Annotated in this window: 38 protein-coding genes and 1 other RNA gene; 28 read left to right on the forward strand and 11 right to left on the reverse strand. The window is 40.9% G+C overall.

Annotated elements, in window-relative coordinates; translation table 11 throughout:
* The first annotated feature begins 192 nt into the window (after positions 1-192).
* The 8 genes from hisH to B2Z67_RS12520 all read left to right on the forward strand — a co-directional run bounded on the left by hisH (position 193) and on the right by B2Z67_RS12520 (position 6,809).
* Positions 193-786: an imidazole glycerol phosphate synthase subunit HisH gene (gene hisH / locus B2Z67_RS12485; RefSeq protein ID WP_291530166.1), complete on the forward strand. Its 594-nt coding sequence runs from the start codon at positions 193-195 to the stop codon at positions 784-786.
* 36 nt (positions 787-822) lie between these two features.
* Positions 823-1,557, forward strand: a complete 735-nt coding sequence (gene hisA, locus B2Z67_RS12490; protein ID WP_291530167.1) for a 1-(5-phosphoribosyl)-5-[(5-phosphoribosylamino)methylideneamino]imidazole-4-carboxamide isomerase — start codon at positions 823-825, stop codon at positions 1,555-1,557.
* Positions 1,558-1,584: 27 nt separating this feature from the next.
* Entirely contained in the window at positions 1,585-2,346 is a 762-nt protein-coding gene (gene hisF / locus B2Z67_RS12495) for an imidazole glycerol phosphate synthase subunit HisF (RefSeq protein WP_291530168.1), read from the forward strand.
* 10 nt (positions 2,347-2,356) lie between these two features.
* Entirely contained in the window at positions 2,357-2,968 is a 612-nt protein-coding gene (hisIE, locus tag B2Z67_RS12500) for a bifunctional phosphoribosyl-AMP cyclohydrolase/phosphoribosyl-ATP diphosphatase HisIE (protein ID WP_291530169.1), read from the forward strand.
* Between the two features lie 52 nt (positions 2,969-3,020).
* Positions 3,021-3,728, forward strand: a complete 708-nt coding sequence (locus tag B2Z67_RS12505; RefSeq protein ID WP_291530170.1) for a cell division ATP-binding protein FtsE — start codon at positions 3,021-3,023, stop codon at positions 3,726-3,728.
* 35 nt (positions 3,729-3,763) lie between these two features.
* A complete protein-coding gene (locus B2Z67_RS12510) occupies positions 3,764-5,083 on the forward strand; it encodes an aspartate kinase (RefSeq protein ID WP_291530171.1) in 1,320 nt (439 codons plus the stop codon).
* 6 nt (positions 5,084-5,089) lie between these two features.
* Complete coding sequence (lysA, locus tag B2Z67_RS12515; RefSeq protein WP_291530172.1) at positions 5,090-6,250, forward strand: diaminopimelate decarboxylase; 1,161 nt, start codon at positions 5,090-5,092, stop codon at positions 6,248-6,250.
* Between the two features lie 79 nt (positions 6,251-6,329).
* Positions 6,330-6,809, forward strand: a complete 480-nt coding sequence (locus tag B2Z67_RS12520) for a ferritin (RefSeq protein WP_291530173.1) — start codon at positions 6,330-6,332, stop codon at positions 6,807-6,809.
* 90 nt (positions 6,810-6,899) lie between these two features.
* Here B2Z67_RS12520 and kbl read toward each other — a convergent pair whose 3' ends face one another.
* The gene (gene kbl / locus B2Z67_RS12525; protein ID WP_291530174.1) at positions 6,900-8,087 is read right to left on the reverse strand and encodes a glycine C-acetyltransferase; all 1,188 of its coding nucleotides are present in this window, start codon (positions 8,085-8,087) and stop codon (positions 6,900-6,902) included.
* 145 nt (positions 8,088-8,232) lie between these two features.
* Here kbl and B2Z67_RS12530 point away from each other — a divergent pair, with 145 nt between their 5' ends.
* The 5 genes from B2Z67_RS12530 to B2Z67_RS12550 all read left to right on the forward strand — a co-directional run bounded on the left by B2Z67_RS12530 (position 8,233) and on the right by B2Z67_RS12550 (position 13,603).
* Complete coding sequence (locus B2Z67_RS12530; protein WP_291530175.1) at positions 8,233-9,189, forward strand: NAD-dependent epimerase/dehydratase family protein; 957 nt, start codon at positions 8,233-8,235, stop codon at positions 9,187-9,189.
* Positions 9,190-9,207: 18 nt separating this feature from the next.
* The gene (locus tag B2Z67_RS12535; RefSeq protein WP_291530176.1) at positions 9,208-10,062 is read left to right on the forward strand and encodes a DUF4348 domain-containing protein; all 855 of its coding nucleotides are present in this window, start codon (positions 9,208-9,210) and stop codon (positions 10,060-10,062) included.
* Between the two features lie 6 nt (positions 10,063-10,068).
* The gene (gene murB, locus B2Z67_RS12540; protein WP_291530177.1) at positions 10,069-11,064 is read left to right on the forward strand and encodes a UDP-N-acetylmuramate dehydrogenase; all 996 of its coding nucleotides are present in this window, start codon (positions 10,069-10,071) and stop codon (positions 11,062-11,064) included.
* 27 nt (positions 11,065-11,091) lie between these two features.
* A complete protein-coding gene (locus B2Z67_RS12545) occupies positions 11,092-11,856 on the forward strand; it encodes an MBL fold metallo-hydrolase (RefSeq protein WP_291530178.1) in 765 nt (254 codons plus the stop codon).
* 106 nt (positions 11,857-11,962) lie between these two features.
* Positions 11,963-13,603, forward strand: a complete 1,641-nt coding sequence (locus B2Z67_RS12550; RefSeq protein ID WP_291530179.1) for a DUF3352 domain-containing protein — start codon at positions 11,963-11,965, stop codon at positions 13,601-13,603.
* Between the two features lie 972 nt (positions 13,604-14,575).
* On the opposite strand, the gene B2Z67_RS12555 is transcribed toward B2Z67_RS12550, so the two are convergent.
* Positions 14,576-14,950 carry a DUF3127 domain-containing protein gene (locus B2Z67_RS12555; protein ID WP_291530180.1) on the reverse strand — a complete coding sequence of 125 codons (375 nt, stop codon included), beginning with the start codon at positions 14,948-14,950 and terminating at the stop codon, positions 14,576-14,578.
* A gap of 174 nt (positions 14,951-15,124) precedes the next feature.
* Between B2Z67_RS12555 and dnaN the strand changes: the two genes are divergently transcribed.
* From dnaN to B2Z67_RS12595, 8 genes are all read left to right on the forward strand, one after another.
* Positions 15,125-16,249 carry a DNA polymerase III subunit beta gene (gene dnaN / locus B2Z67_RS12560; protein ID WP_291530181.1) on the forward strand — a complete coding sequence of 375 codons (1,125 nt, stop codon included), beginning with the start codon at positions 15,125-15,127 and terminating at the stop codon, positions 16,247-16,249.
* 42 nt (positions 16,250-16,291) lie between these two features.
* Positions 16,292-17,062 carry a 3'-5' exonuclease gene (locus B2Z67_RS12565; RefSeq protein ID WP_291530182.1) on the forward strand — a complete coding sequence of 257 codons (771 nt, stop codon included), beginning with the start codon at positions 16,292-16,294 and terminating at the stop codon, positions 17,060-17,062.
* 4 nt (positions 17,063-17,066) lie between these two features.
* Complete coding sequence (gene coaBC / locus B2Z67_RS12570) at positions 17,067-18,284, forward strand: bifunctional phosphopantothenoylcysteine decarboxylase/phosphopantothenate--cysteine ligase CoaBC (protein WP_291530183.1); 1,218 nt, start codon at positions 17,067-17,069, stop codon at positions 18,282-18,284.
* A gap of 9 nt (positions 18,285-18,293) precedes the next feature.
* The gene (locus B2Z67_RS12575; RefSeq protein ID WP_291530184.1) at positions 18,294-19,196 is read left to right on the forward strand and encodes a DUF4835 family protein; all 903 of its coding nucleotides are present in this window, start codon (positions 18,294-18,296) and stop codon (positions 19,194-19,196) included.
* Between the two features lie 18 nt (positions 19,197-19,214).
* Entirely contained in the window at positions 19,215-20,879 is a 1,665-nt protein-coding gene (gene recN, locus B2Z67_RS12580; protein WP_291530185.1) for a DNA repair protein RecN, read from the forward strand.
* A gap of 38 nt (positions 20,880-20,917) precedes the next feature.
* The gene (gene rlmB / locus B2Z67_RS12585; RefSeq protein ID WP_291530186.1) at positions 20,918-21,664 is read left to right on the forward strand and encodes a 23S rRNA (guanosine(2251)-2'-O)-methyltransferase RlmB; all 747 of its coding nucleotides are present in this window, start codon (positions 20,918-20,920) and stop codon (positions 21,662-21,664) included.
* Positions 21,661-23,364 (forward strand): tetratricopeptide repeat protein, encoded by a 1,704-nt coding sequence (locus B2Z67_RS12590; RefSeq protein WP_291530187.1) that lies wholly within the window; start codon positions 21,661-21,663, stop codon positions 23,362-23,364. The genes rlmB and B2Z67_RS12590 overlap by 4 nt, the downstream gene beginning before the upstream one ends.
* A 471-nt stretch (positions 23,365-23,835) precedes the next feature.
* Positions 23,836-24,210 carry a RidA family protein gene (locus tag B2Z67_RS12595; protein WP_291530188.1) on the forward strand — a complete coding sequence of 125 codons (375 nt, stop codon included), beginning with the start codon at positions 23,836-23,838 and terminating at the stop codon, positions 24,208-24,210.
* On the opposite strand, the gene B2Z67_RS12600 is transcribed toward B2Z67_RS12595, so the two are convergent.
* Entirely contained in the window at positions 24,178-25,431 is a 1,254-nt protein-coding gene (locus B2Z67_RS12600; protein ID WP_291530189.1) for a bifunctional folylpolyglutamate synthase/dihydrofolate synthase, read from the reverse strand. The two genes, B2Z67_RS12595 and B2Z67_RS12600, sit on opposite strands and share 33 nt — an antisense overlap.
* Positions 25,432-25,524: 93 nt before the next feature.
* On the opposite strand from B2Z67_RS12600, the gene B2Z67_RS12605 reads away from it, so the two are divergent.
* Together B2Z67_RS12605 and B2Z67_RS12610 are read left to right on the forward strand one after the other, a co-directional pair.
* The gene (locus tag B2Z67_RS12605; RefSeq protein WP_291530190.1) at positions 25,525-26,850 is read left to right on the forward strand and encodes a PhoH family protein; all 1,326 of its coding nucleotides are present in this window, start codon (positions 25,525-25,527) and stop codon (positions 26,848-26,850) included.
* A gap of 151 nt (positions 26,851-27,001) precedes the next feature.
* On the forward strand, positions 27,002-28,909 hold the full coding sequence (locus B2Z67_RS12610) for a polysaccharide biosynthesis protein (RefSeq protein ID WP_291530191.1): 1,908 nt from the start codon (positions 27,002-27,004) through the stop codon (positions 28,907-28,909).
* A gap of 93 nt (positions 28,910-29,002) precedes the next feature.
* Here the strand turns inward: B2Z67_RS12610 and B2Z67_RS12615 are convergent, their stop codons facing one another.
* From B2Z67_RS12615 to B2Z67_RS12625, 3 genes are read right to left on the reverse strand one after another with little or no spacing between them, the layout of a single operon-like run.
* Positions 29,003-29,980, reverse strand: a complete 978-nt coding sequence (locus B2Z67_RS12615) for a dihydroorotate dehydrogenase-like protein (RefSeq protein WP_291530192.1) — start codon at positions 29,978-29,980, stop codon at positions 29,003-29,005.
* Between the two features lie 50 nt (positions 29,981-30,030).
* Positions 30,031-30,699, reverse strand: a complete 669-nt coding sequence (locus B2Z67_RS12620; protein ID WP_291530193.1) for a YggS family pyridoxal phosphate-dependent enzyme — start codon at positions 30,697-30,699, stop codon at positions 30,031-30,033.
* A gap of 27 nt (positions 30,700-30,726) precedes the next feature.
* Positions 30,727-31,191, reverse strand: a complete 465-nt coding sequence (locus B2Z67_RS12625) for a DUF4494 domain-containing protein (RefSeq protein WP_291530194.1) — start codon at positions 31,189-31,191, stop codon at positions 30,727-30,729.
* A gap of 395 nt (positions 31,192-31,586) precedes the next feature.
* Between B2Z67_RS12625 and B2Z67_RS12630 the strand changes: the two genes are divergently transcribed.
* Complete coding sequence (locus tag B2Z67_RS12630) at positions 31,587-32,177, forward strand: master DNA invertase Mpi family serine-type recombinase (RefSeq protein WP_291530195.1); 591 nt, start codon at positions 31,587-31,589, stop codon at positions 32,175-32,177.
* Between the two features lie 176 nt (positions 32,178-32,353).
* Entirely contained in the window at positions 32,354-32,863 is a 510-nt protein-coding gene (tpx, locus tag B2Z67_RS12635) for a thiol peroxidase (RefSeq protein WP_291530196.1), read from the forward strand.
* A 68-nt stretch (positions 32,864-32,931) separates the two neighbouring features.
* On the opposite strand, the gene B2Z67_RS12640 is transcribed toward tpx, so the two are convergent.
* The 3 genes from B2Z67_RS12640 to B2Z67_RS12650 are packed head-to-tail and all read right to left on the reverse strand — an operon-like array spanning position 32,932 to position 36,802.
* A complete protein-coding gene (locus B2Z67_RS12640; RefSeq protein ID WP_291530197.1) occupies positions 32,932-33,591 on the reverse strand; it encodes a DedA family protein in 660 nt (219 codons plus the stop codon).
* Between the two features lie 18 nt (positions 33,592-33,609).
* Positions 33,610-35,034 carry a tetratricopeptide repeat protein gene (locus B2Z67_RS12645; RefSeq protein ID WP_291530198.1) on the reverse strand — a complete coding sequence of 475 codons (1,425 nt, stop codon included), beginning with the start codon at positions 35,032-35,034 and terminating at the stop codon, positions 33,610-33,612.
* Positions 35,035-35,062: 28 nt separating this feature from the next.
* Positions 35,063-36,802 carry a glutamine--tRNA ligase/YqeY domain fusion protein gene (locus B2Z67_RS12650; RefSeq protein WP_291530199.1) on the reverse strand — a complete coding sequence of 580 codons (1,740 nt, stop codon included), beginning with the start codon at positions 36,800-36,802 and terminating at the stop codon, positions 35,063-35,065.
* Positions 36,803-37,053: 251 nt separating this feature from the next.
* Between B2Z67_RS12650 and phoU the strand changes: the two genes are divergently transcribed.
* From phoU to B2Z67_RS12665, 3 genes are all read left to right on the forward strand, one after another.
* Complete coding sequence (gene phoU, locus B2Z67_RS12655) at positions 37,054-37,725, forward strand: phosphate signaling complex protein PhoU (RefSeq protein ID WP_291530200.1); 672 nt, start codon at positions 37,054-37,056, stop codon at positions 37,723-37,725.
* 371 nt (positions 37,726-38,096) lie between these two features.
* Complete coding sequence (locus B2Z67_RS12660; RefSeq protein WP_291530201.1) at positions 38,097-38,702, forward strand: riboflavin synthase; 606 nt, start codon at positions 38,097-38,099, stop codon at positions 38,700-38,702.
* Between the two features lie 12 nt (positions 38,703-38,714).
* Complete coding sequence (locus B2Z67_RS12665; RefSeq protein WP_291530202.1) at positions 38,715-39,251, forward strand: nitroreductase family protein; 537 nt, start codon at positions 38,715-38,717, stop codon at positions 39,249-39,251.
* Between the two features lie 164 nt (positions 39,252-39,415).
* Here B2Z67_RS12665 and B2Z67_RS12670 read toward each other — a convergent pair whose 3' ends face one another.
* Both B2Z67_RS12670 and rnpB read right to left on the reverse strand, forming a co-directional pair.
* The gene (locus B2Z67_RS12670) at positions 39,416-40,735 is read right to left on the reverse strand and encodes a YihY/virulence factor BrkB family protein (RefSeq protein WP_291530203.1); all 1,320 of its coding nucleotides are present in this window, start codon (positions 40,733-40,735) and stop codon (positions 39,416-39,418) included.
* A gap of 27 nt (positions 40,736-40,762) precedes the next feature.
* An RNA gene (rnpB, locus tag B2Z67_RS12675) (RNase P RNA component class A) lies at positions 40,763-41,124 on the reverse strand.
* Positions 41,125-41,466: the final 342 nt, after the last annotated feature.

The raw sequence follows: 41,466 nt of genomic DNA on the forward strand, positions 1-41,466 counted from the left end.
ATGAAAAAATTCGTCCCACGGGATGAATGAATGTATTTGCCGCTATGAATAATGCAGGTTAAGGGTCTTCTAAACTTCTTGCTTGAAAACTTCCTTGTTCTGCAATAAATCGTTATTTTTGCAGACTTAAAATGAGAAAATTGTAAATTGCAGAGAATAGAGAATGATAAATAAGATAAAATAAGGTGATTTATGAAGATTGCAATTGTCAAATATAATGCGGGTAATATTTATTCGGTAGATTATGCATTGAGACGTTTGGGTGTTGAAGCAATAATTACGGCGGATAAAGATCAATTGCGCACAGCAGATAAGGTCGTCTTTCCCGGTGTGGGTGAGGCGGAAACAACTATGAAGTTTTTGCATGCCGCTGGTATGGATACATTAATAAAGGAACTTCGGCAACCGGTGTTGGGGATTTGTTTGGGAATGCAGTTGATGTGCCGTCACTCTGAAGAAGGTGATGTAGATTGCCTGGGCATTTTTGATGCTGAAGTGAAACGTTTTGTCTCGCAGAGGCATGAGGATAAAGTGCCGCACATGGGTTGGAATACTCTCAAAGAAACAAATAGCGACTTATTCAAAGGTTTCACAGAAGAAGAATTCGTGTATTTCGTGCATAGCTTTTATGTTCCGGTCAATGAATATACGGCGGCTGTAACGGATTATATTCACCCGTTCAGTGCGGCATTACATAAGGATAATTATTATGCTACTCAATTTCACCCTGAAAAGAGTGGAGGTGTGGGGGAGCGTATTCTGCGTAATTTCCTGGATTTGGAGTGATTCATTATAATATAATCAAATCATAGTATTAGGTATATGATAGAACTTATCCCTGCAATAGATATTATCGACGGAAAGTGTGTACGACTTTCGCAAGGTGATTATGAAAGTAAAAAGGTGTATAATGAAAATCCGGTAGAAGTTGCCAAAGAAATGGAAGCGCATGGCATTCGTCGTTTGCACGTGGTCGATTTGGATGGAGCAGCTTCTCACCATGTAGTCAACTACCGGACTTTGAACCGGATTGCTTCGGAGACTTCCCTGATTATAGATTTCGGGGGTGGCGTGAAAAGTGATGAAGATTTAAAAATAGCTTTTGAGAATGGAGCGCAGATGGTGACGGGTGGCAGTATTGCTGTGAAAAATCCCGAACTGTTTTGTCGTTGGCTGGATATTTATGGTAGTGAGAAGATTATTCTTGGTGCAGATGTCAAGGATCGCAGAATAGCTGTGAACGGTTGGAAAGATGAAAGCGCCTGCGAATTGTTTCCTTTCCTGAAAGAATATATTGAGAAAGGTGTCAGGAAAGTAATTTGTACGGATATCAGTTGTGATGGCATGTTGCAAGGTCCATCCCTTAAGTTGTATCAGGAAATGCTGGAGCAATATCCGGAGCTTTATCTGATAGCCAGCGGGGGGGTGAGCTGTATGAATGATATTCATGCGTTAGAATCGGCAGGTGTGCCTGCCGTTATTTTCGGCAAAGCCCTTTATGAAGGGCGTATCACTTTGAAAGAAATAGAAAAGAATATGATTTGTCACAGTTCCTAATTGTTCACCCTAATTTATATATATAAGATGTTAGCAAAAAGAATTATCCCCTGTCTCGACATTAAGGACGGGCAGACTGTAAAAGGAATCAACTTCGTGAACTTGCGTCAGGCAGGTGATCCGGTGGAACTGGCACGTGCGTATAGTGAGCAAGGTGCGGACGAACTGGTCTTTCTTGATATTACGGCAAGTTTTGAAGGTCGCAAAACTTTTACTGAGCTGGTAAAACGTATTGCCGCCAATATAAGCATTCCATTCACGGTTGGTGGTGGTATCAATGAACTGAGTGATGTAGATCGTTTATTGAATGCCGGTGCAGATAAGATTTCTATCAATTCTTCTGCTATCCGTCGTCCGGAGCTGATTGATGAAATAGCCGGGAATTTCGGTTCACAAGTCTGTGTATTGGCAGTAGATGCTAAACAGACGGAAAAAGGTTGGTGGTGCTATCTGAACGGTGGCCGGATAGAAACGGACAAAGAACTGTTTTCGTGGAGTAAAGAAGGGCAGGAACGTGGTGCCGGCGAGATACTTTTCACAAGTATGGATCATGACGGTGTAAAAACCGGATACGCTAATGAAGCGCTTGGGGAATTGTCCGATACCCTCTCTATTCCGGTTATAGCATCGGGAGGAGCCGGTGCCAAAGAACATTTCCGTGATGTCTTTTTGCAAGGAAAAGCAGATGCAGCATTGGCAGCCAGTGTTTTTCATTTCGGAGAAATTAAAATTCCCGATTTAAAATCGTATCTTTGCGCCCAAGGAATATCAATTAGAATGATGAAGTGATAAAGCAAAAATGAATTTGGATTTTAACAAAATGGACGGACTTGTTCCGGCAATAATACAAGATGCGGATACTGCTAAGGTACTGATGTTAGGCTTTATGAATAAGGAAGCTTATAACCAGACGGTAGAAACCGGGAAAGTGACCTTTTACAGCCGTTCTAAAAACCGTCTCTGGACAAAAGGTGAGAAGAGTGGCAATTTTCTGGAAGTAGTTTCCATAAAGGCAGACTGTGATCAGGATACCTTATTGATTCAAGTACATCCGGTAGGTCCGGTTTGTCATACCGGTACGGATACATGTTGGGGTGAGAAGAACGAGCAACCCGTTATGTTCTTCAAACTTCTTCAAGACTTTATCAGCAAGCGTCATGAAGAGATGCCCGAAGGTTCTTACACCACAAGCCTGTTTAAATCCGGAGTGAATAAAATGGCGCAGAAAGTGGGCGAAGAAGCTGTAGAAACAGTTATTGAAGCCTGCAACGGAACTGACGATCGATTGATTTACGAAGGTGCCGACATGTTATACCACCTCATTGTCTTGCTAACGTCCAAAGGGTATCGCATTGAAGATTTGGCGCGTGAGTTGCAGGGACGTCATAGTATATCCTGGAAGAAACATTGAATTTGTGCTGGAAGAAGCAATGATTTCGTGATAATTGATAAATTGATAAAGGATGAGCGAACCACTGATACGATATAAGAATGTAGAAATACACCAACAAGACTTGTGTGTGCTGAACGAGGTTGACCTTGAGCTACAGAAGGGAGAATTTGTGTATCTGATCGGTAAGGTGGGTTCAGGCAAGACCAGTTTGCTGAAAACGTTTTATGGAGAACTGGATATAACTTCCGGTGAGGCGGTTGTATTGGGATATGACATGAACCGTATCAAACGTAGGCACATTCCGCAATTGCGCCGTAAACTGGGTATCGTGTTCCAAGACTTCCAATTGTTGATAGACCGTACAGTATATGATAACCTCGCATTTGTGCTCAAGGCTACAGGATGGAAAAATAAGCCGGAGATAAAAGACCGTATCAATGAAGTATTGATGCAGGTAGGTATGGCTAACAAGGGTTATAAATTTCCTAACGAACTTTCGGGAGGCGAACAGCAACGTATTGTCATTGCCCGCGCAATGCTTAACTCTCCGGATATTATTCTGGCCGATGAACCAACCGGTAATTTGGATGTTGAAACAGGGCGTGCTATTGTCGGATTATTGCATAATATCAGTCGTGCCGGTTCGCTGGTAGTGATGACTACGCACAATCTCCATTTGGTTAAGGAATTTCCCGGTCAGGTTTTCCGTTGTTCCGATCATCTGATAACAGACATAACATCGGAATACTCAGGCATGACATCTATACAAGAAAAATAAATAATAGTATATAATCATTTAATACAGGAACGAAAATGAAAGTTTTAAAGTTTGGAGGTACTTCCGTTGGTTCTGCTCAGCGGATGAAGGAAGTAGCCAAATTGATTACCGATGGTGAACAGAAGATAGTTGTCCTCTCGGCTATGTCGGGCACAACTAACACATTGGTGGAGATTTCGGACTATCTGTACAAGAAAAATCCGGAGGGTGCCAACGAAATCATCAACAAGCTGGAGGCTAAGTACAAACAGCATGTGGATGAATTGTATTCCACTCCCGAATATAAACAGAAAGGTCAGGAACTGATTAAATCTCATTTTGACTACATCCGTTCTTATACTAAAGACCTCTTTACCTTGTTCGAAGAGAAAGTAGTTCTGGCACAGGGAGAGTTGATTTCTACCGCCATGATGAACTACTATCTGCAGGAGTGCGGCGTGAAATCCATTTTGCTTCCGGCATTGGAATACATGCGCACCGACAAGAATGCGGAACCCGACCCTGTATATATCAAGGATAAACTCCATATTCAATTGGAGTTGCACTCCGGTGCCGAAATCTATATTACCCAAGGATACATTTGCCGCAACGCTTACGGTGAAATTGATAACCTGCAACGTGGAGGAAGCGATTATACCGCTTCTCTGATTGGTGCAGCCGTCAACGCTTCCGAAATTCAGATATGGACTGATATAGACGGTATGCACAATAACGACCCGCGCATTGTCGAAAAGACTGCCCCCGTACGCCATCTGCATTTTGAAGAGGCTGCTGAGTTGGCTTACTTCGGCGCGAAAATTCTTCATCCTACTTGCATACAACCTGCCAAATATGCCAATATTCCGGTACATCTGCTGAATACTATGGAACCTACTGCTCCCGGTACCATGATTTCTAATGAAACCGAGAAGGGTAAAATCAAGGCTGTTGCCGCAAAAGAAAATATTACGGCTATTAAGATTAAATCCAGCCGTATGTTGCTTGCCCACGGTTTCCTGCGTAAAGTGTTTGAGATTTTTGAAAGTTACCGGACTTCCATTGACATGATTTGTACTTCTGAGGTAGGTGTATCTGTTTCAATAGATAACACGAAGCATCTGAATGAAATTCTGGATGATCTGAAGAAGTACGGTACGGTGACAGTGGATAAGAATATGTGTATCATCTGCGTAGTAGGCGACTTGGATTGGGAAAATGTAGGTTTCGAAGCGAAAGCATTGGATGCCATGCGTGATATACCGGTACGAATGATTTCATTTGGTGGTAGTAACTACAATATATCTTTCCTTGTTCGTGAGTGCGATAAGAAACAAGCGTTACAATCACTTAGCGACGTATTGTTTAACGGAGAATAAAGGAATATGAAAGGAACATTTCCTATAGATAAATTTCGTGAGCTACGTACTCCGTTTTATTATTATGACACGAAAGTGTTGCGTGAAACCCTTTCGTGTCTGCATGCCGAATCCATTAAATATGATAATTTCGTGGTGCATTATGCCGTGAAGGCAAATGCTAACCCTAAACTACTTTCTATTATTCGCGAGAATGGACTGGGTGCCGACTGTGTAAGCGGCGGAGAAATTCGTGCTGCCATCAAGGCTGGTTTCCCGGCATCGAAAGTTGTGTTTGCCGGAGTAGGGAAGGCTGATTGGGAAATCAACTTGGGACTGGATTATGGTATTTTCTGTTTCAATGTAGAGTCCATTCCCGAATTGGAAATTATCAATGAATTGGCGGCGGCGAAAGGCAAAGTCGCCAATATTGCTTTCCGTATCAATCCGAATGTAGGCGCGCATACCCATGCCAATATCACTACAGGACTGGCTGAAAACAAATTTGGTATCAGTATGCCGGATATGGATCATGTGATAGATGTGGCTTTGGAGATGAAGAATGTGAAGTTTATCGGACTACATTTCCATATAGGTTCGCAAATATTGGATATGGGTGATTTTATGGCTCTTTGCAATCGTGTGAATGAATTGCAGGATAAACTGGAAGCTCGCCGTATCCGCATCGAACATGTTAATGTAGGTGGCGGATTGGGCATTGATTATAAACATCCTAACCGTCAGGTGATACCGGATTTTCATGATTATTTTGAAACTTATGCCGAACATCTGAAGCTTCGTTCATATCAGACACTCCATTTTGAATTGGGACGTGCCGTCACAGGACAGTGCGGCTCGCTGATTTCCCGCGTGCTTTACGTAAAGCAGGGAACTAATAAGAAATTTGCTATCCTCGACGCCGGTATGACGGACTTGATACGTCCTGCCTTGTATCAGGCTTACCATAAAATAGAAAATATCACTTCTGATGATACGGTTGAATCCTATGATGTGGTAGGACCTATTTGTGAATCTTCGGATGTATTTGGCAAGGCTATTGATTTGAATAAAGTGAAACGAGGGGATTTGATTGCATTGCGCTCTTCCGGTGCCTATGGCGAGATTATGGCGTCAGGCTATAACTGTCGCGAATTGCCACAGGGATATACCTCGGACGAACTGGTGTAAATAACTCTATTTCTTGTGAACAAAAGGAGTGTATGCTTGTTGATTAATCAAGGATTTTAATTTGTTAAATGATACGATTATGATTAAGGAAAAATTACAAGATGCAATTAATGAGCAGATTATAGCAGAAATGTGGTCAGCTAACTTGTACTTAGCGATGTCTTTTTTCATGGATAAAGAAGGTTATCCGGGTATGGCACATTGGTTGAAGGAGCAATGGATAGAAGAAAACGGTCATGCTTTTAAGTTAGCTGATTATGTAATCAGGCGTGGTGGTAAGGCCAAAGTCGATAAGATTGATGTGGTTCCCAATGATTTCGGTACTCCGTTGGAAGTATTTGAACAGGTTTACAAGCATGAGCGTCGTGTGTCTGAATTGATTGACAAGTTGGTTGATGTGGCTATTGCTGAAAAAGATAAAGCAACCCAAGATTTCCTGATGGAATTTGTTCGTGAGCAAGTAGAAGAAGAGACTACAACCTCCAATATTGTAGAAATGATAAAGAAAGCCGGTAGTACGGGTGTTTTCTTTGTTGATGTTAAATTGGGGGAACGTTGATAATATTTTGATATCGAAGTGCTAAAGTGAAGAAGCTGCCTGAAAATTTCAAGCAGCTTCTTTTTTATGCCTTGCTTTTCCTGGTATTTTCTATTTCAGTACCCCAAGTTCTTTTCCAACTTTGATAAATGCTTCAATACACTTGTCCAGATGTTGCTTTTCGTGTCCCGCAGAGATTTGGACGCGGATACGTGCCTGATCTTTTGGAACGACCGGATAATAGAATCCGGTCACATAAATTCCTTCTTCCTGCATACGGGCGGCATAGGTTTGTGATAATTTAGCGTCATATAGCATAACAGCACAAATGGCACTTTGCGTAGGTTTGATATCGAAACCGGCTGCTGTCATTTTATCACGGAAGTAGTTTACATTCTCTACCAGCTTATCGTGCAATGCGTTACTTTCTCCCAGCATCTTAAAAACTTCGATACTTGCACCGATCACGGCAGGGGCAACAGAGTTAGAGAATAAATATGGACGGCTACGCTGACGTAGCAAATCAACAATTTCTTTGCGTCCTGTGGTAAATCCACCCATAGCACCTCCAAAGGCTTTACCCAGTGTGCCGGTATAGATGTCTACGCGTTCGTAAGTTTTGAATAATTCGCTTACGCCATGCCCTGTAGGGCCTACTACGCCGGCAGAGTGTGACTCGTCTACCATAACCAAGGCATTGTACTTCTCGGCGAGATCGCAAATCTTATCCAGAGGAGCTACATTGCCGTCCATTGAAAAAACCCCATCCGTAACAACGATACGGAAACGCTGTGCCTGTGCTTCTTGCAAGCACTTTTCCAACTCAGCCATATCTGCGTTAGCATAACGATAACGTTTTGCTTTGCACAAGCGTACACCATCAATGATAGAGGCATGGTTCAAAGAATCGGAAATAATGGCATCCTCTTCATTGAACAGTGGTTCGAATACTCCACCGTTGGCATCAAAACAAGCAGCGTACAGAATCGTATCTTCTGTCTTGAAATAATCGGAAATAGCGGCTTCCAATTCTTTGTGAATGTCTTGTGTGCCACAGATGAAACGTACGGAAGACATACCGTATCCGCGATGGTCCATCATTTTCTGGGCAGCAGCAATCAGTCTCGGGTGGTTAGACAAACCCAAGTAATTGTTGGCACAAAAGTTCAGTACTTCTTTTTCTTTCACAGTGATTGCGGCTTGTTGTGCACTTTCAATCAGTCGTTCCTCTTTGTAGAGTCCGGCTTCTTTAATTTCAGCAAGCGTGTTGCTGAGATATTCTTTCATTTTCCCATACATAGCTTTATAATTTAAAGTTAGTTATCTTACTCGATGCAAAGGACATAATTTTTATTCAAATAACAATGTCAGAATGATAGAAAAATGAAAAAAAAGTGCGTATCTTTGCGCGCAAATTAATAAAACACCTTATATAATAAATCGAATGAAGAATATTTTGGTAATTGGAGCTACCGGACAGATAGGGTCGGAGCTTACGATAGAATTACGTAAACGTTATGGTGATGACCATGTTGTAGCCGGATATATTCCGAGCGCTATGCCTAAAGGCGAGTTAAAGGCGTCAGGGCCATCAGCTATTGCTGATGTGACCGACCGTCAGTCTATTGAAGTCGTAGCACGTCAATTTAAGATTGATACGATTTATAATCTGGCAGCTCTACTTTCAGTAGTTGCCGAAAGTCGTCCGGCCATGGCTTGGAAAATCGGTATTGACGGATTATGGAATGTGTTGGAAGTAGCGCGTGAATACAATTGTGCGGTGTTTACTCCGAGTTCCATTGGTTCGTTCGGTGAGGCTACACCTCATGTGAATACACCTCAAGATACGATTCAGCGCCCTCGTACCATGTATGGTGTAACGAAGGTGACTACTGAATTGCTGAGTGATTATTATTATACGAAATATGGAGTGGATACCCGTTCGGTTCGTTTTCCGGGAATTATTTCTAATGTGACTCCTCCGGGTGGTGGTACCACTGACTATGCAGTAGATATTTATTATTCCGCTGTGAAAGGTGAAAAGTTTGTGTGTCCTTTGAAACAAGGTACTTATATGGATATGATGTACATGCCTGATGCGCTGAATGCAGCTATCTCTTTGATGGAAGCAGCTCCGGCGCGTTTGTTGCATCGGAATGCCTTTAACATAACTTCCATGAGTTTCGACCCGGAAGCAATCTATGCGGAAATAAAGAAACATGTGCCCAATTTTGAGATGGACTATAAGATAGATCCGTTGAGGCAGGCAATTGCAGATAGTTGGCCGGACAGTCTGGATGATAGTTGTGCCCGTGAAGAGTGGGATTGGAAACCACAGTATGATTTGGAAACTATGACTGTGGATATGCTTGAAAAGTTAAGAGCTAAACAAAATAAGTGACCATAAGGTCCGTAAAGGATGAAAAGAATAGGATTGGGGTTATTCATCGTTGTTTTTTTATTGTCTTGTGGGAATAAAAAAACAAAGATAGACCCCTTTGCACCGTTCACCAGCATGGTGGATTCGGTTACGCATAAAGCAGACACATTACAACAGGTTGAGGTGAAGGAAGAACCTAAACCGATGGAAGCAGATGAGTCGTTTGATGATTTTATCTATAGTTATGCTTCGGACAACGCCCTGCAACGGCAACGGACAAAGTTCCCTTTACCTTATTATAATGTAAATACTCCATCGAAAATAGAGGAAGAGCATTGGAAACACGATTATCTGTTTACTCAGCAAAACTATTATACACTACTATTTGATGATGAAGAAGAGTTGGACTTGGTAGGCGATACTGCCCAGACTTCTGTACAGGTGGAATGGATTCTTCTGAAAACCCGTATGGTGAAGAAGTATTACTTTGAACGTATCAAAGGCGCCTGGATGTTGGAAGCTATCAATCTCCGGCACATGGAACAGGATGAGAATGGAAATGAAGACTTCGTTGGATTCTATGCGCTTTTTGTAACGGATAGTCTCTACCAAAGCCGGCACATTCGTGAACCTTTAGAGTATATTACGATAGATCCTGATGATGAGTTCTCGATTCTGGAAACAACTCTTGATTTGAATCAGTGGTACGCTTTCCGCCCCATATTGCCTGTCGATAAACTGTCTAATATTAATTATGGACAGCAGAACAAAGATGATTCGAATACGAAAATCCTGAAGGTGAATGGAATAGATAATGGCTACTCTAATATCTTCTATTTCCGTAGGCACGGTGGAAAATGGGAATTATATAAATATGAAGATACGAGTATGTGATAATATATGAAATATGAATTGAAAAAGATACCCAATACATTTGGACTTGATGTCAAAGCCACTGTGTTTCTGGAGTATGATTCGGTAGAAGAATTGGAGAAGTATATTGCTGACGGCAGTATTACTTCTCCTTTTTTGCATATTGGCGAAGGGAGTAATTTGCTGTTTACCGGAGATTATGAAGGAGTGATATTGCACTCACGCATAAGCGGCATTGAGGTAACGGCAGAAAGTGAAGACGATGTACAGGTGCGTGTTGGTGCCGGTGTGGTATGGGATGATTTTGTGGAGCATTGTGTGAAGTGTGGCTGGTATGGGGCTGAAAATCTTTCGCTCATTCCCGGTGAAGTAGGGGCAAGTGCGGTACAGAATATCGGTGCTTACGGTGTGGAAGTGAAAGACTTGATTACTTCCGTAGAAACACTGGATGTAAAGGGTATGAAACGTGTTTTCCAAGTGGATGAATGCGACTATGCATATCGGAACAGTCTGTTTAAACGCTTTGAGATAAAAGATATGTTTATTACGTATGTTTGTTTCCGGTTGAGCAAGAAGGAACATTATACATTGGATTACGGTACTATCCGGCAGGAACTGGAAAAATATCCGGTGATTGATTTGAAGACTTTGCGCCAGGTTATTATCAATATCCGGGAAAGTAAGTTGCCGGATCCGAAGGTATTGGGTAGCGCCGGTAGCTTCTTTATGAATCCTGTAGTGACGCGTGCAAGTTTTGAAGTTTTACGGGAACAGTATCCTCAGATGCCTTTCTATGAGTTGGACTTCGACAGGATAAAAATTCCTGCAGGCTGGCTGATAGAGCAATGTGGGTGGAAAGGCAAGTCCATGGGAGCCGCTGCCGTACACGATAAACAAGCATTGGTACTGGTGAACAAGGGCGGGGCGACAGGCGCTGAAATTGTTGCTCTGTCGAATGCTGTGAGACTCTCGATTCATGAGAGATTTGGTATAAACATTCATCCCGAAGTGAATATTATTTAATGGTGAATTACTTAATTATGAGTCAACATGAAACTTAGAATATTAGGAAGTGGGACATCGACGGGAGTACCTGAAATAGGATGTAAATGTGATGTTTGTACCTCTACCGACCCTCGTGATAATCGTTTGCGTGCATCGTCTTTGCTGCATACGGATGATGCCGTGATATTGATTGATTGTGGACCGGACTTCCGTGAACAAATGCTGCGTGCCTCTTTGTTTGAAAAGTTGGACGGTGTGCTGATAACCCATGAACATTATGATCATGTGGGAGGATTGGATGACCTGCGCCCTTTTGCCCGTTTCGGTGAAATACCGGTATATTCGGATGCATATACAGCATCCCATTTACGCGCAAGGATGCCTTATTGCTTTTTGGAACATAAGTATCCGGGCGTACCCCAGATTTACTTGCAGGAAGTAGAAGCGGAAAAAACTTTCTATATTAATAATACGGAGATTACTCCTATTCAGGTAATACATGGGCGTTTGCCTATTCTGGGATACCGCATAGGAGGGCGTATGGCTTATATTACGGATATGTCGACTATGCCGGAAGAATCTTATGAACAATTAAAGAATTTAGATATTCTCGTAGTGAATGCTTTACGTGTCAAACCGCATCCCACGCATCAAAGTATTTCCGAGGCGCTGATTACAGCCGAACGTATTGGCGCGCGCGAAACTTATTTCATCCATATAAGCCACCATGCAGGCTTGCATGCCGAGCTTGAAAAGCAGCTGCCACCACACATTCATCCGGGCTTTGACGGGATGGAAATAGAGTTTTAAGGCGTCAGAACTCTAAAACTTTTAATGCTTGCTCTACTTTTTGAAACATTTGTTTTGTTTCATTAGTATAAATCGTTACTTTTGCCGAAATTGATGCTTGAACACCATGAGACTCCGTATCATAATAAGAATAGCCATCATTGCCTCCGTTGCATCCTTATGTACGGGTTTGGGGGTGTATTCATTCTTTAAGTTAACTGCAGTGGCAGAACTGAAAGATTTTAATCTTTATACTTTAGTGCCGCAGAATACAGTAGCCATATTGGAAACCGATCGTATGGCAGAGCTTGTAGAAGACATTAATCAGTTGAGCTGTAGTAAAGATAACCACTTCCTTTATGCTTCCGAACTGTTTGTTTACCTGAAAAACTATCTGCATACTTTGATCGAAGATGCTCCGCATGGGCTTAGTAAGCAAATGAATAAGATGCTAATCAGCTTTCACGAACCGGATACCCCAATGAACCAGGTGTTATACTGCAATCTGGGTTCGGGTGACCATGAATTGGTTGAGTCATTCATTCAGAAATACTGTTCCAGTTTGTTCCCATCTAAATTCTTTGATTATAAAGGTGAAGAGATAAGTGTTTATCCCATGTCGGATGGACAGTATCTGGTTGCTTATTTAACGCAAGAATTTATGGCGATAAGTTTTAAGAAGGAACTAATAGAGCAGGTGATAGATACCCGGTTGTCAAAAAAGTGTTTGATGGATATGCCATCATTCGAGGCTGTGCATGACGAAGAAGATACGGATGTAGAAGCTACGGTGTATGTTCGTATAGAAGAAGTAGGTATGGGAAAGAATACTGACGGCATCCATTCGCATACTTATTTGGGAAACTGGGCGGAGTTTGATGTGAAGTTGGACAAAGATGCTATTTATTGTTCCGGTATCAGCCATGGATCGGATATAACGAATACTTTTATAAATACGTTGCTTCGTCAGGAACCGGTAGAAGGCTTTCCGGGAAACAAACTTCCTGCTTCCACCTTCTTTTATGATTGCTGGGCGGTTTCGGATATAGAAGACATGTTCAACTTTACGGCGAAGCAGGAGTATGCCAAATCTACTTACTCTGATTATATCAAAGCGCGTGACGAGGAAGGACTCGGTTTTTTGAAGTCGTATGCCGGTGATCGGGTAATAACTTGTCTTTTTCAGTCTAAGGATACAGTTGAAAGACGTCCTTGTGCAGTGATGACTATTCCGCTGAAAGAAGCAAAGCAGGCGGAGAGCCATTTACAGTCGTTACTTCAGAATACCCCTAAAGAGGTTGGTGCGCCACCTGTACCGGAGGTACATCCGGATTATCAATCTTATCTGAAGTCGCGAGGATATCAGTATTATATATTGCCTCGCAATACTTTGCTGACTCAGTTGACGGGAATCACCGAGTCCGCCCTTTATACTTATCTGTGTGTTTATAAGGGATATTTGTTGATGGCACCTGATGTTTCCAGCCTTATTGCTTACATTGATGCGATGGATAATAATGAAGTTCTTGATAAGATTCCAATGTATGAAGAGAGTACAGGTAGCCTTTCGCCCATTTATAATTTTGTGATGATGGCAGATATGGGTGAAATGTTGAATCAGCCGGAGACGTATGTACGCCTTATCCCTAATTTCTTTTTCCGTCAAGCCAAGTTTTTTCAGCATTTCATACTTTCTGTACAATTTACATGTGTTGAAGGGGTAGTGTGCCCTAACCTTGTGTTTCTATATAAAGGAGAGCCAATATAAAGGAGGCAATACAAAATGATATTTGATGTATGACAAGAACCATAGCTGTCATTTTGTATTTTTAATCGTCTGAGAATGCGATATTTCCGCCCGAAGGCAAGGGCGGTTGGAAATATCGAAGCGAAAATCAGTAAGTACCAGAGGGATAGAGGAATATCGAAATGCTTACAATTATTCTGGAACAAAACATCTCCTGAAAGTGGGCTGATAAGGGGGAAATCTGACGGGATAAGCCAACTACTTACAGGTAACAAGTCAACTACTTACAGGTAACAAGTGATCTACTTACAGGTAGTTAGTGATCTACTTATAGATAGTTAGNNGCAACAGGCTATTTTTGCATAAATAGCTTGTAAATATGCAATAATACGCATAAATACTGCATCATTATTCCTTGTTCGTTCATCAAGTACTCTAAAAGATGAATTTATAAATCAATACGTGTTACGAAAAGCAGGATAATGCTATCATAATGAATGAAAATGATGGCTATTCGTTGTCATTTGGATATTTCTGCAAACAAAAAAACTCACGCATCGGAAGTTTCGGGTGATTCGTTTTAGCTGTCTTCTTGCGAACAGGTATCGTTTTGTGGTTTACACATTACTGATTAAGACGAGATGCTTATATTCAATTTCTGTAAGTTCTCATGTTTAATTATCTTATAGTGTCTGTCATCCTGAGCGCAGTCTAAGGATCTCTTCTCCTTTGCATTTCCGAAGAGGAGATGCTTCGACTACGCTCAGCATGACAGATACTGTCAAAGTATAAACTAATTATGAACATCTACTTAATTCAATTAACCTGCATTATTCATATCTGTAGGCTAAAAGCCTCGGAATTTATCTCGCGGGATAAAAGAAATCCGTCCCGTGAGATGAAAAAATCCGTCTCACGAGATGAAAAAATCCGTCCCGTGAGACAGATTTTCTCGTCTCACGGGACGGATTTCTTTGTCTCGTTTTACGAACCTTAGAACGGTAAGTCATCTTTTGCATCTCCGGCCAAGAACTCCGGCGCAGAAGTCGGTGCCGGTGGCGGAACAGGACTGCCGGGCATAGGTGCGGATGTAGTTGCGCCAACACGTTCTACTTTCCATACGCGGATACTGTTGAACCAACGATCTTGCCATTGACGCGCATCAACATCGAATGATACGGTCAGTTCCTCGCCCATCTGGATATTAAACTGCTCTATCTTGTCTGCTCCGAAAACATCGAAACACATTTTGCGGGGGTATTGTCCGTGGTCTTCAATCACATATTCCTGCGATTTCCATTCATTACCCGACTTTGATACTCCACCTCTTGGCTGGAGTATTGCAATAATTTTTCCTGTAAATTCCATTGTGTTCTTTTTAATGATGCTGCGAAGTTACAGTTTTTTAGGGAATCCGGAGAGCTTTCAAGCGTTTTTTCTTTGTTTTCTTTGTTGCAGGAAGAACTTTTTTGTAACTTTGTCCAATACTATATGCGATAGTTATGAATAAGGAATAATATAAAACTTAAATACACAGAATATATGAAATTTATCGTTTCGAGTACTGTACTCTCCAGCCATCTACAGGCTATCAGCCGCGTGATTAATTCAAAAAATTCATTACCTATTTTAGATTGTTTCCTCTTTGAACTCAAAGACGGGACGCTGTCTGCTACCGTTTCCGACAGTGAAACAACTATGGTAACTTCGGTTGAAGTAAACGAAAGCGATTCGGACGGACGTTTTGCCGTAGCTGCGAAAACGATTCTGGATGCTTTGAAAGAAATCCCCGAACAACCACTTATGTTTGAGGTAAATATCAATTCGTTGGAAATCACAGTACAATATCAGAATGGTAAATATAGCCTGATGGGACAAAATGCAGATGAATTTCCGCAATCGGCTATGCTGGGCGACAGTGCTGTGCGCGTAGAGATGGATGCTTCTGTGTTATTGGCGGGGATTAACCGCGCCGTATTTGCTACGGCAGACGACGAACTTCGTCCGGTAATGAATGGTATTTATTTCGATATCACCACTGAAGATATTACGATGGTTGCATCGGACGGCCATAAGTTGGTACGTTGCAAAACATTGTCTGCCAAAGGTAATGAACGTGCGGCATTTATTTTGCCCAAGAAACCTGCCTCGCTGGTTAAGAACTTGTTACCTAAAGAACAAGGTTCGGTTGTGATAGAATTTGATGAACGTAATGCCGTATTTACATTAGAAAGATACCGCATGGTGTGCCGCTTGATTGAAGGACGCTACCCGAACTACAACTCAGTGATTCCGCAAAATAATCCTTATACAGTAACCGTTGACCGTATGCTGTTGGTTGGCGCATTGCGTCGCGTGTCTATTTTCTCGTCACAGGCAAGCAGTCTTATAAAGTTGCGTATGCAGGAAAATCAGATTGTGATTTCAGCGCAGGACATTGACTTTTCCACTTCGGCCGAAGAATCTTTGGCGTGCCAGTATGAAGGCAATCCGATGAGCATAGGCTTTAAGTCTACTTTCCTGATTGATATCCTCAACAACATTGTTGCTGACGAAGTGATAGTCAAATTGGCCGACCCATCGCGTGCCGGCGTTATAGTCCCCGTTGAGCAGGAAGAAAACGAGGACTTGCTGATGTTGTTGATGCCAATGATGTTGAATGATTAATATGAATCGAGCTACACTCATACACCTCATAAAATAGACAACATGAAGCTAAACCTCGAAAAACCGATTGTCTTTTTTGATTTGGAGACAACCGGAACCAATATAAACTCAGATCGTATCGTCGAAATCTGTTATCTCAAAGTATATCCCAACGGAAACGAAGAGGCGAAGAACCTCCGTATCAATCCCGAAATGCATATTCCCGAAGAAGCTTCTGCAATTCATGGCATATACGATGCCGACGTGGTGGATTGTCCCACTTTTAAGAAAGTGGCTCGTGAGATTGCTAATGAAATAGAAGGATGTGACTTGGCGGGATTTAATTCCAACCGTTTTGATATTCCTGTATTAGCCGAAGAGTTTTTGCGGGCAGATGTGGATATTGATTTAAGTCGCCATAAGTTTGTGGATGTGCAGGTCATTTTTCATAAAATGGAGCAACGCACCCTTTCGGCAGCTTATAAGTTCTATTGCGGAAAGAATCTGGAAGATGCACATACGGCGGCTGCCGACACGCAAGCCACTTATGAAGTTCTGAAAGCCCAGCTTGACCGCTATCCGGAATTACAGAATAATATAGCTTTCCTTTCCGATTATTCCAGTTTCAGTAAAAATGTGGACTTTGCCGGCCGCATGGTATATGATGATAATGGAGTGGAAGTATTTAACTTTGGAAAATATAAGGGAATGACGGTCGTAGAAGTACTGAGGCGTGACCCGGGGTATTACAGTTGGATATTGAACAGTGATTTTACATTGAATACCAAAGCTATGCTGACCAAAATACGCTTACGCGAATTGACCAATAGATAATAGCATGGGAAATACTCTGAAAGGAAAGAAAATCGTATTAGGAATTACCGGAAGTATTGCAGCTTACAAAGCATGTTATATTATTCGGGGATTAATAAAATTGGGCGCTGAAGTACAAGTGGTGATTACACCTGCGGGAAAAGAGTTTATAACTCCTATTACGCTTTCGGCGCTGACCGGCAAACCGGTAATCAGTGAGTTCTTTGCCCAGCGGGACGGTACCTGGAATAGCCATGTAGACCTTGGCCTATGGGCGGATGCCGTGCTGATAGCTCCGGCAACTGCCGCCACTATTGGTAAAATGGCAAATGGAGTGGCAGATAATATGTTGATTACTACCTACCTGTCGGCTAAAGCTCCGGTATTTGTAGCTCCTGCTATGGACTTAGACATGTATGCCCATCCTTCCACCGTGAGAAATCTGGATACGCTTCGTTCTTATGGTAATCACATTATAGAACCTGCCACAGGAGAACTTGCCAGCCATTTGGTTGGTAAAGGGCGTATGGAAGAACCGGAGATTATCATACAATATCTGGCTGATTATTTTGCTCGGAAAGAAGGTGACTTGCGCGGAAGGACTATTATGATAACAACCGGGCCTACGTATGAAAAGATTGATCCGGTACGCTTCATCGGAAACTATTCTTCCGGCAAGATGGGATTCGCCATTGCGGATGAATGTGCCAGCCGGGGAGCGAAAGTTATCATGATAACCGGTCCTGTGCAACAGAAGATGCATTATCCCGCATTTCAATCTCATCGTGTAGAATCGGCCCAACAGATGTTTGATGCAGCTTACAGTTTGTTTGGCACTGCTGATGCGGCTATTCTTGCGGCTGCCGTTGCTGATTTTACTCCGGAAGAGGTCGTGGATGCCAAGATTAAACGGGAAAAAGAAGGTGAAATGGTTTTGCGTTTGAAATCAACGAAAGATATTGCCGCCTGTTTAGGGAGTATAAAGAAAGACAAGCAAGTACTGGTGGGCTTTGCTCTCGAAACGAATGACGAACAGCATAATGCCGAAGATAAACTGCGGCGGAAGAACTTGGATTTTATCGTATTGAATTCATTGAATGATGAAGGAGCCGGTTTCCGGTACGATACGAATAAAATCAGTATTATCGACCGTGAAGGAAAAGATGATTTCCCGTTGAAGCCCAAAACAGAAGTTGCAGCAGATATTGTAGACCGGTTGGTTGAAGTGCTAAAGAAAAAGTAAGTATATATAGTGGGAACTAAGACATTCTATATCATTCTGTTTTTGTGTGCAGTAGCTTTGAAGGTATCTGCCCAGGAATTGAATTGTAGATTGACAGTGAACTATTCTCAAATACAAGGCACAAGTACCCAAGTCTTTACCACACTCGAAAATGCGTTGATGGATTTTATCAATACCCGTCATTGGACGCAAGCGCAGTATGAAGTGAATGAACGGATCCGTTGTTCAATGAGTCTCATTGTAAAAGAGTATAACGAGGCGGATAGTCGTTGGAATTGTGAGCTTGTCGTACAATCTACCCGTCCGGTATGGCAGTCGGGCTATCAAACTGTGGTTTTTAGCTATAGAGATACGGAAGTTGGTTTTAACTATCGCGAGTTTGACCCTCTGGAGTTGCGTGATAACATTGTTGATAGTAATCTGACAGCTATAATAGCCTATTATGTATATATGATTATTGGTCTGGACATGGATACGATGGCTCCGCAAGGAGGTACAGATGTGCTTCGTGCCGCCAACAATATTGTAACTGCTGCGCAGAATCTTGGTGAAACCGGTTGGAGCGCATTTGCCAACAATCGTAACCGGTATGCGTTAGTCTCTGATTATTTGGAAGACAGCATGTCGCCTTTACGGAAACTGATGTATGACTATCATCGCATGGGGCTGGACGAACTTTCAGTGAATGCTACCCGTGCCCGTGCTACGATAACTACTGCGCTTGCCGGCTTGAAACAGGCACAGGAAAACAAACCGATGTCTATATTACCCGGCTGGTTTACTGAGATAAAGAAAGATGAACTTGTTAATCTCTACTCCCGATCGGCAATGAAAGAAAAAGAAGAAGTTTATGATTTGTTTTCTACTGTCAATTCATCATTGATAACTGAGTGGGACAAGATAAAACAATAAATACTATAATATAGATTTATGTTGCATTCGCTTTACATACAGAATTATGCTCTTATCGAGCAACTCGATATTAACTTTGGCGTGGGCTTTTCCGTTATTACGGGTGAGACAGGCGCCGGTAAGTCTATTATATTAGGAGCTATCGGTTTACTGCTTGGGCAGCGTGCTGATATAAAAGCCATCCGTCAGGGTGCATTGAAATGCGTTATTGAAGCACGCTTCGATATATCAGCCTACGGAATACAGTCTTTCTTTGAAGAAAATGAATTGGAATATGAAGAAGAGTGTATTCTGCGTCGCGAGGTGTATGCCTCCGGAAAAAGCCGTGCATTCATTAATGATACTCCGGTTTCATTGACACAGATGAAGGAACTGGGTGAACAGTTGATTGATGTTCATTCCCAGCATCAGAATCTTTTATTGAATAAAGAAGGTTTCCAGTTGAATGTGCTCGATATACTGTCTCATAACGATGAACAGCTTGTTACATATCAATCTTTATATAAAGAATGGAAACAAGCCCAGCAAGATTTGGAAGAGCTTATGACCAGTGCAGAGCAGAACAAGTCAGATGAGGATTACATTCGTTTCCAGTTAGAGCAATTAGAAGAAGCCCGTTTATCTGCCGGTGAACAGGAAGAGTTGGAACAGGAAGCAGACATATTGAGCCATGCCGAGGAGATTAAAACCGGACTATACCGTATCGGACAATTACTGACATCTGATGAACGTGGGCTGCTTCCGGTTTTGAAAGAAAGCCTGAATACAATGCTTGGTTTGCAGAAAGTATATTCGGCAGCTTCGGAACTTGCCGAACGTTTAGAAAGTACATATATAGAGTTGAAGGATATTTCTCAGGATATTTCTTCAAAGGAAGAAAATATAGAATATAACCCGGATCGTTTGGAAGAAGTGAATGACAGATTGAATCTGATTTATTCTCTGCAACAAAAACATCGGGTATCTACTATCGGAGAACTCTTAAAGCTTGCTGAAGAATATACTACCAGGCTGACAACAATAACTTCTTATGATGACCGTATAGCCGAACTGACTACTCTCTGCGACACCTTATATAATAAGGCGAAAAAGCAGGCTATGGTTCTTACAAAAGCCCGTACCACGGCTGCCCGCGAAGTAGAAAAGCAGATGGCTTCCCGGTTAATTCCGCTTGGTATGCCAAATGTGCGTTTTCAGGTGGAAATGGGAATGCGTAAAGGACTGGGACTACATGGTGAGGATACGGTAGGTTTTCTTTTCTCCGCCAATAAAAACGGGACATTGCAGAATATTTCGTCAGTGGCTTCGGGTGGTGAGATAGCGCGTGTCATGTTGTCTGTCAAAGCAATGATAGCGGGTGCGGTAAAATTGCCTACTATCGTATTTGATGAAATAGACACCGGAGTGTCCGGTGAAATAGCCGACCGCATGGCGGATATTATGCAGGAAATGGGTGAACAGGAGCGTCAGGTAATCAGCATAACCCACTTGCCGCAGATTGCCGCCCGTGGATGCGCTCACTACAAAGTCTATAAACAAGATAGTGAAACAGAGACCAATAGCCATATTCGCCGGTTGACTGATGATGAAAGAGTGGAAGAAATAGCCCACATGCTGAGTGGCGCTACTTTGACCGAAGCTGCGTTGAACAATGCCAGAGTGCTTCTGAGTAGTAAGAAGTAGGCGCTGATTTTGAACTATTAATATTTTAATTCTTGAAGATGATTGATAAGAGTGAAATGATTTTCGGTGTTCGTGCCGTGATAGAAGCACTACAGGCAGGGAAAGAGATTGATAAGATTTTAGTGAAGAAAGATATTCAAAGCGACTTGTCCAAGGAACTTTTTGCTGCATTGAAAGGTACTTTAATTCCTGTGCAACGTGTTCCGGTAGAACGTATAAACCGGATTACCCGCAAAAACCACCAAGGAGTGATAGCATATATTTCTTCCGTTACTTATCAGAAGACGGAAGAATTGATTCCTTTTCTTTTTGAACAAGGCAAGAATCCATTGTTCGTCATGCTTGATGGTGTAACTGACGTTCGTAATTTCGGTGCTATAGCCCGTACCTGTGAATGCGCGGCTGTAGATGCTGTCATTATTCCTGCCAAAGGAAGCGTTACGGTCAATGCCGATGCAATGAAAACATCTGCCGGAGCATTGCACGTATTGCCTGTCTGTCGCGAACAGGATCTGAAAACCACCCTGCAATATCTTAAAGATAGCGGTTTCCGTATCGTAGCGGCTACCGAAAAAGGAGATTACGATTATTCCAAAGCCGATTATACAGGACCGCTATGTATTATTATGGGAGCTGAAGATAAAGGTGTTGCTTATGAAAACCTGGCTCTTTGTGACGAATGGGTAAAAATCCCGATGTTGGGTACAATCGAGTCGCTCAACGTTTCTGTTGCAGCAGGTATTTTGATTTATGAAGCTGTGAAACAAAGAACTACTAAGATATGAAAAAGAACTTGTTGTTAACGCTCATCCTCTGTTTGTTGGCTCAGTGGAGTGTGGCACAAGCACCTAAATGGGTGGAAAAAGCCAAACGTGCTGTTTTCTCGATAGTAATTTATGACCAGAACGATAAGATACTTAATACGGGAAATGGTTTTTTTGTAACTGAGGACGGTATTGCCTTGTCTGATTATAGCTTGTTTAAAGGAGCGCAACGTGCTGTGGCTATCAGTTCCGATGGTGTACAGATGCCGGTAGATGCTATTCTTGGTGCAAATGATATGTATGATGTTGTGAAATTCCGCGTAAATATCTCCGGTAAGAAAGTACCGGCATTGAGCGTTGCTGCGGCTGCTCCTGCCATAGGTGCAAATGTTTATTTGTTGCCTTATTCCACACAGAAAGACCGTTCCTATACAGTCGGGAAAGTGAAAGAAGCATCCAAGATAGCGGAGAAATTCCAATATTATACACTGGACATGCAATTGAAAGATAAGATGGTTAGCTGTCCGGTTATGACAGAAGACGGGCAAGTATTTGGTCTGGTGCAAAAGTCATCAGGGAAAGACACGACTACCATTTGTTATGCCGTAGGAGCCAATTATGTAATGGAACAGAAAATCAGCCCTCTTTCTTTCAATGACCATACCTTGCAAAATATCGGTATTCGAAAAGCTTTACCCGATACGGAAGAACAAGCATTAGTGTTCTTGTATATGGCTTCTTCACAGCTCACTTCGGAGAAGTATATGGAATTATTAGATGAATTTATAGCACAGTATCCTAATAGTGCGGACGGATATCTTCGCCGTGCAAGTAGCCGGATTTTCATTTCGAAAGAAGCATCTTCAATGGATAAAGTGGTTGCTGATTTAGATAAGGCGCTCGAAGTGGCTCAAAACAAAGATGATGTATATTACAATCGTGCCAAATTGATTTATAATTATCAACTGGACAAACCTGAAACCACTTACAAAGACTGGACGTATGATAAAGCATTGAATGAACTTCGTAAAGGGATAGCGATTAATGAGCTTCCGGTGTATATCCAGTTGGAAGGAGATATTCAGTTCGCTAAACAGGATTATGCCGGAGCGCTGGTTAGCTATGAAAAGGTAAATACCACTAATCTTGTTTCTCCTGCTACATTCTTCAGTGTTGCGAAAACGAAAGAGTTGATGAATGTTGCTCAGGAGGAGATACTCGTATGGATGGATAGTTGTATAGCGCGTTGCCAGCAACCTTTTATTGAAGAGAATGCTCCATATTTATTAGAACGTGCTCGTGTACGTCTGGAGGCAGGACAGGCGCGTGGCGCGGTGCTCGATTATGATGAATATTACAAAGCGGTGCATGGAAATGTGAACGATGTATTCTATTATTATCGCGAGCAAGCTGCTCTTCAGGCAAAACAATACCAGCGTGCATTGGATGATATGCTTAAAGCAATCGAAATTAATCCGAAAGATTTGACTTACCGTTCGGAATTGGCTGTGGTTAATATACGTGTTGGAAGAAACGAAGAGGCTATTAAGGTGCTGAAAGATGCGTTAGCCATTGACCCTGATTATGGTGAAGCTTACCGTTTGATAGGTATTGCTCAATTACAATTGAAACAAAATAAAGAAGCGTGTACCAATTTTGCGAAAGCAAAAGAATTGGGGGATCCGAATGTGGACGAATTGATAGAGAAACATTGTAAATAACCGGAAGGTTGGGATGAATGATGTTTTAACATGTGTCCAAAGAAAGGAGTGATGATATACATAAAAAAAGGCTCTGCTTTCGCAAGCAGAGCCTTTGTCGGGAAACTCCCTGTCAAAAAAGAGTAAGTTAAGTCTTCGTATTAAACAGGTATAAGTGAATTTTTCTTTTGTGTATTATATATGGTAAATGCATAAAATTCCAAAATACTGCATGTAATACTGATTTTTTTTTCTAAATTAATCGAATCACCCAAAACTTCCGGTTCATGTTTTTTGTATTGAAGAATGAATTCATCCCGTAGAGTAGCTTAACTACTTAGTAGTAGTTAGTCAACTACTACTAAATAGTTGGGTCATTACTACGTAGTAGTTTGAATAGCATTCAAAAAGGAGAGATTTAACTCATGTACCTGAGGTTTCGGGTGAGTCGGTTAGGGACGTTAATTTATTGAATACTTAAATAATATCAGAATGAAAAAAGTAATTTGTAGTCAGAAAGCTCCGGGAGCTATTGGGCCTTACAGTCAGGCGGTTGAAGTAAACGGAATGATATTTGTGTCCGGCCAGTTACCTATTAATGCCGCTACAGGAGTAATGGCGGAAGGTGCTGAAGCTCAGGCTATTCAATCGTTGGAAAACATCAAACATATTCTGGGGGAAGCAGGATTAACGATGGCAAATATCGTTAAAACTACGGTTTTTCTATCAGATATGTCATTGTTTATAAATATGAATAAGGTGTATGCCTCCTATTTTGATGGCGATTTTCCCGCTCGTTCAGCGGTTGCTGTAAAGGCTTTGCCTAAAGACGCATTAGTAGAGATTGAGTGTATCGCGGTTCGCTAACAAATCAGCAACAATAAAACTACTGCCTCCTACGAAGATAAGATCTTCGGGGAGGCTTTTCTTTTGTGCAGCGTGTACGGCAGAAGAAACATTTGAATAACAGCTTCCCAATAATCCGGTTTCTGCGCCAAGTAAGGCAAGTTCGTTCTCGGGTAAGGCGCGTTTTACGCTTGCTTTTGTAAAATAATATTCGGACTCTTTAGGCAACAGAGCCAGTACGCCACGAATATCTTTATCATTCACCATACCTATAATCATGTGTAACTTTCGGTAGGATTGTTGTTTCAGTTGCTCTACGATGTAAGTGATGCCACCTACATTATGCCCCGTATCACATATCAGAGTAGGGTTGTTTTGTAATTTTTGCCAGCGTCCCATCAATCCCGTTAATTCGCAAACATGGGCAAAGCCGTTGCGGACAGCTTGTTCACTCAATTTGTATCCTGCAACTTGTAGTTGCGGGAGAGCGGTAAGCAGAGTACGGATATTTTTAATCTGATATAATCCTTTCAGTTCATATTCCAATTCGGGGTAATCTTCTTTTTCGTTTTCTTCTGCAAAAAAGATAGGAGCATTTAATTCGAGCGCTTTCTTTATAAATACAGGTTTGGTTTCGGGAGTTGTTTCTCCGATTATGACAGGAATACCTTTTTTGATAATTCCGGCTTTTTCTTCTGTTATTTTTCCCAATGTATTCCCCAGAAACTGAGTATGGTCAAAGCTGATATTGGTGATAATGCACAAATCCGGACTGATAATGTTAGTACAATCCAAACGTCCGCCAAGTCCAACTTCAATAACAGCTACATCAACTTGTTCATCAGCGAAATAACGGAAGGCCATAGCTGTTGTCAGTTCGAAGAAAGAAGTATGCAACGGTTCAAAGAAGTTCCGTTCATTTTCTACAAAACGGATGACGTAATCTTCCGGAATAGGTTGTCCGTTTATACGGATACGTTCACGAAAATCTATGAGATGAGGTGAGGTATATAGACCTACCCGGTATCCGGCTTCGTGTAAAATAGCGGCAAGAGTATGCGAGCATGAGCCTTTACCATTTGTTCCCCCCACATGAATACAGTGAAAATTACGGTGTGGATGTCCGAAATGTTCGTCTAAAATCAATGTATTCTCTAATCCTTCTTTGTAAGCTGAACTTCCCACTTGCTGAAACATTGGGACGCTGTTATATAAGTATGATAAAGTGCTTTGATAGTCCATCTTTTAAATATTTAACAATAAAACAAACAATTTTCTCTTTTTAATCGTTATCTTAGGAGGTGCAAATATATCAACAATATAAATTATATGAGTATGGGAACAAAGAAAAATTTTGTGATTGATACAAACGTTATCCTTCACGACTATAACTGTCTTAAGAATTTTCAAGAGAACGACATCTACCTCCCCATTGTAGTTCTTGAAGAGTTGGATAAATTTAAGAAGGGGAATGAACAGATAAATTTCAATGCCCGCGAATTTGTTCGTGAACTCGACTTGATTACTGATGACGATCTTTTTACTAAAGGAGCCTCTCTGGGAGAAGGAATGGGACGTCTGTTTGTCATAGCGGGAACCACAAATGCTCCGAAAGTAGATGCGTCATTTCCGGAACATATTCCTGATCATCGAATCCTGGCAGTAGTGGATTGGTTGACACGGGAAAAGAAAAATATGAAAACAATCTTGGTAACAAAGGATGTGAATCTTCGTATGAAAGCACGTTCTATCGGGTTACTTTGTGAAGATTATATCAACGATAAAGTGATAAATGTGGATATATTTGAGAAATCAAATGAAATCTTCGAGGGTATTGATCCTGCTTTAATAGACCGGATTTATTCTTCTAAGGAAGGATTGGATGTCAATGAATTTGATTTTAAAGAAATTATTCATCCGAATGAATGCTTTATTCTGAAAAGTGACCGTAACAGTGTTCTTGCACGCTACAATCCGTTTACACGTGCTGTTTGCCGAGTAAATAAAATGCGGAATTACGGTATTGAACCCAGAAATGCCGAACAGAGCTTTGCTTTTGAAGTTTTGAATGATCCTAATATCAAGTTAGTTGCTTTGACCGGTAAAGCAGGTACGGGTAAAACATTATTGGCTTTAGCTGCCGCTCTCAGTCAGATAAATATGTATAAGCAAATACTATTGGCGCGTCCGATTGTTGCTCTGTCTAATAAAGATATTGGTTTCCTGCCAGGTGACGCTAAAGAAAAAGTCGCTCCTTATATGCAACCTTTGTTTGATAATCTAAATGTTATCAAACACCAGTTCGCTTCTAATTCAACCGAAATAAAGCGTTTGGAAGATATGCAAAAGAGTGATCAACTTGTTATTGAAGCACTCGCTTTTATTCGTGGACGCAGTTTGAGTGAAACTTATTGTATCATTGATGAAGCGCAAAATTTAACCCCTCATGAAATAAAGACTATTATTACGCGTGCCGGTGAAGGTACTAAAATGGTATTTACCGGTGATATCCAACAAATAGATCAACCTTATCTGGACAGCCAATCTAATGGGCTTGTTTATATGATTGACCGTATGAAAGACCAGGCCCTTTTTGCACATATTAATCTACTGAAAGGAGAACGTAGTGAATTAAGTGAATTGGCAAGTAACCTGATGTAATAAGACTCTGTAAACAAGTTAGTATGGTGGCAAAATTGTGACCTGCATTTTGCCACTATTTACTTAAATCACACATTTTTATCTTCATTTGTGTCCAAGTTGATAAAATTATTGTATCTTTGTCCCATCTAAAACAAAATTGTCAAGTGAAATGAAACATAATTTTTTTCATCGGTATCTTTCAACAAAGGTATTACCAATTTGGACTATTCTCTTGTTCGATGTTTTGATAATCATCGTGTCTACGTTGTTTGCTTACGCACTTCGATATGATTTCCGAAGTATCTTTCTGGAATCGTCGACTATTAATAAAACAATTTTCTGGACACTAATTGTTAACTTAGTCTTTTTCCGTGTATTCCGCACGTATTCCAATGTATTACGTTTCTCTTCATTTATAGATATTATGCGTATATTCGTATCATTAACTGTTTCCTATGCAATGTTAATGATTTCGAGTGTACTTTTGGAAGGGTATATGAACGTCCGTATAGCGCCGGTTAGTGTGTTGTTTATGGGATATATTATTAGTTTTGCCATGATGTCCTGTTCACGGATTGTTGTGAAGATGTTTTATGAATTACTGAACTTCGATGGTTCTCATAGCGCTAATGTATTTATTTATGGGGCTAAAGAAGCCGGAGTGAATATTGCTAAGGCATTACGTGTGAATCTTCGCAACCATTATCGTTTGCGTGGTTTTATTGCTGATGAACCGGAGTTGATTAATAAGATAATGATGGGAGTGAAAGTATACCCGAATGATGAATCTTTGATTGATGTATTGAACGATCGTGATGTACATGTCATCATTATTTCTCCTGCTAAGATGGAAGAATTAAAAAGGTCTGATATGACGGATCATCTTTTGACTCACAATATCAAATTGATGACCGCTCCTCCTTTGAGTGAATGGAGTGGGCAGACTTTGAATCGTACCCAATTGAAAGAAATTCAGATTGAAGATCTTTTGCAACGTGATCCTATTGTGATAGATATTCATAAGGTTGCTTCTAATCTGGAAGGTAAACGGGTAATGATTACCGGTGCTGCCGGCTCAATTGGTAGTGAAATAATGCGCCAGGTCGCTTCTTTTAATCCATATAAATTAATTCTGGTGGATCAGGCTGAAACTCCATTGCATGATATTCGTCTGGAGTTGCAGGATAGTTGGCGTGATATTGATGCAAAAACAATTATTGCAGATATTTCTAATGTTACGCGTATGGAGGGTATCTTTAAGAAATACAAACCGCAATATATCTTCCATGCGGCGGCATACAAACATGTTCCGATGATGGAAGATAATGTTTCCGAATCTATTCAGATAAATGTGTTTGGAACTTGTACTCTGGCAGATCTTGCCGTAAAATATGATGCGGAAAAATTTGTAATGATATCTACGGATAAAGCTGTAAATCCGACAAATGTGATGGGATGTTCCAAACGTATCTGTGAGATATATGTACAGTCTTTAGCAAAGAAATTACAAAGGGAAGGTGGACATGTAACACAGTTCATTACGACACGTTTTGGTAATGTATTGGGTTCTAACGGTTCCGTTATTCCTCGTTTCCGTGACCAAATACAGCGTGGAGGTCCTGTTACCGTAACGCATCCGGAAATCATTCGTTACTTTATGACTATCCCTGAAGCTTGCCGTCTCGTATTAGAAGCCGGTAGCATGGGAAATGGTGGTGAAATCTACATCTTCGACATGGGTAAACCTGTGAAGATTGTGGATCTTGCTAAACGTATGATCAGTCTTTCCGGACGTGCAGATGTGAAAATTGACTTTACCGGACTGCGTCATGGTGAAAAGCTATATGAGGAATTACTTAACGTGAAAGAACTGACCAAGCCGACTCATCATGAAAAAATTATGATTGCTACGGTTCGTGAATATGATTATGATGAAGTAAAAGAGCGTATCAAGAAACTGATAGAAGTTAGCTACTTATACGATCAGATGAAGATTGTAGCTGCTATGAAAGATATTGTACCCGAATTTATTAGTAAAAACTCTTGTTTTGAAGCTTTGGATAAGAAGGTTGAATAAGCCAGAGTGATCAAAGAAGAAAAAACTAATGCCCGTAACAATAATTGATATCATTATGTTACGGGCATTACTATAATAATATGTTGTGTAGTCCTATTTTCTACCGGAAAAATATTTCATGAATTGTGCACGTTCAAAAGTGTTTACACCATTCAAATCTTTTATGTTTAACATCCCTTTGAATTGAGCGATTGTTTCCATTCCTTTGCCGTCCATCCATAAATTCAAAAAACGGATATATTCACCAACTAAACCATAGCCGCCTTGGTAGAATGCACTGCAGATTTCTACGGCTGATGCTCCTGCCAGAATAGCCTTTACAATGTCTTCGGGAGAATGAATACCGCCTGAAGCTGCATAGTCCAGCTTATTCACGACGGCAGAAGCAATTCCTATCCAACGCAAGGATTTAGCCAATTCAGCTCTGGTACTGAATACATTTCCCGGTATTTGTTTCAATTGTTCAATATCAATATCAGGCTGATAGAAACGGTTGAACAATACAACGGCTGCTGCTCCATTAGCATATAATTGATCGATCAGTGTCACGGGATTAGTCAGATTATTACCCAGTTTCATGATAATAGGGATACGTACTGTCTTTTTTATATGGCTGAGAATATCAATGTGGCGTTGTTCAAAGGAACCATACGTATAGTGAATATCTGTCTGGAAAGCCAAGATGTTGATTTCTATGGCATCAGCTCCAGCCGTTTCCATTTGTGTCGCAAAATCTATCCATTCAATATCTTGGTAGCAATTAATACTGGCGATAACGGGAATGGGACATACTTTCTTGGTTTCCTTAATTAGTTCCAGATATTCGGATAGTTTGTGTTGACGAACATATTCCACCAGGTAGTCGCTGCCTTCGGGATACATATTCGGATCTCCCAGCCAGTCAGCTTCTAACATGATTTGTTCCTCGAAGAGAGATTTTAGTACAATAGCTCCGACCCCGGCTTCATATAATTTCTGATTTTTTTCGACACTGTCAGTCAGTCCGGAACTGCTGACTATAATCGGGTTTCTTAATTCTAACCCAGCAAAAAAAGTTTTTAATGTTGCCATGGTAATTTGTATTTTAAAATAAATATTTGCAATAGCTTTTTTCTTGGTTTTTAGTAAACCCTATTTCCAAAGATTTTGCTTCCTACCCGTATCAGAGTACTTCCTGCGGCTATAGCTTGGCGGTAATCATGAGACATTCCCATTGACAATTCATGAAAAGCTTCAATATCGGCAAACCACATATCCTTAACTTCTTTGAAAAAGTTACTTAAAGAACAAAATTCTTTTTCTATTTGTTCATTATCGTCCGTATTTGTAGCCATCCCCATTAAGCCACACAACTGTATGTTATGAAGTTCTCTCCATTTACCGGCTGTTAGTATTTCCCGACATTCGTCAAAGCTGAAACCAAATTTAGTTTCTTCTTCTGCAATGTGTAGTTGCAACAGGCAATTAACTATTCTGCCCGCTTTAGCTGCTTGCTTGTTAACTTCAACAAGCAGTTTATACGAGTCTATTCCGTGAATAAGAGAAACATAGGGAACAATATATTTAATTTTATTTGTTTGCAGATGCCCGATAAAATGCCATTCTATGTCCTTGGGAAGACTTTCATATTTAGCTGTCATTTCCTGTACCTTACTTTCTCCGAATACACGTTGTCCGGCATGATAAGCTTCTTTTATTGCTTCATTGGTGTGAAATTTAGAAATAGCTACCAGTCTTACCCCTTCCGGCAATTCGTTTAGCACTTCTTCAAGATTCTCTGCAATACTCATACACAACTTAATTAATAGATTGTTAGATTAAACCTCGGGTTTATCATTCGGTTCTGCACTATAAGGATATACGTCCATGATGGCAGTTTCGGCAACAGATGCAATCTGATAATCGGCCATTGTTCCTTTCATACCTTCATCCAGTTTCTTCACGGCGTTGCGTAAATCAGCAGCCTGCACTAATACCTGAGTAGATGTTTTCTTTTCAGCTCCACTCTTTTCATCCAGAGTGATGAATACAAGTTTGCATTTAAACCAACGATCGGCAGATTCTTCTTCACTGGGAAATAATTCGCTATAGTTTGCACGTTTGATATCCGATACTGTAAATTCTCCTGAGATAAACGGAGTAATTTCTTCAATAATACGTGCTTCCGCTTCCGTAAAGCTAAGTGCGTCAACCAAATAAGGTTCTGTTACTTTTTTGTTCATCCCGTTTTCCATAACCTTTTCGTAACGGATCTTGCACTCAAACCATGTATGCATTGCCATAATTTCTTTGTTTTTTATTATGAATAATATTCTTCTTGTAAAACTACCCACAAAGATAAACGAAAAATAGATAGATTGTTCGATGCAGGCAAAAGAAGATTTTGCTTCTTGGCTTTAGATACCCATTTCCCCGTATATTTTTGATATATCCACCAATAAATTCTAAAAAAAATATCAGATACTTATTGTTCTTTTTTATGATTAATAAATATCCCTGTAATATTCATCCTCAGATTGTTAAAATCCCATCATAAGGAGGATGTGATGTAAAATAAAAAAGCTGAAAGTGAATGAAAGATATCACTTATTGTATTATTTGGATAGTTAAAAATGGCATGAAATCTCATTGTTAATGCTGTTCTTTGGTGTGTTAAACCAATTTAAAAAATGAAATTATGGTAGTAGCTTATTTAAGAGTAAGTACAGAAAAGCAATTTTTGGCAAATCAACGTGAGGAAATTTTACGCTTTGCTAAGAAAAACGGATTAGAAATCGACAAATGGTACACAGAGACAGTAAGTGGTAGTGTGAGTAGTAAAGAACGGAAACTATCGGGGGTATTGAGTAGGATGCAAAAAGGAGATACATTGATTGTAACTGAGATCTCAAGATTGAGCCGTACTCTGCTGGAGATTATGACTATTCTTAACTCCTGTATTAAAAAGGAAGTAATTCTGTACAGCACAAAAGAAGGGTATGTATTTCAAAACGACATTAACAGTAAGGTTCTGGGTTTTGCATTCGGATTAATGGCGGAAATAGAGCGTAATCTGATTTCCATGAGAACAAAGGAAGCATTGGCGAGACGGAAACAAGAAGGTGTTATATTGGGGCGAAAGAAGGGTAGTAGCCCTGCAATGAAGTTACTTTGTGAGAATAAAAGGAGATTACTGAAAGAACTTGAAAGAGGTGTTACATGTTCGGAACTTGCTCGACAGATGGGGGTATCGAGAACTACTATGTCTCGCTTCTTGAAATGTAATTAATGAGAAACGTCACTTCATGACATAAGTTTGTCGAATGATATTTTCATGTTATTGTAATTTTGATATGGTTAATGTGCTATACTTAAAGGAGTGACAATTTGCAGAAGGAGAAAGTTTTTTAATTGAACTTTTCTAATAATGGGTTTGTTATACAGACATAAGAAAACAAGGAAACTATGGTAACAACAAGATTTAAAGGAGAACCGGTTAATACTATCGGTGAATTTATAAAGGTAGGGGTCTTTGCTCCTAATTTTGAATTGGTAAAAACTGATTTATCGTCTTTTTCTCTGAAAGAGTTGAAAGGTAAAAATGTGATTCTGAATATTTTCCCAAGTTTAGATACCAGTGTTTGTGCAACCTCGGTACGTAAGTTTAATAAATTAGCGGCTGGTCTGTCTGATACAGTCGTGTTGGCTATTTCTAAAGACTTACCTTTTGCACATGCTCGTTTTTGCACAATAGAAGGCATTGAAAATGTGATTCCTTTGTCTGATTTCCGGCCCTCTGATTTCGATGAAAATTATGGCATACGCATGGCAGATGGCCCGTTGAACGGTTTGTTGGCGCGTGCGGTAGTCGTTATTGGTAAGGATGGAAAAGTTACATATACCGAATTAGTTCCTGAGATTACTCAAGAACCGGATTATGACAAGGCAATAAGATTTGTTAAGGAGCAAGTGTGATTTTCTGATGAGTAATAAAAAGAAGAACGGTGTAGATGGTCATGAAACTTATCTACACCGTTTGTGTTTTATAAAGAAGACTGTTCTTTTTTCCCCTTTTTCATTCCCTTATAGATAAGGAAACCTATAATGAATACAGCGATACCGATGAAAATATAACTTAACTCATGGCTATATTCAGTTACTTTTGCCAATAACTGTTCTTCGGTTTCAATACCCGGAACTGTTGACAGATAATATCCGATAAAGGCTAAGATAGAATTCCATAAACCGGCACCCAAAGTGGTGTATAGTAAGAAAGTGCTCATTTTCATTCTTGCTAAACCGGCAGGAATGGAAATCAATTGGCGAACCGCAGGAATAAGTCGTCCGATAAAAGTAGATAATGCACCGCGTTTCTCAAAATATTCTTCAGCGTGTTGCACTTTTGCTTCATCAATGAGGCATATATGTCCGAAACGGCTGTTGGCAAATTTGTAAACGATTGGTCGTCCCAACCACTTTGCCAGATAATAATTGATTAAGGCTCCTATATCCGCTCCGATAGTGGCAAATAGAACGACAAGAAAGATATTCATCTCATCATTTACGGAAGCTTTGTAAGCAGCTGGAGGAACTACTATTTCCGAGGGAAAAGGAATAAACGAACTTTCTATGGTCATCAACAGTGTGATGGTCCAATAATTGAGGTGGTCAAGACACCATTGAATAAAGGCTACTGATTCCATTTTTCTAATGAATAGATTTTATTGTAATGCTCTTATGATATTCTGCATATAAGTTATCAGATCTTCCCACTTTTCATTTTCCAGGATACGCATCAAATTTTCCAGTTCTTTGAGGCCGAATGGGCGTGCGCATTTTTGATTATACTTCAGAAAATTTTCCTTATCATACATTGTCATGTAAAGTATAGTTAGCCTCTCGTTTATGCCTTCGAAATCTGGTTCCATTTCACAAACACGTTCAAAAGCCAACCTTGCATAATCCAGATAACCTATTTCCATACTATGTATGCCAATTTCGTGCCATGTATCAGCATAAGGAGCGCAGTTCAGTGCTTTTGCCCATTGCTCGATTCCTTTATCATAGTTACCTTCTTCAAGATAGATACGTCCTTCGACGAGATATGAATCCGGAACGTTTGGGGCCAGCTTATGCGCTTTTTTGCAGTATTGGTGGGCTTTACGTTTCTTGCCCATCCTGGCTAAGCAAAGCCCTGCATTGGCATATAGATCGGGGAGAGTCGGATTGGGATTTTCATCCGCTTCGTATTCTTGAATTGCTTTATCCAGATTCTCATATCCTTCTTTCCATTCGCCTTTGGAAATTTTACATAAACCGATGTATGTGTACATAAAGCCCGCAGTAAGTGCATGAAGTTTTTCCGCTTCCTGGTAGCATTCCAATGCGGCGTCTTCATTTTCTAATTGGTAGAAACAATGTCCTTTCAAGACATAGGCTTCAGAATACTCATTGTCGCTTATCAATGCATAATCACAGGCGTCGATGGCTTGGTTGAATTTACGTTGTTCAAAATAGCATCTTGCCAACCCGAACCAATAAGCAGAGGAATAGGGATTTTTATCTATCAGTTGATTGTATAATGGTACAGCTTCTTCAATCATTTTTTTACCATAATAACAATCTGCAAGCACGCCAAGATATATTTCTTCTTCGATATACTCTTCCTTAACAGATTCCAGCCAGGCTAATGCTGTGTCAGGGTATCCTAAATCAAGATACATGTAAGATATATCAATCACAGTTGCCAGCTCTTTTTTGTCTTCGATGGTGTCTAGCAACTGCTCGGTATCATCCAATTTACCTTCACCCAATAATAGGTGTGCGCGCAATATTTTGACCTCCGGTGAGTAGGTATCAGTGAGATTATCAACAATTTCACGTGCCTTATCCTTTTCCCCGCTATCCAGGAACAGGTATGCATATTCAATTTGTAATCCGGTATTATCCGGATGCAGTTTTAATCCGTATTTGGTAATCTCAAAAGCTTTATCAAATTTTCTTCTTATGCCATACCAGTCAGCAAGGTCTGCCAAGTCATCTGCATCCCGGTAAAACGATTTATTTTCAGACATTGCTGCTTCGTATTGTTCGGCAAGTTTCTGTAATTCCTTGTCTCTGCCGGACAACAAGTTATTATTGTTCATTAGTATTTTACTCCTATTCTTCTTATAATTATTTGTTAATCTTTCCCCATGTATCCTTTAATCCTACGGTACGGTTGAATATCATTTTATCCGGTGTAGAGTCAGGATCTACATTGAAGTAACCAATGCGTTGGAACTGTAAATAAGAAAGCGCTTTCATACCGGCAGCATATTTCTCAATGTAGCAGTGCGGTAGTATTTGTAATGAGTCAGGATTGATAATTTCTTTCATCGCTTCCAGAACATCGCAATTTTTGGTTTCGCGGATAACGGTAAGCTCATCACGCGGATTTTCGACTTTCCATAAACGGTCGTAGAGGCGTACTTCTGCTTCGAGGCAATGGGCGCAACTTACCCAATGCAGGGTACCTTTCACTTTACGGTTTGCTTCCGGCATACCACTTTTAGTGTCAGGGTCATATTCGCAATAGACTTCAACAATTTCTCCGGCTTCATTCTTTTTACAGCCAGTACATTTTACAATATACGCATTCTTCAAACGTACCTCTTGCCCGGGAGTCATGCGGAAATATTTCTTTGGCGCATCTTCCATGAAGTCTTCACGTTCCATCCACAATTCACGACTGAACTCCATAAGGTGGCTGCCTTCTTCCGGCTTTTCCGGATTATTTATGGCTTCCAATTCTTCTACTTTTCCCTCCGGATAATTAGTGACGATTAGCTTCACCGGATTTATCACGGCTGAGATACGCGTGGCGCGTGCGTTGAGGTCTTCGCGTACGGCGCTTTCCAGCAATGCAAACTCATTCAGCGCATCGTATGTGGTATATCCAATCTTATCAATAAACTTATGAATTGCTTCCGGTGAATATCCGCGGCGGCGGAAACCACAGATAGTCGGCATACGCGGGTCGTCCCAACCGTTTACCTGATTTTCTTTTACCAGAATCAGCAAATTACGCTTGCTCATCAACGTATAACTGAGGTTCAGTTTGTTGAATTCATATTGGTGAGGGCGGTTATCGTTAAGGTCCTTACCTTCTTTTATCCAATCTACAAAGAGGTCGTAGAGCGGGCGGTGAGGTACAAACTCCAAGGTACAAAGTGAGTGGGTTACTCCTTCTAAATAATCACTTTGGCCATGCGCAAAGTCATACATCGGATAAGCTTTCCATGTAGTGCCGGTGCGGTGGTGCGGATGATTCACCACACGGTAGATGATAGGATCGCGGAAATGCATATTAGGGCTTGCCATGTCTATTTTGGCACGAAGCACCATAGCGCCTTCTGCTATTTCACCACTGTTCATTTTCAGGAACAAGTCGAGGCTTTCTTCTGCCGGACGGTTGCGATAAGGACTTTCTGTACCCGGTTGGGTAGTAGTACCTTTTTGTTGCGCTATTTGTTCTGAGGTTTGCTCGTCAATATATGCTTTATCTTCTTTAATCAGGCGGATGGCAAAATCCCATAGTTGATGAAAATAATCCGAAGCGTAATATTCATTTCCCCATTGGTAGCCCAGCCATTGAATATCTTCCTTGATAGCTTCTACGTATTCCACGTCTTCTTTGGTGGGATTGGTGTCGTCGAAGCGCAGGTTACAGATACCATCGTGCGCTTCAGCAATGCCAAAATCAAGACAAATGGCCTTGGCATGCCCGATGTGGAGGTATCCATTGGGTTCGGGCGGGAAACGTGTTTGTACTTTACCGCCGTTTTTACCTTCTTTTAAATCTTTCTCAACAATTTGTTCAATGAAGTTGAGGCTCTTTTTCTCGCTTGTTTCTTCGTTTCTAATATCTGCCATAATGATATGTATATTCTGAATCCGGCACAAAAGTAAGACATTTTTTTTGTTTATTCTTATTTCACGGGAATATATCCACTCTTTACTGATTATTTCGCTTATATTCAGATACTTATGCGTGGTTTCCCGGAATTGTAACATGTTTGTAACACATTTGAAACATTTCTTTCAAACGTTAGTCACACTCCTTTAATATCGCCGGTGTTTCTTTGCGTTCTGCAAGAAGTCTAATAAATAAAAAATAGAACTATATGGTAAAGTTTATCGAATCGGAACTCGTCTTATTAAAAAAGGAAATAGACGAAATGTGGACCTTGGTTTATAATCAGCTTGACCGGGCAGGAGAAGCAGTCTTGACTTTCGACCGCGAACTGGCACAGCAGGTACTGGTACGCGAACGTCGCGTGAATGCCTTTGAGTTGAAGATAGACAGTGATGTGGAGGATATCATTGCCTTGTACAATCCGGTGGCAATCGACCTGCGCTTTGTACTTGCCATGCTGAAGATCAATACCAATCTGGAACGTCTCGGTGACTTTGCCGAAGGTATAGCCCGTTTTGTACTGAACTGTACGGAACCCGTTCCGGATGTGGAACTTTTAAAACAATTGCGTTTGGAGGAAATGCAACAGCAAGTACTTTCCATGTTGGAACTTGCGAAGAAAGCCCTTCAGGAAGAAAACCTGGAACTGGCATCCGCTGTATTTGCCAAAGACAATTTGCTTGATGAAATAAATGCGGAAGTTACTACCATTCTGGCTGATTACATTGCTAAGCATCCGGATAGTATTTCCCTTTGCTTGAACCTGATAAGTGTGTTTCGTAAGTTGGAACGTTCCGGCGATCACATTACTAATATTGCCGAAGAACTTGTTTTCTTTATCGATGCTAAGGTATTAAAACATAGTGGGAATACGGATTAACGTATTCCCTTTGAGTAAAAATAAGTTTTCTTTTGGGTAAAAATTAGTATTTATTAGAAAAATGCTATATATTTGTTCACAGAAAACGATTGCAAACGTAGATAAGCTGTCAATGTGATATAAAACCATAGAAAACTCAAAAAGATGTTATAAGACATGTTTTTTAATTTGGTTAGTAATCTGAAAAGCCGCTATATTTGCACCGTTATCCTGAAAACAATCTTTTTACCTTAAAAAAACTAATACCTATTGAAAACTGAAAAATGGAACTTTGTGAAAAGTTCCATTTTTTTATGCACATCTCCTATCTATTTCGTATATTTGCGGGACTCTCCAAGTCATAAACAGTAAATCATTTAATCATATAACTTATGTTTTCCGGAATAGTAGAAGAATGTGCCACCCTTGTGGCGTTGGTGAAAGAACAAGAGAACGTACACTTCACGTTCAAGTGCTCATTTGTGAATGAATTGAAGATAGACCAAAGTGTGTCTCATAATGGCGTGTGTCTGACGATAGTAGGCCTGACGGATGACGCATATACCGTGACAGCCATGAAGGAGACGTTAGAGTGCTCAAACCTCGGGCTGCTGAAAGTGGGAGATAGCGTAAACGTAGAGCGCAGTATGCTGATGAATGGTCGCCTTGACGGTCATATTGTGCAGGGACATGTTGACCAAACCGCCACCTGTATCAGTGTGGAAGATGCCGAAGGAAGTTATTATTTCACGTTCCGGTATGCTTTTGATAAAGAAATGGCAAAACGCGGATATATCACGGTAGATAAAGGTTCGGTCACGGTTAACGGTGTCAGTCTGACGGTCTGCAATCCTGCGGACGATACTTTTCAGGTGGCTATTATTCCTTATACTTTTGAGCATACGAATTTCCATGATATTAAGGTAAATTCTGTGGTGAATATTGAGTTTGATATCATCGGTAAGTATATCAGCCGGATGATACAGTTTAACCAATAAACTATATATCAAATGGATTTTCTGCAATTAGTCGCATCCCGTCAGAGTGACCGTGCTTATGATATGTCACGCCCGGTTGAACCTGAGAAGTTGGAACGGATATTGGAAGCTGCCCGCCTGGCGCCATCTGCCTGTAATGCGCAGCCGTGGAAGTTTGTAGTAGTTAATGAGCCTGAGCTTGCTATCAATGTTGGTAAGGCTACAGCGGGGCTTGGTATGAACAAATTTGCGAAAGATGCGCCTGTTCATATTCTGGTTGTTGAGGAGTCGATGAATGTCACTTCGTTCCTGGGAGCTAAAATCAAGGATAAGTATTTCCCGTTGATTGATATTGGCATTGCTGCCGCCCATATCTCATTGGCTGCCGAGAGTGAAGGGTTGGGTTCGTGCATTCTCGGTTGGTTCAATGAAAAGGAGATTAAGAAACTAACCGGCATTCCGGCTTCCAAGCGTTTGCTGCTCGATATTACCATAGGTTATCCGGTGAAAGATAAAAGGAAGAAGTCGCGTAAACCGAAGGAGAAAGTGATTTCTTATAATACGTATTAGGTGGCATGAGGCTGTGCCGGAAGTAAAGTAGATTATCATGAAGATATTTTTCATCCGCAGGTGGCGCAGATTACACAGATTATATATTAAATAAATCCGCATAATCCGTGTCATCTGCGGATGGAAGGTAGTAAACTTAAACTTCTGGCGCAGCCTTATACAACCTAAAGGTCTTTCAGTAATATATTACTTGCATTCTTGTAATATTGTTCCCGCGCTGCAATCAGTACGTTCCATTGTTCGCCGAATTCCTTGTCCTTGTCAATCTTGAAATCTTCCGAGCCATGCGTATCCAGCTTGTCCAGGAGAAGCGCTACGTTCAATTTATTGATATCCATTGAGGGTTGATACCTGATATTTTCACTTTTCTCGTCCGTCATTACTTCGTGCAGCAGATTGACTTCCTGCAATTCATACAATACCTGGTGGGTTAACCGGATAGGTATCTGGTATTCTTCCGATATCTCCTCGGCGGTGTACGGCTTTTCATCTTTCTCGAATCTCTTGGAAATGAGAGACATGATGAGAATCGAAACGAAATCACGGTACCTTCTGCTGATGTTCTTTGTATCCTTGTCGAAACTATAGTTCCGGATGTTTTGCCCCGCATACGCCAGCTCTGCTCCTAACAGGCAGATAGTCCACGACATTTGCAACCATAGTAAGAACAGGGGAAGTGCGGCGAAACTACCATATATGGCATTGTAGCGTGATACCCATATCTGTCCGCTGATATATAGGAACTGGAATGCCTGATGCGCTGTTCCTGCAAGAATACCTGAAATGAATGCATGCTTGAACTTCACTTTGGTGTTCGGCATATAGATATACAATCCGGTAAACATGAACCATGTCAGTACGAAAGGAATCAGACGTATCAGAAATTTCAGGATGGGGGCGAGCAGAATAAAGTCTTCTATGTATTTCAGTGATGTGGTCATGAAGACCGAAAGACCGGCTGATATTACAATCATGATGGGCATCAGCAGAAACATGGAGAAGTAGTCCGTGATTTTGCGGTACATGCTTCGCGCTTTATTCACTTGCCAGATTTGGTTGAATGCTGTTTCGATATTGCTAATCAGATTGATACCCGTCCATAACAACATCACCAATCCGACGCCGATAAATACCCCGCTTTTGGTTTGCGCCAGGTAGGAGTCTACGAATTGCAGAATTACGTCCGTTGTCTCATGTTGCCCACCCAGCCCTATTCGTACCTGGCTTTCCATCAGGTTAGAAAATCCAAAGCCACGTGCTATGGCAAACAGGATAGCCAATATGGGCACAATAGCAAGCAATGTACTGTATGTTAATGCAGAGGCTTTGTCAACCAACCTGTTTTTCATAAAACGATTGGCGCACAGGTAGATGGTTTTGATTATATTATATAGGTAATAAGTCGTTTTGGTGACTTCATTCTCTGTGATACGCCAGATGTCGTATGTCAGGAATTTCCAGAGAAAAGCAATACGTTCATTCATAATGTATGTGGTATTAGGAAAATTTAAAAAAGCAGTCAGCCTGTAAGCCGGGTTCTGTTCCTTAACTAATTAAGGCGCCTATCATTTATCTGAGCCGCATGTCACCATACAGGCTTTAGCGGTCTACCCTCCGACATGGAGCGAGCCACTCTCATAACGTCGGTTTACATGACCTTACAACCCCCAAGACGTACAGCCCTTGTGTCGCCACAAGACTGGTAGGCTCTTACTCCACCTTCTCACCCTTACCGGTATCCGGAGACAACGGCGGTTATTTTCTTCTACGTTACTCTACCCTCGCGGACAGCTTTCTGTTAGGAAGTGGGATGCTCTGTGTTGCCCGGACTTTCCTCCTGCACCGAAGCGCAAGCGATAGGCCGGCCAACTGCTTTTATTTTGCAAAAGTACATAAAATCATTTGTATTTTATACCGATTGAATAAGAAAGATGTGATTATCGGTATTGCTACCCTGTTTCCTTTTCCCTGTATTTTCTCCTCTATAGACTTGGTGTTTTCTTTGAGCAAATTCGGTTCATTCCCGTAAAAAGTAGTACTTAACCGAATTTGTACCGAGTTTGAACCGAGTTTGTACCGAGTTTGCACAGGTTTAGGTTTCGGTTCTGTACCGGTTTTATATGGTAATCGTGTTAAAATGGACATATAAGGTGTACAGGAATAAGCTAAATGATTAGCGAAGCCAATGATTCACAGTAGTATCTCTATTCTCCTC

This window comes from Bacteroides sp. UBA939 (genome assembly GCF_002293435.1).
Classification (GTDB): Bacteria; Bacteroidota; Bacteroidia; order Bacteroidales; family Bacteroidaceae; genus Bacteroides.

What these genes read in the sequence shown, in the direction of transcription:
- hisH (WP_291530166.1), top strand. Translation starts at nt 193, where the DNA reads ATGAAGATTGCAATTGTCAAATATAATGCGGGTAATATTTATTCGGTA.
- hisA (WP_291530167.1), top strand. Translation starts at nt 823, where the DNA reads ATGATAGAACTTATCCCTGCAATAGATATTATCGACGGAAAGTGTGTA.
- hisF (WP_291530168.1), top strand. Translation starts at nt 1,585, where the DNA reads ATGTTAGCAAAAAGAATTATCCCCTGTCTCGACATTAAGGACGGGCAG.
- hisIE (WP_291530169.1), top strand. Translation starts at nt 2,357, where the DNA reads ATGAATTTGGATTTTAACAAAATGGACGGACTTGTTCCGGCAATAATA.
- B2Z67_RS12505 (WP_291530170.1), top strand. Translation starts at nt 3,021, where the DNA reads ATGAGCGAACCACTGATACGATATAAGAATGTAGAAATACACCAACAA.
- B2Z67_RS12510 (WP_291530171.1), top strand. Translation starts at nt 3,764, where the DNA reads ATGAAAGTTTTAAAGTTTGGAGGTACTTCCGTTGGTTCTGCTCAGCGG.
- lysA (WP_291530172.1), top strand. Translation starts at nt 5,090, where the DNA reads ATGAAAGGAACATTTCCTATAGATAAATTTCGTGAGCTACGTACTCCG.
- B2Z67_RS12520 (WP_291530173.1), top strand. Translation starts at nt 6,330, where the DNA reads ATGATTAAGGAAAAATTACAAGATGCAATTAATGAGCAGATTATAGCA.
- kbl (WP_291530174.1), bottom strand. Translation starts at nt 8,087, where the DNA reads ATGTATGGGAAAATGAAAGAATATCTCAGCAACACGCTTGCTGAAATT.
- B2Z67_RS12530 (WP_291530175.1), top strand. Translation starts at nt 8,233, where the DNA reads ATGAAGAATATTTTGGTAATTGGAGCTACCGGACAGATAGGGTCGGAG.
- B2Z67_RS12535 (WP_291530176.1), top strand. Translation starts at nt 9,208, where the DNA reads ATGAAAAGAATAGGATTGGGGTTATTCATCGTTGTTTTTTTATTGTCT.
- murB (WP_291530177.1), top strand. Translation starts at nt 10,069, where the DNA reads ATGAAATATGAATTGAAAAAGATACCCAATACATTTGGACTTGATGTC.
- B2Z67_RS12545 (WP_291530178.1), top strand. Translation starts at nt 11,092, where the DNA reads ATGAAACTTAGAATATTAGGAAGTGGGACATCGACGGGAGTACCTGAA.
- B2Z67_RS12550 (WP_291530179.1), top strand. Translation starts at nt 11,963, where the DNA reads ATGAGACTCCGTATCATAATAAGAATAGCCATCATTGCCTCCGTTGCA.
- B2Z67_RS12555 (WP_291530180.1), bottom strand. Translation starts at nt 14,950, where the DNA reads ATGGAATTTACAGGAAAAATTATTGCAATACTCCAGCCAAGAGGTGGA.
- dnaN (WP_291530181.1), top strand. Translation starts at nt 15,125, where the DNA reads ATGAAATTTATCGTTTCGAGTACTGTACTCTCCAGCCATCTACAGGCT.
- B2Z67_RS12565 (WP_291530182.1), top strand. Translation starts at nt 16,292, where the DNA reads ATGAAGCTAAACCTCGAAAAACCGATTGTCTTTTTTGATTTGGAGACA.
- coaBC (WP_291530183.1), top strand. Translation starts at nt 17,067, where the DNA reads ATGGGAAATACTCTGAAAGGAAAGAAAATCGTATTAGGAATTACCGGA.
- recN (WP_291530185.1), top strand. Translation starts at nt 19,215, where the DNA reads ATGTTGCATTCGCTTTACATACAGAATTATGCTCTTATCGAGCAACTC.
- rlmB (WP_291530186.1), top strand. Translation starts at nt 20,918, where the DNA reads ATGATTGATAAGAGTGAAATGATTTTCGGTGTTCGTGCCGTGATAGAA.
- B2Z67_RS12590 (WP_291530187.1), top strand. Translation starts at nt 21,661, where the DNA reads ATGAAAAAGAACTTGTTGTTAACGCTCATCCTCTGTTTGTTGGCTCAG.
- B2Z67_RS12595 (WP_291530188.1), top strand. Translation starts at nt 23,836, where the DNA reads ATGAAAAAAGTAATTTGTAGTCAGAAAGCTCCGGGAGCTATTGGGCCT.
- B2Z67_RS12600 (WP_291530189.1), bottom strand. Translation starts at nt 25,431, where the DNA reads ATGGACTATCAAAGCACTTTATCATACTTATATAACAGCGTCCCAATG.
- B2Z67_RS12605 (WP_291530190.1), top strand. Translation starts at nt 25,525, where the DNA reads ATGGGAACAAAGAAAAATTTTGTGATTGATACAAACGTTATCCTTCAC.
- B2Z67_RS12610 (WP_291530191.1), top strand. Translation starts at nt 27,002, where the DNA reads ATGAAACATAATTTTTTTCATCGGTATCTTTCAACAAAGGTATTACCA.
- B2Z67_RS12615 (WP_291530192.1), bottom strand. Translation starts at nt 29,980, where the DNA reads ATGGCAACATTAAAAACTTTTTTTGCTGGGTTAGAATTAAGAAACCCG.
- B2Z67_RS12620 (WP_291530193.1), bottom strand. Translation starts at nt 30,699, where the DNA reads ATGAGTATTGCAGAGAATCTTGAAGAAGTGCTAAACGAATTGCCGGAA.
- B2Z67_RS12625 (WP_291530194.1), bottom strand. Translation starts at nt 31,191, where the DNA reads ATGGCAATGCATACATGGTTTGAGTGCAAGATCCGTTACGAAAAGGTT.
- B2Z67_RS12630 (WP_291530195.1), top strand. Translation starts at nt 31,587, where the DNA reads ATGGTAGTAGCTTATTTAAGAGTAAGTACAGAAAAGCAATTTTTGGCA.
- tpx (WP_291530196.1), top strand. Translation starts at nt 32,354, where the DNA reads ATGGTAACAACAAGATTTAAAGGAGAACCGGTTAATACTATCGGTGAA.
- B2Z67_RS12640 (WP_291530197.1), bottom strand. Translation starts at nt 33,591, where the DNA reads ATGGAATCAGTAGCCTTTATTCAATGGTGTCTTGACCACCTCAATTAT.
- B2Z67_RS12645 (WP_291530198.1), bottom strand. Translation starts at nt 35,034, where the DNA reads ATGAACAATAATAACTTGTTGTCCGGCAGAGACAAGGAATTACAGAAA.
- B2Z67_RS12650 (WP_291530199.1), bottom strand. Translation starts at nt 36,802, where the DNA reads ATGGCAGATATTAGAAACGAAGAAACAAGCGAGAAAAAGAGCCTCAAC.
- phoU (WP_291530200.1), top strand. Translation starts at nt 37,054, where the DNA reads ATGGTAAAGTTTATCGAATCGGAACTCGTCTTATTAAAAAAGGAAATA.
- B2Z67_RS12660 (WP_291530201.1), top strand. Translation starts at nt 38,097, where the DNA reads ATGTTTTCCGGAATAGTAGAAGAATGTGCCACCCTTGTGGCGTTGGTG.
- B2Z67_RS12665 (WP_291530202.1), top strand. Translation starts at nt 38,715, where the DNA reads ATGGATTTTCTGCAATTAGTCGCATCCCGTCAGAGTGACCGTGCTTAT.
- B2Z67_RS12670 (WP_291530203.1), bottom strand. Translation starts at nt 40,735, where the DNA reads ATGAATGAACGTATTGCTTTTCTCTGGAAATTCCTGACATACGACATC.